The 51849-nt window shown below is 59.9% G+C and carries 33 protein-coding genes and 4 pseudogenes (1 of these 37 cut by a window edge); 14 read left to right on the forward strand and 23 right to left on the reverse strand.

The genetic code is table 11. The annotated features are described in order from the left end of the window. Positions 1-2019, forward strand: partial view of an adenylate/guanylate cyclase domain-containing protein gene (locus IVB32_RS27435; RefSeq protein ID WP_247294791.1) — the 3' portion only. The gene continues 1332 nt to the left of window position 1, outside the view; the window shows 2019 of its 3351 coding nt (coding positions 1333-3351); its start codon lies beyond the left edge, outside the window; it ends in the stop codon at positions 2017-2019. A 48-nt stretch (positions 2020-2067) separates the two neighbouring features. Here IVB32_RS27435 and IVB32_RS27440 read toward each other — a convergent pair whose 3' ends face one another. Further along, on the reverse strand, positions 2068-3477 hold the full coding sequence (locus tag IVB32_RS27440) for a patatin-like phospholipase family protein (protein ID WP_247294790.1): 1410 nt from the start codon (positions 3475-3477) through the stop codon (positions 2068-2070). Positions 3478-4833: 1356 nt separating this feature from the next. Here IVB32_RS27440 and IVB32_RS27445 point away from each other — a divergent pair. The 3 genes from IVB32_RS27445 to IVB32_RS27455 all read left to right on the forward strand — a co-directional run bounded on the left by IVB32_RS27445 (position 4834) and on the right by IVB32_RS27455 (position 6331). Next, positions 4834-5304 (forward strand): nuclear transport factor 2 family protein, encoded by a 471-nt coding sequence (locus IVB32_RS27445; RefSeq protein WP_018460466.1) that lies wholly within the window; start codon positions 4834-4836, stop codon positions 5302-5304. Between the two features lie 383 nt (positions 5305-5687). Then, positions 5688-5996 (forward strand): hypothetical protein, encoded by a 309-nt coding sequence (locus IVB32_RS27450; protein ID WP_157643160.1) that lies wholly within the window; start codon positions 5688-5690, stop codon positions 5994-5996. Then, positions 5993-6331, forward strand: coding sequence for an ABC transporter substrate binding protein (locus IVB32_RS27455; RefSeq protein WP_018460464.1), 339 nt, complete (start codon positions 5993-5995; stop codon positions 6329-6331). The genes IVB32_RS27450 and IVB32_RS27455 overlap by 4 nt, the downstream gene beginning before the upstream one ends. Positions 6332-7604: 1273 nt before the next feature. Here IVB32_RS27455 and IVB32_RS27460 read toward each other — a convergent pair. Together IVB32_RS27460 and IVB32_RS27470 are read right to left on the reverse strand one after the other, a co-directional pair. Beyond that, entirely contained in the window at positions 7605-7820 is a 216-nt protein-coding gene (locus tag IVB32_RS27460) for a hypothetical protein (protein WP_247368929.1), read from the reverse strand. A 1384-nt stretch (positions 7821-9204) separates the two neighbouring features. Then, positions 9205-9603 (reverse strand): hypothetical protein, encoded by a 399-nt coding sequence (locus IVB32_RS27470; RefSeq protein WP_094183477.1) that lies wholly within the window; start codon positions 9601-9603, stop codon positions 9205-9207. Positions 9604-10680: 1077 nt separating this feature from the next. Here IVB32_RS27470 and IVB32_RS27475 point away from each other — a divergent pair. Continuing rightward, positions 10681-10851: a hypothetical protein gene (locus IVB32_RS27475; protein WP_018460462.1), complete on the forward strand. Its 171-nt coding sequence runs from the start codon at positions 10681-10683 to the stop codon at positions 10849-10851. Positions 10852-11569: 718 nt separating this feature from the next. Here IVB32_RS27475 and IVB32_RS27480 read toward each other — a convergent pair. From IVB32_RS27480 to IVB32_RS27500, 5 genes and pseudogenes are all read right to left on the reverse strand, one after another. Beyond that, positions 11570-11816: pseudogene (locus tag IVB32_RS27480) on the reverse strand (DNA polymerase IV); the annotation flags it as partial. A 471-nt stretch (positions 11817-12287) separates the two neighbouring features. Further along, positions 12288-12500, reverse strand: coding sequence for a hypothetical protein (locus tag IVB32_RS27485; protein WP_204512002.1), 213 nt, complete (start codon positions 12498-12500; stop codon positions 12288-12290). A 480-nt stretch (positions 12501-12980) separates the two neighbouring features. Next, on the reverse strand, positions 12981-14726 hold the full coding sequence (locus tag IVB32_RS27490) for an ATP-binding protein (protein ID WP_231190465.1): 1746 nt from the start codon (positions 14724-14726) through the stop codon (positions 12981-12983). A 5-nt stretch (positions 14727-14731) separates the two neighbouring features. Beyond that, positions 14732-15889, reverse strand: a complete 1158-nt coding sequence (locus tag IVB32_RS27495) for an FIST N-terminal domain-containing protein (RefSeq protein WP_247299815.1) — start codon at positions 15887-15889, stop codon at positions 14732-14734. A 610-nt stretch (positions 15890-16499) separates the two neighbouring features. Beyond that, positions 16500-18713, reverse strand: a complete 2214-nt coding sequence (locus tag IVB32_RS27500) for a VCBS domain-containing protein (RefSeq protein WP_247299817.1) — start codon at positions 18711-18713, stop codon at positions 16500-16502. A gap of 295 nt (positions 18714-19008) precedes the next feature. Between IVB32_RS27500 and IVB32_RS27505 the strand changes: the two genes are divergently transcribed. Together IVB32_RS27505 and IVB32_RS27510 are read left to right on the forward strand one after the other, a co-directional pair. Next, positions 19009-19629 carry a FecR family protein gene (locus IVB32_RS27505; protein ID WP_026234035.1) on the forward strand — a complete coding sequence of 207 codons (621 nt, stop codon included), beginning with the start codon at positions 19009-19011 and terminating at the stop codon, positions 19627-19629. Between the two features lie 23 nt (positions 19630-19652). After that, positions 19653-20450 carry a tetratricopeptide repeat protein gene (locus IVB32_RS27510; protein ID WP_245288580.1) on the forward strand — a complete coding sequence of 266 codons (798 nt, stop codon included), beginning with the start codon at positions 19653-19655 and terminating at the stop codon, positions 20448-20450. Between the two features lie 749 nt (positions 20451-21199). On the opposite strand, the gene IVB32_RS27515 is transcribed toward IVB32_RS27510, so the two are convergent. The 4 genes from IVB32_RS27515 to IVB32_RS27535 form a co-directional block, all read right to left on the reverse strand. Further along, the gene (locus tag IVB32_RS27515; protein WP_083926610.1) at positions 21200-22339 is read right to left on the reverse strand and encodes an FAD-dependent oxidoreductase; all 1140 of its coding nucleotides are present in this window, start codon (positions 22337-22339) and stop codon (positions 21200-21202) included. A 202-nt stretch (positions 22340-22541) separates the two neighbouring features. After that, on the reverse strand, positions 22542-23327 hold the full coding sequence (locus IVB32_RS27520; protein ID WP_026234034.1) for a hypothetical protein: 786 nt from the start codon (positions 23325-23327) through the stop codon (positions 22542-22544). Positions 23328-24627: 1300 nt separating this feature from the next. After that, complete coding sequence (locus tag IVB32_RS27530) at positions 24628-24867, reverse strand: hypothetical protein (protein WP_143274137.1); 240 nt, start codon at positions 24865-24867, stop codon at positions 24628-24630. 184 nt (positions 24868-25051) lie between these two features. After that, positions 25052-25564, reverse strand: a complete 513-nt coding sequence (locus IVB32_RS27535) for a septal ring lytic transglycosylase RlpA family protein (protein ID WP_083926609.1) — start codon at positions 25562-25564, stop codon at positions 25052-25054. 2584 nt (positions 25565-28148) lie between these two features. Here IVB32_RS27535 and IVB32_RS27540 point away from each other — a divergent pair. Beyond that, on the forward strand, positions 28149-28688 hold the full coding sequence (locus IVB32_RS27540; protein WP_198293420.1) for a hypothetical protein: 540 nt from the start codon (positions 28149-28151) through the stop codon (positions 28686-28688). A 425-nt stretch (positions 28689-29113) separates the two neighbouring features. Here IVB32_RS27540 and IVB32_RS27545 read toward each other — a convergent pair whose 3' ends face one another. Both IVB32_RS27545 and IVB32_RS27550 read right to left on the reverse strand, forming a co-directional pair. Continuing rightward, positions 29114-29440 (reverse strand): lipocalin-like domain-containing protein, encoded by a 327-nt coding sequence (locus IVB32_RS27545; protein WP_157643159.1) that lies wholly within the window; start codon positions 29438-29440, stop codon positions 29114-29116. Between the two features lie 775 nt (positions 29441-30215). Next, positions 30216-30521 carry a phage integrase N-terminal SAM-like domain-containing protein gene (locus IVB32_RS27550; RefSeq protein ID WP_018460443.1) on the reverse strand — a complete coding sequence of 102 codons (306 nt, stop codon included), beginning with the start codon at positions 30519-30521 and terminating at the stop codon, positions 30216-30218. Between the two features lie 831 nt (positions 30522-31352). Here IVB32_RS27550 and IVB32_RS27555 point away from each other — a divergent pair. Next, positions 31353-32363 (forward strand): PAS domain-containing protein, encoded by a 1011-nt coding sequence (locus tag IVB32_RS27555; protein ID WP_039801407.1) that lies wholly within the window; start codon positions 31353-31355, stop codon positions 32361-32363. Between the two features lie 70 nt (positions 32364-32433). Here IVB32_RS27555 and IVB32_RS27560 read toward each other — a convergent pair whose 3' ends face one another. Further along, positions 32434-32661, reverse strand: coding sequence for a hypothetical protein (locus IVB32_RS27560; protein ID WP_143273025.1), 228 nt, complete (start codon positions 32659-32661; stop codon positions 32434-32436). Between the two features lie 119 nt (positions 32662-32780). Here IVB32_RS27560 and IVB32_RS27565 point away from each other — a divergent pair, with 119 nt between their 5' ends. Beyond that, positions 32781-34889, forward strand: a complete 2109-nt coding sequence (locus IVB32_RS27565) for a methyl-accepting chemotaxis protein (protein WP_247367699.1) — start codon at positions 32781-32783, stop codon at positions 34887-34889. Positions 34890-35567: 678 nt separating this feature from the next. Beyond that, positions 35568-35762: a hypothetical protein gene (locus IVB32_RS27570; RefSeq protein ID WP_143273803.1), complete on the forward strand. Its 195-nt coding sequence runs from the start codon at positions 35568-35570 to the stop codon at positions 35760-35762. A gap of 782 nt (positions 35763-36544) precedes the next feature. On the opposite strand, the gene IVB32_RS27580 is transcribed toward IVB32_RS27570, so the two are convergent. Together IVB32_RS27580 and IVB32_RS27585 are read right to left on the reverse strand one after the other, a co-directional pair. Then, the gene (locus tag IVB32_RS27580) at positions 36545-38944 is read right to left on the reverse strand and encodes an EAL domain-containing protein (protein WP_026234031.1); all 2400 of its coding nucleotides are present in this window, start codon (positions 38942-38944) and stop codon (positions 36545-36547) included. 846 nt (positions 38945-39790) lie between these two features. Continuing rightward, positions 39791-40549 (reverse strand): annotated as a pseudogene (locus IVB32_RS27585) (IS110 family transposase); the annotation flags it as partial. 253 nt (positions 40550-40802) lie between these two features. Here IVB32_RS27585 and IVB32_RS27590 point away from each other — a divergent pair. Beyond that, positions 40803-41459: a Crp/Fnr family transcriptional regulator gene (locus IVB32_RS27590; RefSeq protein ID WP_240543263.1), complete on the forward strand. Its 657-nt coding sequence runs from the start codon at positions 40803-40805 to the stop codon at positions 41457-41459. A 1575-nt stretch (positions 41460-43034) separates the two neighbouring features. Here the strand turns inward: IVB32_RS27590 and ligD are convergent. The 5 genes and pseudogenes from ligD to IVB32_RS27620 form a co-directional block, all read right to left on the reverse strand. Then, positions 43035-44852, reverse strand: a complete 1818-nt coding sequence (gene ligD, locus IVB32_RS27600) for a DNA ligase D (protein WP_018460435.1) — start codon at positions 44850-44852, stop codon at positions 43035-43037. 232 nt (positions 44853-45084) lie between these two features. After that, entirely contained in the window at positions 45085-45711 is a 627-nt protein-coding gene (locus IVB32_RS27605) for an NYN domain-containing protein (RefSeq protein ID WP_018460434.1), read from the reverse strand. A gap of 514 nt (positions 45712-46225) precedes the next feature. After that, complete coding sequence (locus IVB32_RS27610; RefSeq protein WP_051113081.1) at positions 46226-46603, reverse strand: ATP-binding protein; 378 nt, start codon at positions 46601-46603, stop codon at positions 46226-46228. Further along, the gene (locus IVB32_RS27615) at positions 46600-47187 is read right to left on the reverse strand and encodes a histidine kinase dimerization/phosphoacceptor domain -containing protein (protein ID WP_051113080.1); all 588 of its coding nucleotides are present in this window, start codon (positions 47185-47187) and stop codon (positions 46600-46602) included. The genes IVB32_RS27610 and IVB32_RS27615 overlap by 4 nt, the downstream gene beginning before the upstream one ends. 91 nt (positions 47188-47278) lie before the next feature. Further along, positions 47279-47968 (reverse strand): annotated as a pseudogene (locus tag IVB32_RS27620) (Hsp70 family protein); the annotation flags it as partial. 73 nt (positions 47969-48041) lie between these two features. Between IVB32_RS27620 and IVB32_RS27625 the strand changes: the two are divergent. Continuing rightward, positions 48042-48182 (forward strand): annotated as a pseudogene (locus IVB32_RS27625) (protein-L-isoaspartate O-methyltransferase); the annotation flags it as partial. A gap of 1498 nt (positions 48183-49680) precedes the next feature. On the opposite strand, the gene IVB32_RS27630 reads toward IVB32_RS27625, so the two are convergent. Beyond that, positions 49681-50166 carry a hypothetical protein gene (locus IVB32_RS27630; RefSeq protein WP_247411963.1) on the reverse strand — a complete coding sequence of 162 codons (486 nt, stop codon included), beginning with the start codon at positions 50164-50166 and terminating at the stop codon, positions 49681-49683. A 57-nt stretch (positions 50167-50223) separates the two neighbouring features. Between IVB32_RS27630 and IVB32_RS27635 the strand changes: the two genes are divergently transcribed. Further along, positions 50224-51702 (forward strand): tyrosine-type recombinase/integrase, encoded by a 1479-nt coding sequence (locus IVB32_RS27635; RefSeq protein WP_247411966.1) that lies wholly within the window; start codon positions 50224-50226, stop codon positions 51700-51702. The last annotated feature ends 147 nt before the right edge of the window (positions 51703-51849 follow it).

Genomic DNA, 51849 nt, shown 5'->3' on the forward strand with positions numbered 1-51849 from the left:
CTGGAGCTGCTCACGATGACCTTGGAACACCTACCCCGGCTTCGGGGGCTGCTGCTCATCACGGCGAGGCCAGAGTTCACTCCGCCGTGGCCAGGTCATGCGCATGTGACGACGATCTCGCTCACGCGGCTGAACCGACGCAACGGGGCGGCGTTAATCGAGCGCGTCACCGCTGGCAAGACGCTCCCGGAAGAGGTAATGGACCAGATCCTCGCCCGCACCGATGGCGTGCCCCTATTCGTGGAGGAACTGACCAAGACGGTGCTCGAAACCGGGCTATTAAATGAACAGGACGATCACTACGTCCTCAACCGTCCTCTCCCCCCGATGGCGATTCCAACGAGTTTGCACGCATCGCTGATGGCAAGGCTCGATCGATTGGCTCCAGTGAGGGAGGTGGCTCAGATCGGCGCTGTGGTGGGTCGCGAGTTCTCCTACGAACTGCTGAGCACCGTAGCCGGGTTGTCAAAAGAGAGACTTGAGGAGGCGCTTGCTCAGTTGGTTCGCTCGGAGTTGATATTCTGCCGGGGCGAGATACCGCAGGCAATCTATACCTTCAAGCACGCGCTTGTGCGGGACGCTGCCTACTCGGGACTCCTGAAGAGCCGACGCGCAGCGCTGCATGCTGCGATCGCGGGTGCCTTCGAGCAACGGTTCCCGGACCTTGTGGAGACTCAACCCGAAACTCTTGCGCATCATCTGACAGAGGCCGGCCTGTTTCAAAAGGCGGAGGCATATTGGCTGCAGGCAGGCAAGAAGGCCGCCATGCGCTCGGCCAACCTTGAAGCCATCGCACACTTGCAGCGGGGTATCGAGGCCTCGGGCCATCTGCCAGAAGGCGCCGGAAAGGATAAGCTGGAACTTGCCTTCCACTTCGCCCTTGGGCCCTGCCTGATCGCTACGCAAGGGCCAGCCTCGAACAAGGCGATGGCAACCTTTGCCCGCGCGCGCGAGCTGTGCGAGCGCCTGGGAGACCCTCCCGAGCAACTCCAGGTGATGTTCTGGTTGACCACTGCGAGCGTAATGCGCGGTGAGTTGCCGGTCGCCGAGGAAACGATCGCGGCCCTGCTCCAGCTCGCCGAAGCGCGCGACGATCTACCGGCGTTGCTCAACGCGATGCGCGGGCAGGCAATGATCCGCCTCTTCATGGGACAGCTTACCGGTGCCCATGAAGCGATTGGACGCGCCTATGAAGCGTTCGAGGCGAGCAGCGAGGACGACAGGCTGGCGGCGCGTTCGGCCGGCCAGGATGCCGGCGTGGCGGACCTGGCGCTGATGTCGTGGGCGCTCTGGCTGCTCGGCCAGCCCGATACGGCAATTGTGCGAATGGACGCTGCCATTCGGCGCGCAGACGCTATAAGTCATCCGCATTCCCAGGCGTATGCCTGTTACTACGCATGCATTCTTCACGCGCTTCGCGGCGAGTTCCTGGTCGCGCAAGGTCATGCCGAACGTTGCATCGCCCTTTCCGAGGAACATGGATTCCGGCAATGGCGCCTGGCGCGCGCCCTTCGGGGCATATGCGTGGCTTCGCTCGATCCTTCACCCAGCGCACTGGGGGAGATCGGTGCCGTCTTGGACGGATATCGCAGCGCCGGTTATCAGCTGGCCATCACCGCGCTCGACGTGTTGTTGTGTCCGCCATTGTTAAATAGTCACGACTACGAGGCCGCGCTGGAGTTGATCGAGCACGGCCTAGCTACAGCTAACCGTAACAGCGAACGAATCCTAGAAGCCGAACTGTATCGTCTAAAGGCACGGGTGCTGGTCGCCCGCGGTGGACCGGCCGTGGAAGCCGAGGCGCAGGCGCTGCTCGACCGGGCATTGAGCACGGGAAGAAGTCAACACGCCAGGACGCTTGAGCTCCGCGCCGCAACGGACCAAGCTGCTCTGTGGATCCATCAGGGCAGACGCGAGGAAGCGCTCAATTTTCTCGCGCCGATTTATGCCAGCTTCACCGAAGGGTTCGAGACGCATGATCTAAAGGTGGCAAAGGTGCTTCTCGATGGGCTACGGTGATCAAGCCGGGACAACGCTTGCGCAGATTTAAATCGCAACGCGATCTGCTTACTTGGGCTTGGCACCACTAGCCGCCCTCTTTAGAGCCGCATAAGTACGATCTCGCAGCTCTAACCAATTCGGGTCGTCCTGTGGATTCTCGTTTATGAAAATGGGCTTGAGCAGCTTGTCGTCTTTACTATTCGCCTTAATCTCGTTTTCCGCTTTGTTAAATGCATCGATTGCTTGTTTAGCGGCGGCGTATCCTAGCGTTATCGAATTTTCGAGATTGCTGTGGTTCCACTTGAAATTGATGTGCCCCGGCACGTGAATCTCGACGACTACGCCTCTCCAAGGCGTTTTCCCGTTCCTCCTGTCCACGGCTGGTTTGTCGAGCATCCCGCACTCGACCGCTTTCTCGAGTATTCCGGCTTCGGCTGCTCTGTCGAGTGTGTGCGCCTCTTTGACGTGATATTTGAAAAGCTTGACGTCATCCTCACCGACCGTTGCCGCAAACAGTTGGCAGAGATTTGCTAGTGCATCGTGAAGATTTTCCGGAACGCGGATTTGCTTCGCATCGACGATCCGGCTCACCCAGATTTCATCCAAATCAGGGTGCTCCTCGAGCAAGCTATCGAAGTTCACAGTATCGACTAACGCCCCTTCGCAATATGTAACTTGGTCGATCTCAACCGTCCCTTCGACGAAGGGAAGAGACGAACACGCACACAGGCTGCGTGAGTCGATAGCTCCCCTGTACTGCTTTTTCTCGTCCTCCTTCATCCGACGATTGGAAAACAACGCCAGCTTCTGTTCGTCGAGATTCCAGGCGTTGTGATAGATGTGTGGCATACCGTCCTTTTTCAGCTCGTCGAAGTTTATGCTCTTCATAAACTCGCTATCCGGATAGTTGATCCTGGATAGGCCGTTGACCTTGGACAAGTACACCAGGGAGGTGAGGTATCGGACAAGTGGATTAGGTGCGAGCACCTTATTGAGTATCCAGTTGTTGATGTCTCCTTCGCGCCATTCCTTGAAGGGTTGTTCACCACGAGGCAGACGATTGAACCAAGCGGACATGTTGCCCTGGATCTGTTCCATCATTTTGTACGGTTGCCATCGGAAATCACTGTAACTTTTGGGATCGGTGACGAAGTCCTGGAAGGCCTTGATGTTGGCGTTCCAATCCGTCCCGAATACGGTGTTTATGGGGAAACGCTCATAGCCTTCATCGTCCCGAAACACGCCGTCCCTGAAGAATTCATAGGTCAGCTCGGCTCTGCTTTTGTTTTCTTTTTTGATTTTTTCTTCATCGAATTGATTGTAGACGATGCCAACCCAGGCGCCGATGCAGGACAACGCCCACACATCAGACTTATCGTCGAACGTCTTGCCGTCCTCAGCAAGTGCTTTCAGAACCCCGATGTGTAGCCCTGCTGCCGGTCCGCCGCCGCCGAGCGTAATCGCTCTCTTCACCATTGGTTCCTCCCATCTATTTTATCGTGTGGCTTATTCTCCGATCGAGTTTCCGAATTGCGTGAAGAGGAAGAGATTAATCGTTTTTGGGATCATTGGAAAGCGCGGTTGAGGTGGATATTCGACGCTTTCTTGGACCTTCGCATCGAACTAGCGCACATACGCTAGGAGCGCGAGGACTTGGTATCGTGCGATTACGTTTGACCCTCTCGTACAGGTGTGAACCAGTTCGCGTTAGATATTAATCGCTGACGGTAGTAGGAGTAGCTGTAGTCCATTTCGTGACTTCCGGTAATGGCGCGTCAGCGAACTCGCTGAGCGCTTCGTTGAGGTCCGCTCTGTACGGCAAGGCGGACCAGATTTGCTCCGGTTGAGTTCTTCGCATTTTGACCCGAAGTCGTCCTTGGACGGAGCATGCGCTGACCTCCATGGAGAGCGCACCTACGATCGATAAAATCCACTCTCTAAGAGAGACGTGCCTTTGCGACCAAAAAACAATCCTACACATCGTCGCGGGCGTTTTGATGGCCCGGCAAATGACGCCCGAGTACCGAACGAACGTAGGTTACAGTCGCCGCGCAGTGAGATCGCCCGCGGCTATGTCGAAGATGTTGGCAAACTGTGAGGTAGTTTATATCCCTGCATTCTTGGCCCACCCTAATGTGGCAGAGGCTTCTTACTTTAAAGGAGGCATCCAATGCTCGCCGCAATCAAATGGAACTCCCGATATAGCGCTCGCGAATGGGTGATGATGGCTGGGGTGCTCGTCGTCCAACTCCGCACACTGAATGCAAACCGACAGAAGGGTGAAAGCAAGCCAAAGCGGCCACTCTGGAAACACTTCGACGACACTCATCATTGGGACTCAACCGCGGAGGAATGGGTCCCCGACAAGATCAGTGATAGTGCAACGCATTATGCGTCCCGCAGGCCGAGTTCCGAGACTCCCTCTCACTAGTGGGCCTATCGAGCGGTGCGGTCGCGCACAAGTAGCTGGATCGGGATGTGCGTGCCTCTGGCCGCTTGATAGCGATCCAGCAATTGCTTGGGCCGTTTGCCGGCCGCTTTGGTAAACAATCTGGATAACAAGGCCATCGCGCGCGTCGAGCAAGACACTTTCATCTGTCACATGCGTCAACTTGCCTGTCTTTCCCGACCGCATTCGCCGCATTCTCGAAGGAAATGCCGCCTCCGTCGTCGATGATCAAAGTTGGCGCGCGCCAAGCCGTGCAAAGTGGCATATACTCGTAGTATTACAGCCTAACGAAAGAATGCCCCCCGGAACAAATGCAACGCGACGTCCTACGTCAGGAGGACGTCGCGATGCAATTGTGCATCACAACCAGAGGGGAAGTTGCTATGAAGCGACGTTCATTGCTCTTGGCATTGTGTTCTTCCGCCTTCATCTCTGCACCGGCACTGGCCGATGAGGTCAAGCAGGAGGCCGAAAAATTAGCCGTCGCCTACACCGACTGCGTCGCCAAGAAAGACGCGGCCTGTGTCGCTGCGCTCTATACAAAGGACGGGGTCCAGATCAACCCGGGCGGTGTGTTTTCCGATCTCAAGACCGTATACGAAAACAACTTCAAGAACGGCACCGATCATATAGAGATCAGAGTCGGCAACATGTCGGTCATCAACAACGATCTGGTCGTTGCCAACGGCGAGACCGACATCTTCGGTAAGGACCCTAAGAGCGGCGACGCCACCAAGGTTACAGTGTTCTGGGGCGCCATCGACATACGTGAAGGCGGCGCTTTAAAAATCCGCCAGTTGACCGTCGGCATGAAGCCGCCTCCAGCTAAGGAAGCCAGCGCCGAGAAGAAGTAGGACGTCATCATGTCGTAAGTCACCACGCGCCCATCCTCTTTGAGGGTGGGCGTTTGATCTTGCTGCACGCGTCCGAAAGCGAAATACGGTTGCCTCGAAATGCACACCGCTCGCGCGATGTCTGCAAGTGGCCCATCCACGTCTCATTGAGGTCCGTTCCATGGGGCTTAGCGGACTGAATATGCTCGCGTTGAGGTTTTCGCTTTTGAACCCGCACCGCACATCGCGCGGCTGGCAGGCGTACTCGAGATTCTGTGGCAGAAGTCATGGCCGGCCAGTCCCAATGTGTTAGTTTGGGGCGAGTGATAGGTTGTCTCTACCTTTGCCGAGGCATCAGACATGAAGCGGCGCGAGTTCATAACGGCACTCGGCGGCGCTGCGGTGTGGCCGCTGGCGGCTCAAGCGCGCAATCTAAAAAGATTTACCGCATTGGATATCTGACGGCTAATTTGAGCAGCTATCCTTGGGTAAACGGCTTCGTTCGCGAATTAAGTGATCGCGGCTATTCGGAGGGCAACAATCTCACCATCGAATGGCGGGAGGCAAAAGGACATTCGGAACTTCTGCCTGGGATGGCTGCCGATCTGGTCCGGCAGAATGTCGACGTGATCGTGGAACGTTTGAAGTTCGTTCACCGCCGGAATTTGAGGTCGCGTTTGCTTCAATCCTGCGCAAAAGGCAGGATCCGATGATTGATGCGATGACTACCGTCACCGATCCGATGTTCGTCTTTGATCGGAAGAGGATTGTCGACTTCGGAATAGAAAACAAAATTCCGAACGCCCATGAATATCGAGAATGGGTGCAGAGCGGCGGACTGCTTGCCTTTGGTCCTACAATTGATGGAATATGGCGTCGGGGCGCATATTTCGTCGAGAAGATCCTCAACGGGGCAAAGCCAAGTGATTTGCCCGTCGAAGGGCCGAGCGAATTCCATCTTGCGATCAACCTCAAAGCTGCCAAAGATATGGGCCTATCTGTTCCTCAGCATTTGGTCGCGAGGGCTGACGAGTTGATTGTCCGCTAATGACCACCGATTGCAGACCTCCGGGTTGAGGACCGGGAGCATTCCGATGTTCTCGAAGGTCAAGGCGCTCGGCATCGATCTCCCTGCGACGCTGCTCGGCCGAGGTGATTGAATAACGATCTTCTGCGCTGCACGAGTCTGCTGTTGGGCCCATCTCGGACATTCTGACCGGCGCTGATGATGGTCCCCGGAGCTCAAGCGGAAGTAAGCAGCCTGGGACACCAAAGGCCGCTCGTGACCCACTCTAGACGTCATATGCTTCAGGACCGCCTTGCCGTTGAGAGCGTAGCAGCGTCGCGGCGCATAGCGGGGCAGGTGGTCGCCTGCGCTCAGCAGCCCGCGAGATCAAAATGCGAGGGGTACGCGGATATGTCAGTTGGCCGAGGTTTGCATCCAGCCTAGGCCAATGCTACGGGTTTACCAGCGTCCCCTCGTCGGAAACGCGCCACGCTGCCAAGCCGAAACATAGCGTTAGCATCAAGTTGGCCAGCAAGAGCAGGACCGAGGCAAAGTGGCTCACACGCGCCTCGGGAACAGAACGTCCCTCCAGTCCGGAGACAGGTGGATGATTCGAAAAATGCAGCTGTGCTGACCTGGTTGTAGTTTGTAAAAATGCTGGATCAACAGCTTCGAACGGGGAGCGCATCCATCGAGCGGTTCGTGGGGAGCCGGGGACTTCGCGCCGCGCTGATCGTAGCTAAGAGGCACGGCAGGAGTTATGATCTGTTCCTTCTCGCTCGGGTCATTCGCTTCGAAGGAGTCTGGCGCTCCTCGCGACCACGGTTCTGGCTGCTGCTAGTGGGGCGCACGCAGCGGGTGGCTGTGGCGAGGGCTGTCATAGGACAACCGGTGGCGCATGTGTCGTCGACGGCTGGGGCACGGGAGCCAAGGTTCGGAACGAATGCCCGGCGACCGCTCGCCCCCGTCCACCCTGCGGCGGCGGGGATTTCATCTGGGACCGCACCAAACAGGCATGCTTCCAAAATAACCGCACCTGGTTCTGATCTCGCGCCCCATTCAGGCGGGCTCTACACAGCGCAATCTGATCTCAGTGCGATGGCCTCAGAGCGGGTGACAACGAGTTCAGACGGGAACAGCTTGGCCCTTATCTCGGCCAGTGCGTTGCTTCATGGCCCGCTGTCGGCGCCGGCGCTGACGGGCTCGGTTCACGTGCTTCGGATCAGGTGCGGACCTCCAGGCACGGGAGCCGGATAGGGCTGGACTGCTATGATGGTTGTGCGGCCCTGCCGCTGGCTTACAGCTCAACTGCGGACTAGCCGTCTTGGCAGGGAATACCGAAGTTGTCACAAGCGAGAGCTAATGACTCTTTTGCTTTTGTATCCTCGAAGCAAAAGCGAGTGCCGACCTCTGCCTGATCGATCCACCAATCGACGTTACTGCCTTTTGCGATGCGGGAGGCTTCGTCGCGTAACAGGTCCAGTTGTCTTCCCGCAGCACGAACAATCAGGCAATTTTTCTCTTTGGGCATAATACCTTCTCCAATGGCACAGGACGCGAAGTCATTGGTACTAAGAGCCGTGATCACGAAGGCCGCAGCAGGGGGACTGCTGCTGCGGCCCGCGCGGTCAAAAATTCCGGGTCAAAAACGACTAGGTGAAATATGCAGCCAGCCCCGGTGCGATGATCGTACCGCAGCATCTCTGGCTCGCAATATGATCAGTTTCACAATCGGCAGAAGGCTTAACGTGCATCAGTGCCCCGGCTCTCAGGTCCATGGGGATCGGGAACATTCGGCAATCTGGGTGCGTTCGCCTCCAGCTCCGGGCGATGTCTCGGAGCGGACGCGTAGAACTTCCGGCCTCAGGAATCATCTGCCTGGGGCCGCTTTTTCCAGGACCGTCTTGGCGCCCAGTTTGATTTAGCGGTCGCCTATGTCAATTTGGCAGATGAAAGGGTGGCGGTCGGAAGCTATCCGGGATATGTTGGCAGCGGAAGCTGGCGCACTGAGAGACGACCCCGGCTTGGGGGCTTGAGGGTTGATGCCGGGGCCGCTCCGCCAGCTCGAAGAAGAGAGCTAACAAAACCTGCAATTTTTCCTCTGCGCGTTCGTTCCTCCAACGAGCGCTCGATCTCGCAAACTGCGGCGGCTTGCCGGTGCTAAAATCCGGTCTGACCTGAGCCCCTCGGTTGCCGCATCCGGCGCATACACAACGCGCCTCGATATCAGACAGGCGAACATCGTCCGACCAGCGAGCGGCGCTGAGTGCAACGTTGTGGCCGGAGTGGCAGCAGACCAGGACACCGCGTAGGCCCATCTCGCGCATCTCGCCGAAGGTGATCTTGAGCGCTCGGCCGTTGGCGTGTGGCGTCTAGCAGGAGGGGACATGCCACCATCAAAGCGGAAGTACCTCGCAACCTATTGAATGCTCCGACGTAGCCGCCCTAACCGGGCCGCTTTTTCGTTGTGTCGGCTCGGTTTGACCCGACGGGGGGCACTTCCCCATCTAGCCATTCCTGCTCCTCGGCTAAAGCTCGCCACGCCTCTTCCATGCGCCGGTACCGCTTGTAAGCCGGACTATTCTTAGATGGTTCCCTTTCAGCGAGCGTTGCGCAGTTGTCTGCGTTCTCTTTGTAAATCTCTGATGGCTTCATCATCGGCCTCCTGCGTAATGCTTAGGAGAGGAGTCTGAAAGAAATGTGGTTTCGCCCGTCCCAGTTCGAGACGTGAAAGTAACCGGCTAGAAAGCTTCAGCCGTTGTAAAGGCATCGCATTGGGGGATCACAAGGTTCTACCCCGACTGTCAGGACGGCCGGGCTGTGAAGGACGAACACGGGGAGGAAGACCCGAGCGCCGCAGAAGTAAAGCATGAGTCGTTTCTGGTGGTCGCAACGAACTGCTCCGCGAAGGAGCGCTAGCGCTTCGATTTACTCTTGCTCTTCTTCGCGGTCTTCTTAGACGCAGAATTCTTGGTCGCCTTCTGTGGTGCGGCTTTCTTTGCAGCCTCCTTGGGTGGCGTTTTAGCCGGCTTCTTGGCAGACTTCTTCGCCGCGGATACGGTCTTCTTTGTACGAGCAGCTGCGACCCGTCTGTTAGCTCTCATAGGGGCAGGAACGCGCTTCTTCTTCCGAGTGATGATCGGCGGCGGAACAGCGGCAGCATCGGTCGCTTCAGGAATGTAGACTTGCTCGTTGGTCACTCCGGCAACCGCTTCTGGATCGGGCTTCATAGCATCCGCGGCTGCAGTCGAGGCGGTGTCCACGATCTCTTTTACAGTGTCTGAAATTCGTTCGACTATTGATTTTTTAGCCATGGGAGGCTCCCTGAGTCGGGGCAGGATATCTCATTTTTGCGTCGGGAGGGATTGGTGCCGTTCTGGCATCTCCGAGGATTCATTCGAAAGAGGGAAGCGGGATTTAGCGCCCGTTCTATCAAATGATACACCAGCTAGTTATTGCCGGAAGCAAGATGGCAACGGCGCGCTGCTTCGGTGGCACGTCGGGCGGCCCCGGCGCGTCCGGCGCCAGCCCCGGGACGACCGGGGTCGTTCCCCGTGCGCAGCGCGGACCAAAAATTGTGGCTGGTCGACGATCGAATGCCGGATGCGCGGCAAATTCGTACGGCCATCACCTCAGCGGCATCTCCGCTTCGCACGGCCGAAACTAGGCTCAAGGCCGCAACGAAGACGGACCCGGCATAGATAAAGAGGCAGATCAAGAACGCCGCCACAATGCTCACGAGCCATCTTATGGACCGGCAAATCAGGGTGGAAAGGGCATTATTCCAAGATGCGATCGGCAAGGACCTTTGACGCCTCTTGCGCGGCTGTCACCATGGATCGATCTGTTCGTCAAGGTCGCGCTTGGAGCGGCTCAGGGGGAAGCCCATCATCCATCGGGGAATGGCTCAAGCAAGGTCCGATCGATTTGGTTGTCGTTGTCAGGGCTGAGAGCTCCTGCGTTCCAGCTTGGTGGCGTGAGGCGGCGGAATGGGACAGAGAGGGCGCTCGGTTTGCGACTTCGAAGGCGGCGCGAAGTAGGGCGTGTGAAGCGAAATGGGGGCACACCGCGGGCGTGACGCTCTGCTTCGTCGACCAGACCTCGAAGATCTTCCAATTCTGAGAGCTGAGAAGTGAGTTCGCTAAGTTGTTCGACGTAAAGGATTGCGCGAGAGCCTCGCATAAATGTCCTCCCCAGCACAAAAAAGGCACTATCAGGACGGCGTCAGAGCAAAAGATCGCGAGTAGTAAAAGTAAAAGACTACCACAGGTAAAATAGCTGACTGATTCGTCAGGCTCACTGCGTCAGGGTGTCGCGCTTGAGCCGCGGTCCGGTCGTTGGGCCGTCCGCCGGCCGGCACGAGCTGCTCGGTCCGAACGACCGGGATTTCGTTGCCCGTCGTCGTACTGATCGCTTGCGATCTGCTCGATGGTCTACCGATGCCTTTTGACCGTGCCGGCAATATCATTCGGATCGGCGCGGTCGGCGGCGGCACGTTCGCGCAAGGCTGTCCATTCGACCCTGCAACCAATACGGTCCTCGGCGCCGAACATCGTGAATAGAGCTTCAGGCGCCCCTCAGCGAAATCGCCGGATGGGTCAGGGGTAGGGGTATTTCGAACTCCGGACTCGGGGCCGCGAGATGCCAAGTATCGACTCCGCCCGTCGATCCTATTTTGCTCTTTCAGGGGATAGCCGGCCAAGGTTGTGGCGCCATCTCTCAGGAGAATGCGATACAATCGAAGCGGGAATCAGCTCAACCAGGTCCGACGGAATATTGCGATGACCAGAACTTTTCCTGCCGTCGGCCTATTTGCCGGACCGACGTTGGCGCAAGAAGGGCGACTGCCTTTCTGTGCCGAGCAACAGTCGTAGAAGCTCCTGCAGCTCCACTGATTGCTGCACGAGGCATCGGTGAGCGGCGAAGATCCGCTCACCGTGCTTCCGGGGTGCTTCCGGCGCGAATTTTGCGGAGAGCACGATGGAGGTAAGTGTTTGAATTAGCTGGTGCTGCCAGACAGGATTGAACTATGATCACAATCCTGCTTTCCATTGATTTTATTGATGTTTTCGGTCCGGCGATCTGTTTTTGTGTGGCACTCTTGCGTGGCGCCGTAGCACTGAAATTAGCTTAGAGCAGCCGCGATTGCATCACCTTTATTCACGTCGAATGTGACATGAGCAGTCTCGGCGCGAAGGTCGATCTCAGGACACCTGATGGCCCTCCCGCTGCATCGAACCCGCGCGGCTGCCTAGGGAAGTTAGTGGCTTCCATCGACTATCAGATCGGCAGGCCAAACTGCGGCTCTGCCAAGCCCTCCCCTTGCAGCGAGGAGAGTGAGACGTCCAACAGCCGGACCAGCCTGGGAAGCGGCATCGCGTTTTGAAGCAGTGCGATGGACAGCGCTCGAGGTCGTCTCTGCTCGAGACCACCACGGAGACAGACCGCTGCGGGTGATGATCCCGAAGTCCTTGAACTTTATCTTCAGCGTGTCCGTCCGGCCCGGTGCGCCCTTGTCCTCGCAGTGGGGCTTAGACTGATCCCGGATACGCAATCAGCGGGCCCGTACTCGCCGAACAGGCCGAAAGGCTTGCCACGGAAGCCTCCGCAGGATCATATTCGAAGTTCTCCTGAGTTAGCCAGCGCGTCGAATCCCTTCAGCTAAATTCTCTGCACGGCTCCTGCGTCTCGAACCCGATGCCGCGCTCCATTCCCGCCTGTCCGGGTTGCAAGAAGCCGAAAGTTGCAATTGCAACGCGCCCTCGACGTGGCGCTGCTTCAAATGCGAATCCGCCGGCTGATTCCGCTCTGTGCCTCCGGCATCGCACCCTCTCCCCCGGCGTTCCTGGAGAGTGCTGCTTTCAGCATATTCTCAATTCTCATTTTCGATTTCTTCGAGGGGCACTGCTGGCACTCTTGATTCCCGGCCGAGTTCGTGGAGCGGGTGAGAGTGATCTCATCACAAACGGCCTTTGAGGTGGCTGCTGGCGCCGGTGCCTCAGGCCTCGCCCGGTCCGGAGAAGATCGATGGCGGTGGCGTTGTGCGCGGCCCCGGGAGCGGCCGCTCGCTTGCTCCGGACCGGGACGCCGGCTTGCCCTTCGCATCGTATCGCTTGGCGAGATCCAGCAACCGACGGCGGGTGAACGGATCGGCCTTCGGGGCGATGGCGCGGACCCGCTGCGCGAGACCCTGGTAGAATTCCTGCTCCATGACGCACCTCGCAACATCACTGCTCTCAGTTGAGTAGGCTACGGTTGCGAAGTCAAGAAGAGCCGACGCACCCGCGCAACTTTCTGCGACCGACTTGAGATCGCAGTGGCGAAGGACGTTGATGGGCAGCGCGGGGAATCAGATGGCAGTGTCCTATCCATTCCGGAAGGCTTGCCCGGCCGGCCGATAACGGCTGCTTCCGATGAAACCGTGAAGGGGAGGCTGCGGTTCAGCGGATTAGACTCGCACTGAAAATGCAAGCGCCATTTCAGAACTGGCCTGGCTTCAAACAGATACGTCTCGCGTAAGTCGTTGCGCATGCAACCCCGAAATTATTGGACGAATGATGGCGAATATTTATGTCTCGCGATTCCGCAGAGGATTTGAGCATCCCGGCATCTGGAAAACGATCAACTTCGGGAGGAGAAGGACGGCACCCATCCGAAGGCCGGCAAATGAATAGCCTCGATCCGATTTCAGTCATGTTTGTTCGTCAAGAATTCTTCGTACTTTCTCCGCCAGACCGCGAAAGGTAAATGGCTTGCTCAACAAGTTGACCCCCGCATCAAGTCGACCGTTGTGGACTATCGCATTCCGTGTGTAGCCCGTCGTGAACAGCACCTTGATCATTGGATGCAACCTTCTAGCCCGATCTGCGATGTTACGTCCGTGAAGGCCATCCGGGAGCACGACGTCGGTGAAGAGAAGATCGATGGTGCGAGATGATTCAAGGAAAGCAATCGCTGATGCCGCGTCGGCTGCTTCGAAAACTTGATATCCGAGATCGCGGAGCACACCGGATGAATACGCGCGCAAATCGTCATGATCTTCCACAACGAGGATGGCCTCATTCCCCCGTAACATTGTTGCTGTCGGAATACTGCGATCTTCCTGCTTGTCGGGTTCAGTCTTGGACCGAGGAAGATAGAGTTTGACCGTCGTGCCATGCCCCGGTTCGCTATAAATCCTAATGTGGCCACCCGTCTGTCGCACGAACCCGTAAACTTGACTTAGCCCCAGCCCAGTTCCTTTGCCGACCTCCTTAGTCGTGAAGAACGGCTCGAACACGCGATCCAGGGTTGCCTTATCCATTCCGGTTCCAGTGTCGGTGACAGCAACCAAAACGTATTGGCCGGGAGGCACGGGTTCTGGGAGCGCGGCAACATACTCATCATCCAGCCAGGTGTTGCCGGTCTCGATTGTAAGTCGTCCGCCGCCGGGCATTGCATCCCGCGCGTTAACCGCCAGATTGAGGATGCCATGTTCTAGTTCCGATGCGTCAGCAAAGGCGCTCCACAAACCGGCATTGCCAACTATCTCGATCCTGATTTGCTCTCCTAAAGTGCTCTTGAGCAGTTCGCTCATTCCCCCGAGCAAGCGATCTACATCAATGGACTTTGGATCCAGCGGTTGGCGACGTGAAAAAGCTAGCAAGCGGGCGGTGAGTGTGGCCGCGCGCTGGGATGCATGATGCGCCATCGCCTGCGCTCGCATGATGCGCCCAAACTGTGGCGCATCGGACATGCTTGCGATCTGCCGTCCGATCGTATCAAGACCACCCATGATCACCGTAAGCAGGTTGTTAAAGTCGTGTGCAACACCGCCGGTAAGCTGACCGATGGCCTCAAGCTTTTGAGCTTGGCGCAGCGCTGCTTCGGCCTCCGTTCGACGCGCGATTTCTTCCGCTACACGCTGTTCCAGCGTCGCATTGAGTTGCTGTAGCTTTAAGGACGTAGCGGACACATCTTTACGCGCACCATCGAGTGCTCTCGCAAGATGCGTTGCGTGAGTAGCCGCCTCCGTGGCAGAACTTGCGCGCGCTAGGGCCATATGAACCCGCGCTTCAGTCTTTAGTAGTTCAATTAAAAGCGGAAGGCTCGATTCGATATCATTCCAAGGGATAGACAAGTTCCTGCCGACAAATACCAGGATTGCCGCAGGGGTCGAACGAGCGACCGCGGGAACGAGCGTGTTAGCGTCGGGAAATGCTACCTCTCCGAAGAACTCACAGCAGCTTGATGCTTGCTTCAAAAACGCTCGCCAAGACGGGCCGCCAGGCAGGCGCTGGTCAAATCCCTGAGCTGGCGTAAAACTCCCCGTTTCTTCATCCTTCAAGAAAATGAGGAAAGCATCGCCTCCCATAAACTTGGCTAATCGCGCGGCAGCTTCTCGCCTCCCGTTGGCGTTGGCAAAACCACTTAAAAGATGAGCCCCGTCATCCTTCAAGTGACCTACTCGGGAAATACGCAAACGACTGCAGTGCAGTTGTGAAAGCCACTGAACTGCCCCTCCGCTCGGGCGATTTGACCGTGGGTGTTACACCCCGTCAACGGCACTTCCGAAAATCGTTCTTGCAGGCTTGAGAGTTCCAACCCGAACTCGTCTCCCATACGGAGGCGAGTAGCGACGCAATCAAAGAAAAGGGCCGCCGCTGGGGGGCCGCCTAATGCATCCAAAGCAGCATTTGCAGCCTGCTTCGCGGCAGAAACTGCGGATGCCGTGCTAGTCTTCATAATTCTTACAACTGAACCAACGGGGACCTCAGCGGCGCACACAACTGCGCCTTCCTCATCCACAGCCAGAGGAACACGCAAGCGATGTTCAGCTCCGCTATCAACCCCAATAATATTGTGCAGGAAGAATGGTAACGGTTCTTTCCGATCCAAGTTCTGATGAGTCTCTTCCGCGTGTTCTACGAATGCTTCGATCGCTGGAAACCCATCAAGGCTTATCACTTTCATGCCGTCGCTCGCCGTGACGCGATAGGCTCGGGACGCAGGTTTCCAGCCGTGACTAACACCCACGCCGATCGGCTTCGAGGAGAGAATCTCCAATGCCACCGCGGCGTCGGACAAAACTTCTTCTCCACAAAATACAGTGGTCTTTTGAAATTGAGCGTTGTCCCCCGCTCCTCCACCAAAAAACTGATACTGACCGGCTGTAGCTAACGTCAACTGATCTACTAAAATATCAGCATGCCCAGCTAGAGCATCAGCTAGAACGAGAGCAGCCCGAAACGGAAATCGTCCGGGCGGTGTTGGTGTAAACCTCGAAACTATCTCCTGGGCTGCCGCAGTGGCATCCATCGCGAGGTTACGTCCAACACTATGTGAGAAGACCACATCGTCGCCCACCAACCCCAGTGCACACGCCAAGCCTTGACCACTGCTCACATTCGTAAACTCGCCGGCAGATGAAGCTCCAACAACGATGGTATCGGGCAGCTCCTTTTTTATGGCAGAAAGTATCGCTCCGTGGTCATGCTGAGGAGCTGCAAATAACACCAAGGCAGCAGGCGGTGTGCTTAGGGATCTTCGTATTTCGGTGGCCAGAAATTCGCCTGCAGTCGAGCTATCGCTCGAATCCGTCGAGACTACCGACGCTTTCATTGTTTCCCCCACTTAGACAACAGCAGTAAACAACCTCCGAAAGGATAAGTTCCAAGTAGCTCGAAAATATCAAGGGGCCTCGAGGCGGCAAAGTGACGTAAACCTTTTGGGGCTTTTACTCTGCAATCTGCCAATTCTCACCGTCGGTAATCAAAGGTTTAAAGCGAAGTTGGTTCGGGGTGTCGTAACGCTTTAGTCGGGACGCTTTCCTTCTGGCGACCCAAAGCGGACAGCTATCCGCGATCGAGCCGTGGTCGGCTGGACCTTTTTTCGGAGCGGCGGCCTGATGCGAATGTCTGCTGTCGGGCCGACGAGAAGTGGTCAACCGAACGGCCGACCGACGCGATTGACCCGAAGCGGACATCGCGAATCCTGCAAGTGCTGCTCCTGTCGCCTTTCCGAGTATGATTTTGGAGGTTACAATGACTCATTATTATCGTGCCTCGGAGCGGAAATGAAGTAGCGCCCCTTCATGGCTCTTGATGGCCGTGCAGCTTCTTGATGGCCGTGCAGCTGATGGCGGTGCGGGTCCATGAATGTGATCGGCGCAGCCATGGGAGCGCCCCGGAAAACGCCAATCAGCCGGACGCGACGAAGGCGTCGGCGGCTCTCAGAGGATCAGATCGTGTTGGAAGGGTAGCTGTCCGCCCTTGCCAGCAGCCTCCCCGTCGAAACGCCAACCCTCCGGCGCCTCATCGGCCGGATGGGGCCATGCGGCCGCGGCGGAATCGTACTCCGGATTGAGCGCGGCGACGGGTACCGAGGAAGTGACCGCCGGGGGCGTCGAGCTGGCATGCTGCTGTTCCGCACCCGCCTCGAAATGGAACGCGGGCTCGGCCCGGTTGTCAAAGCCTTGGTCGTCGGCGCCCTGAATGACCACGGTCACGATCTGCGGCGTGCCGTCGATCGTGGTCACGGTGAAGGTGTCGGTCAGCGCGTCACAAGACCTCAAGGCCTGGACCGCGGGATTGTCGGGGTTGAGGACATATGTCCACGTGCCGCAGGTCGTCATCGTGAAACTGCCGTAGCCGTGGTCGCTCGCCTGCGGACATGTCGTGGCCGTGAAGGTGTCGTCGGGATTGTCGACGTCCCGCTCGGACAAGGTGCCGCTGGCGCTTGGCGGGGGTTCGCAGGAATTGCTTGGCTCGGTCACGCGTCCGCAAATATCGCCGCAGACGACCGCGGCGTCGTTGGCGCCCTCGATGGTGACCGTCACCGTCTGTGCCGTACCGTCCGCGGCCCTCACGGTGAAATCGTCAGTCAGCGATTGACCTGCGTTCAGCGCCTGCACCGCGCAGTTGCCGTTGTCGAGCGCGAAGGTCCAGTGCCCATCCGCGGTCATGGTGAAGCTGCCGTAACCGTGGTCGCTCGGCTCCGGACATTTGACGGGATCGAACGCGTTCGACGGGCCGTCGACGTCGGTGGCGGTCAAAAGGCCGCACGCGGTTGGGACGCCCTGCGCGGAATTGTCGGCTCCGCCTGCTTCGACCACGCGACCATGCGTGTCCCCGGAGATGACGGCCGGATCGTCGGCGCCTTGGATGGTCATCGTGACGACCTGCGGCGTGCCGCCGATGGTGGTCACGGTGAAGGTGTCTGTCAGGGTCTGGCCCGCCGTTAGCGCCAGCACCGCGGCGCTGGCGGAATCCAGCGCATAGGTCCAGTGCCCGTCGGACGTCATCGTAAAGCTGCCATAGCCTTTGTCGCTGGCATGCGGAGAACTCACCGCCGTAAACGTGTTGGCCGGATCGTCGACATCGGTGTCGGCGAGTTTGCCGGTCGCGGTTGGGACGTGGTGCGCCATGGCCGCCGCCGCGATTGCGGCGGCAGTCATGGCGATCGTGGCGACGGATCCGCCGGTCTCGCCGCTTATCGCTGCCGCGTCATCGGTGCCGGCGATGTCGATCGTGAAGGTTTGGCTTGCCGAGGCAAAGTCGTCGGACGCCGTGATCGTGAAGCTGTCGGCGTTCGGCGCCTTCAACGCGTTGATAGCGTCGTTGTTCGGTACGTAGGCGTAGGCGCCGGTCCCGCTGTTCAAGTACAGGATTCCGAAGGAGCCGGCCTTCTCGACGTCGTAGCTTGCGCCCGCGACGGTGAAAGCGCCGATCGCGCCGCCCGCGATGCCGAAGGTCGGGGTCGTGCCGGAGCCGAAGCTCGTGGCCGAGAAGCTGCCGCTGCTCGCCGAGAACTCATCGAACGCGACTGTGTCGATCTCGACGGGGCCCGACCCGAGCGTCAGTGTCGGTGGCGAATGGATCAACGGCCCATCCGGCACGAAGCTGGCCGGCACCACCAGCCCGGGAAGGGCATGTTGTGGATTGGGCCCGTCCGGCGCGTGGAAATCGATCGGCTGCAGCGTCTGATCGACCGCTTCGCCCGGAGGCGTGCCGGATCCGGACGGCCCATGGTCCTTCGAGTAGTTGTCGAGCACGTCCTGCTGCCGGCTCTGCAGGTCCTCCATCCGCGAAGCGTTGTTGGCGACCTGCGCGAAGCTGACGGACGATCCGGTCTTGCTGAGGATGACCGTCTGCCCGGGATCGTCCACGATGATGTGGCGCGGCACCGCCTCCTTCGTGATGAGTTCGAAGGTGCCATGCTCGAAGCCCTTGTAGGTGATGGAGGCATCGTCGAACAACGCGAGATCGGGATCGGCGGCCCACGCTTCTTTCAGCGCCGTCAGGATCAACGGGACGAAAGACAGCGCTCCGGCCCATCCGAGTCTCGCGACAACCGCCGACTCTACAGCGCGCCCGCCGCGGACGGACGACGGACTGCGTTGGTTCTGCGCCGGCCAAAGACCGGTGAAGACACGTGCGAGCGACATCTTGAACGCCTCGCATGCTGCCCGCTTCCGCCGAAGCGGCCGGACCCATGGATCGCGTGTGAGTCCACCCGCCGAGGTGTCCGGTTTTGCGCATCAGACTACGCTTTGTCATCCCGAGACCCCTTCACGAAATGTTGACTGAGTGCGCGCAAATGCGCTCTTTTGTTGGCGCTGAGCGGTCGGGACCATCGTCCGTTGCGACTAAAGAGTGGCGGTCGCAACATGCGGTATGGTGCGCCGGGCGCGCTCTGGCATCATTCCGCCGAAGCGGGCACTTCACGGACGGGAGCGACGCATGCACGGACTAAGGACGGTCGCAGGACTTCTCTGCCTTTTGCTCGTTGCAGTGGCGTATCCGCCTGCGCCGCTTCGGGCGCAGGACGTCAAGCCAATCGGCAAGGTCGTGACCGTCGCTGGCAAGGCAGTGATCGAGCATATCGATGCCGCGGTTGTGCAGGCGAGACTGTCCGAGAACGGGGCCAGCGCGAAGGTCGGCGATCCAGTCTATCGGGGCGACGTCGTCAGGACGGGCGCCGACGGGCGCCTCGGTATCAATTTCGCCGACGGCAGCTCCTTCAGCCTGTCGAGTAACGCCAGCATGGAAATGAGCGAGTTCGTCTACGATCCGGACGGCAAGGACAATTCAACCCTGATCAGCCTGACCAGAGGCACCTTCACCTTCGTCGCCGGCAGCGTCGCCAAGACCGGGAGCATGAAGGTGGACACGCCGGTGGCGACGTTGGGGATCCGGGGCACCACGCCCCACATCGAGATTTCGGACGACGGCACGGTCAAGTTCGCCACCCTGATCGAGGAGGGCAAGGATGCGGTCATGAAGCGGAAGGCCGGTCCGACCGTTGCGCCTCCCCGGCAGCGGAGGGCCGACCGCGCTCTCGGCATCTGCCGGGGATGCTGAAGGTCTTCGGGACGGCGCCAGTTATGATCCTGCTGCTGGCCGCCCCCGCGTCGGCGCAGAAGCCGGAAGGTCAATTCCGGAACGTCGAGCTCTGCAACGCCGCTTCGTCCCCCGACCGGAGGATCGAGGCCTGCTCTGCCTTCATCGCAGCCGGCCGTGGCGGGCCACAGGCCTTGGCCATCGCCCACAACAACCGCGGCATCGCCTACGCAGCGAAGGTCGACTACGACCGCGCTGTCGCCGACTTCGAGGCGGCCATAGGCATCGATCCGACCTTCGCCAAGCCCGTCAACAACCGCGGCGCGGCGAGACTGAGGACAGGCGACTACGACGCCGCGATGGAGGATTTCGACCGAGCCATCGCCCTCCAGCCGGCATACCCCGGCGCCTTCGTCAACCGCGCCCAGGCCTGGCTGAAGAAGGGCGATCTCGTACGCGCCGAAAGCGACTACACCGCCGCGACTCGTCTGAACGCCGACATGGAAGTGGCTTGGAGCGGCCTTTGCTGGATCCGGGCGAGCACGGGCGACCCGCAAGGCGCGGTGGAAGCCTGCGACAAGGCGATCGGGTCGGGCGCGCATACGGCTGCGACCTACGATTCCCGCGCGCTCGCCCACCTCAAGGCTGGACGGACCGATGCGGCCATCGCCGACTACGACGCCGCGCTACGCATCGACCCCACGCTCGCCGCCGCGCTGTACGGTCGCGGCCGGGCAAAGATCCGCCGCGGCGAGACGGCTTCGGGAGAAGCCGATGTCGCGGCCGCGAAAGCTGTCCGGGGCGACATCGCCGAGGAATTCGCGCGCTACGGCGTACCGTAGTCCGTCCTCAACGCGTGCCCGTCGGAGAATGCCATCTCTCCCCTACCGAGAGAACCTGAGCTGCAGCAGTCGAGCAGTTTTTTTATTGATTTTTCCCCCAGCGAGCGATACCCGAAAAATGCTAAACGGTTCTGCTTCCTACAAAACCGATAAGCAGACGTACGAAACAGAGCCAGATGGCGAACTCATCAGCTTTCGAGTCAAAACGGGGTCAGTTGATCGACTGATAAGCTTTCATACGAAGCGGAGTCAGCTGGCCAACTGATAAGGTAATACGCAAAACCTTATCAGTGCTCCGCTGGTCCGGAATGTGGACGAGTACGTATCCCGCCTACCCGAGGATCACCGCTCCTCCAAACGGGAATGACCAAGGCGTTGAGGATTCTAAAATTTTCGGTGGGGTGAGGCGCGGTTGACGTGACTAACTACGGTTACAAGCTACAGGATTTGCTCGCCGCTGCGAGACCACCGCGGCACGTCCGGCCGACGAGCGTGCAGGTCGGCGGAAGGCCGGGATGTGAATCGGCATCGAAGCATGCCCCCTCCAATGTGATGTGAATCAGAGACTTATCGTGCCGATCAGCCTCGGGCCACGCCGATTCACACCACGGCTCAAGGCTCAATTCGCGCTTCAATAGTCTTCGCGCGCGAATTCGGAGGTCCCGCGCCGAAGCTCGCCGGCGCAGAACATATCGGCCAGTGACACCGCTAGGGTAACGTAGCCGATCCGGCCACGCCGCGATATCCGCTCAGGCGAATTGAGAATATCGGGAAAGCTGAAAGAAGGACTCCGCTTCGTAGGACGGATCGGTGGCCAGTCGGGCAAGCCTTTGCCCGATGGCAGGCGCGAACTTCGCACCGTGGCCTGAACACGCGGAGCAGACGATTAGGCGGGAATCCGGCCAGCGATCGATGATGAATTCCTCGCCCGCATCGGGCAGGCGGTCGGCGGGCACGGTGTTGGTGTAGAGGCAGACGTCTCGATCGATGATTGGCCCGGCCGCGCCCGGGACAAGGGCCGCCAACGCATCGCCGACCGGGCGGAGTTCGGCCTCGGTGGCCTGCGGACCCCAGTCGTCGGGGCCGACCACGGGCCCGTGGTTGTGAGGCGCCGCTTTGACGCCGCGCTGTTCGAAGTCCGGAAAGCCGTAGACCACGTCGTTCGGACCTCGGTCCAGAATGAAGATCGGGAAACGACCGAGCGCCACAGTGTCAGGGCGGGTCGGCTTGAACCAGCCGACCGCCTGTCGGGTCACGTTGAGCAGCGCGCCCAGTGTCGGGAGTGCGCGACCGAGCCATGGACCCAGCGCCAGAATCGCGCGCTCGGCGAAGAACTCTTCGGTCACCGTGCGGATCGATACGCCGTCGTGGTGCGGCGTGAAGCTCGCGCGTTCCGGAATCACACGGTTGCCGGCGCGTGAGCGCATCAGTCTCATGACGACACCGGTCCGCAGTATCGCGCCACCGTCTTGTACTACGACGTCCCAGTCGTCGGGCAGGGCGAAAGCCGGAAATTCCTTGTTCGCTACGGTCGCGGTCAACATCGGATCAGGGCGCCCTTTCGCGATCGCGGCCGCGCGTGACGACGCCACCATCGCAGAGCCGGGGAGGCCTGCCTCCAAAACAGGGGTTTCCGTCAGAACCGTTTGACGGCTTTCGGCCTGCAGCCGGATCCAACCGGCATGAGCCTCGTCGCTCAGGCTGGTGTAGTTGGGGTTTTCGAAATTGAAGCGACGGAAAATTCGACATGAACCATGTGACGAGCCTCGATCCGAACCGGGTCCGACAGGGTCGAAGCCGAGCGCATCGACGCCGGCATCCAACAATGAGTTGAGCGCTGCTCCGCCCATGAGTCCTAGACCCAGCACGGCGACTTCGCATTTTCGCATGAAGGCCTCGCGAGCGATGCTACGACTCGCCGATCATCCTGATGATTTCGCGGGTTTACAAGGTCTACGGGAGGGCGATTACGTAGCGAAAGGGACCGCGGGGCGACAGCGGGCCAGATCCGAAAGTCTGAATAGGAGCCGCAGTCAACGGCGCCCGTCTCCATAGCTTTAGTTTCGGCCGCAGGAGCAGGTCGGTCGCGGCTTAGCGCGACCATGGCCACGATAACGACGGTTGCGGTTTTATAGCTTGCGGTCTGGCAATTGGCGCCGGCTTTGGCGCCTGGGCAACATTGGCCGACTGCCGTGGACGCGGCAATGGTACTTCCTGCATGACCTGTGGCTTTTCTGGGATTGCGTTCGTACCTTCAGGCATCATCTCCTTTGGTGCTGAGGCGTTCGCCGTGGCGCGGGCGAGTTGCTCCTGGTTTGCGTTGAGGCGATCGGTGAGCGTTTGACTTTCGCGGGCCATCTGGATCTGGATCCCTTTGACATCGTCGATGACACGGCTGTTACGTGCGAGTTCTTCCTGGCCTGTCTTGAGTTGGCGCGCCACATTTTCATTGTCGTGGACCAATTTCTCTTGCGTCACGTTAAGCTGTTCGACTGCTTGCCTCAAGGCAGCGAGATCGCGCGTCATCGACTGCAGCTGCTGCGTCAAGTCGGAAACCAGGGCGATTGCAGACGGCGCCGCGTCTTTCGGCGCCGCAGCATCTCGGGGGCCCCGCGTCAGGGGTGCAGGGTCCGAAGGGGCCCTCATCGCCGGTTGTGCGGAGGACGACCACCACCACCAAGCAGCAAAGGACACAGCCAACAGAGAGCAGACGAAGGCCACGTGGGGCTGTTTCGTCGGTTGATGGTTCGTTGCCGGTGCGCGAGACGTCTCCATGGTCGGCTGGACCGAGGCACCGTCTTCCGCCTTGCGCGTCAGGTGCGAAAGCTCCTCCGCGATCTGCCGTTCCGCGACGCTGTCGTCCCGCGTGGAAGCCATTTGGTGCTCCATGTGAACCCTTGACGATGGTGCTGACTTTCGTTGTTTAGCACAGTTTTAGCCTGTGCGCTCGGGCCCAGCGCTGCGCGCGAAGGCGCCGTCGGCAAATGAGTCCGATCGCCGAAAGTTCGAGGCTGATCGAGGCAGGAAAAAGCGCCTAAACTCCAGAGCGGCGTGTGCTTATGCCGATGTATGATGTCGAATGGCAGGCTCGCGTGTCTTGCAGCGGGCGCACTCAACCTCCAGCCAGGCGAGTCCGCCACTAAGCATTGATCGATCGTCGGGCAGGGCTGCGCAGGGCCCCCGTAGCATTCCATGCGGACGGACCAGGCTTCCGCCTCCGCCCGTCGGCTTCTCGAACGGCCTCCTGGGCGCGCTCGCGGGCTCCTTGCGCATCATCATCGCGCCCATAATCCGGCCGCTCCAGACTACCTCTCCACACTTTTCGCGGAGGATTCCGCAGGTGGCTTGTGAGGCTAACCGTCAGCCGGGAGCCCCACACCTCACTTCGGGTCAAGCGCGACTGAGCCTAGCGGCTCCCGCGATCTAATGTGTCAACGTGGCTCGAACCGTAGAAGTGACAAGCTCCGCGCGGAAAAAACGCAGAGCGCTTTCGCGGAAGGGGGCGAGCTACTGGTCCCTGGTTCTCGCCGCGCCGAGGATATCCACTCCTCCGAACTCTGGGCGCTAAGCTTTCGCGAAGACGTTCATTTTTCGCAAACCGTGGACGGCTCTAGAAATAAGCTACAGTAAGGAACTACGGTAACTCGGCTAAATGGCGATACGTGATGCCACTGTGGACATCCGCCTGCAAGGATTTGAACTTCTTTGTCCTGCTGGGCTCTTCCGACTTCGACGGGCATAGTGTCCTTTGGCACGCCTCGTGCCGCTCAACTGCGAATACTTTCTGCACACGCCGGTTTCGATTGTAGCTTCTAAAATCTTCCTTGCAGTCGCTCTTCGTCGCGTTCGTGCTCGGAAGGTCGATCCCCCGCGGATTTAAGAGAGCTGCCAGCCTGCACGCAGGATGCAAGTTAGATCAAGATTTCAGAGCTCGCTGGGCGTCACCGATCTCGCAATTTCGCCTACGTGAACGGGCGCGGGAGCAGTTGGATCATCGCGGCCAACCGGGCTCAGGCGATGGCATGTAAAGACGCAGCCCTGCCGGGAAAGGCATCGATGAGCTGCAGCCGCGCCCTCTCATGCTGTGAGATAACGGCCGGCACGATCCAGACCTACAAGGCCGGCACGTAGGGCAGGGGGCTCCGGCTAATCGTCGAAGCACGGTCCGCATTGCAAGTTAGACGGGCAGCCGAAGCCAAAGGTCGTTGCTGGACAGCGTACCGGCCGGCGTGGCTATCTCCATATCGACGACGCGAAATGAGCCGGGTTGATCATCATACAGGTAACGAAGATGCCAGACGGAGCCAAGTTCTGGTGTAATGGCGAAGTCATCTAAGGCACTCGCGACGTATCGAACGGCATCGCGATGTGCTATCGGCGCGGAGAACATCGTGTCCGTCAGCGTGGCGAGGCTCATACCCTCCAGGAGCATGGTTCGCGCGACTTCGTCTCCGTGGACGAGCCTGAGGACGGATACGAGGGCCGCGATAGCGTCAGGGTTCTTTAGAGACACGGCAGATTCGTTTCAGGCCAAAAGGCGGACTATTGACGTAAGGGCGCGTGGGCGGCGGTCGCGTGTTTTCGCAGGGCATGGTCGTCCGCTACAACACCTCAGCACGAACCTGAGCCACGCCACGATTCGTAATCCCCAAGCTGCGCGCAGCCGCCAGCGAGAGGTCGAGGACGCGGCCACGGACCCATGGTCCGCGGTCGGTGATACGAACCACCACCGACTTGTTCGTCTCAAGATCAATGACGCGGACTCTCGTGCCGAACGGCAGACGGCGATGCGCCGCGGTTAGTAGATTCCGATCAAACGATGAACCGCTCGCTGTCTTGCCTTTGGAATACGAATAGTAGGAGGCTTTTCCGGAAATAACTCGATTGAAAGATTGAGCGCCTGAACGATCTTTCAGGGGCTCTTGTCCGCTCGGGCGTTGCGCTTGCGGCTCCTCCTTCTTTGTCTTATCGAGTCCTTCAGGAGCGGGCTCGGCGTGAGCGTCTGGCACGATGGACCATCTATCATTGAATGTTTGCCCAACGGCTGGGGCGGCGTGAAGCCCCGTCCAGATTGAGACCGCTGCAATCACGATCATTCCAGAAAGCGGACGCATGATCGACCTCACTACAAATCACCAGACTGACAAACAATGCAAACTCGTAAGGCGCGTTCCGGCACATCGGGATTCATGTGTAGAGAGGTGATCTGATACCGATTTGAATGTGTTGCATGGCGAAGAGTGGAAGCAGTGCAACAAGCAGATGGTCCGCTGCAGCGCATTCACGAGAACCGGCGAGCCGTTCTAGAGCTCGACGCTTTGCGAAGCAGCGTCAACCTGGCCTGGCGTGCAGGCGGTTCAGTGGCGTGAATCTCTTCGCCTGATTATAGAGACGAGCAGGACATTGAACGGGCCACGGGCAGCTCGTGGGGCGAGATGCCGCGAGCCGCCTAAGAAGCTCCGCGCGTTATCCAGCCTCGCTCGCAGTGGATCGCAACCGTACACGGCTCTTCTGTGTTATTCCAATCGCCGGCAGTTTGCGTCTTTCGCGCTTCTTCAGCGAAACTGCCTCGGAGCAATTGCTATGAACATAAATCTCCGAAACGAACTCGCGAAGTTGTTGGATGACGTCCAAATAACGCCAGAAAATGTCGGACCTCAGCAGTTGGCTACCACTTCTCCCACAGGAATGCATGCGCGAAGGAGGCCGGTGACATAGGGACTGCTCTCAGCTGGCGCATGCGCTCTGGTTCCACTGGCGTTTAACGTGGCCGCTGTCCTCTCTCCTCACTAAAACGGTTGAGCAAAGAACCAAAGGCCGCCTCAGTTGGCGGCCTTTTTACAAGTAGGGTACGCCAGTTTACGTGAACGAAACCTCTGATCAGTAGCGCCGATAGTACCGATGGGCATAAGGCCGACGAACGACGACTACGCCGCGGCGATAGGCAGGACGATAGACCGGGCGGGTTCGGACGCATCCGTGCCGGCCGCAAACCAGAGCTACCGTCTCAACGTTCGCGATGTTTGATTGTCCCAACGGAGCAACGGGCATTGCCGATGCCGTTGCAATTGAGAATGCCGCCCCACCGAGAACGGTTATTGCGGCAAGTGTAAGTTTGTATTTCATCCATGCTACTCCGGCGGAGCCCATCCCCGCTGACCAACCTTAGACGTTCCTTCCTGAACCTCGGATGACCACGCCGCAGCTTTCGCGCGCGCCCTGGCTGGCTGTATGTTTCGGCACAATTGGGCCACGCGCGAGGGGTTGTTCTCTCGATCCTATCCGCCGGGCGGCCGCGCGGTGGCTCTGCGACATGGCTTGCCAATGAAGTTCACGCTGGCGCGCCGATCACCTCGTATTCGAAGCCGACGCCCTCCCGATCGTTCTCATCAATCCAAGCCTGCGCCACCTCCTCTGTAGCGAACCACTTTCGGCGGGGGCGAGGCGCGCCATTACAGATCCTCGCGCAAGGAGGATCTTGTGAATGCAGCGCGCGTCGCGCGGAACGGCCCCGACCCCTGCGCAAGCATGGCTCACCGGGGAAGGGGCGCCCCGGTCCCCATTGCGGAACGAACTCCAACCGAAACGGATATTCGGGTATTCGGGTCCGTAGGCGCCGGTTGGTTCCTAAGCCATAGGTCGATCTTGGGAGCCTCGTAAATTGTTCTAGAGTACTGCGATGGCTGGCAAGAGAACGTCCGAAAGAGAGTTCCTGCCCTCCTAAACCAAACAGGCGAGGTGGAGGCGCGGCAGGTTGTCCAAGAGCAAGTCTCGATCACCAGCCGGCGCTCGTCAAAGGTTCGAAAGTAAGATGAAACGAAGGCCGTCACAGTTGGCGGAGTCGTATTGTAGCTTCCGGCACTTGGGAACTGCCATGCGGTACGTTGCGTATGTGGTCGATTTATCCGGCGTTGCTCGGGCGGTTTATCAAGACAGTCCGACGGATGAAGGCGCCAGAACGCGAGCAGAGAAATTTCTCGATACGTACCCCGCCGTAGAGGTGTGGGATGGTCCTCGCAGAATTGCCCGGCTGGTGCGTGAGAGCTCGGGCTGACCGGTCGAGAAAAAGCGAGAGCTACGCCGGGTTGGTTCGGATCTGCTTACGATCATGAATTGACATTTCGCCGCGGCTCGTGGCTTCCAAAATCTTCATGGCGCGCAGGAACGAGCGGTTCGACTTTTAATTGTTGCCCAAGCAACCGTCCAGGTGCGGGAACCTCGTGGCATTAACATCGACGCGCGTGTTATGACGACTGTTCAAACGGCCTTGCTATTGCGGCCGCAGTGCACGCTCTGCACTAGATCGTGGGCGGTAATCGACACATCAAGCATCAGAGGGCACGGCGGATGTAACCGGCTCGACGATCTTAAGGGCCCGACGTGGAATGCGTCGGGGCCGTTTGTTAGGGCTCCATCTACACCGGCAGCCGCTCAGGGGCGCGAAGCGGAAATTATATCGCTTCGATCCGAGCGTTGCCGGTGGTCACCCCGAAGCAGACTTGACAAGTCGGACGAGTGCAAGGCTCTCTCTCTCTCTCTCTCTCTCTCTCTCTGCGAGTTAATCAGATAGCGTCGCAACGTCTGGCCGTGAGGGTTGACGATATTGGACCGCGATCGCTGTTAACCTTGGCCGCTTTTCGGCCAAATTGTTGTTTGTTGCTTGGTACTCGGGGCAGGACCTCATTTTGGAGCCCTGCAATGTTCAAGCAAGTATTTTCTGCGTGTCTCTTCGTTGTCCTCAGCTCGATCTGTTCGGAAGCAAGACCCTACCGCATCGGCCACGCGCCCGAATGCAACGTGATCATGCCATGTGACTTCTCGTCCGCGCAGACGCGCGGCGAACGAATTTCGCAATATTCACTGCAGGCGTATCGTCCCAAACAACTCGTAGTAACCGCAGCCAACAGCTTGGCGATGAGTGTCCCTGCTGAGAGCCGGATCGCCGGGGGTCGGCCGCCCGGCTGCCCGGCGGCATTCTGTGGTTGTGGCGCAGCGCTGCGCGTGTTTGGTCGTGTGGTGCCTGAACTAAACCTCGCAGCCAACTGGCTACGCTTTCCGCGTACGTCGCCGTCGCCCGGAATGGTCGCGGCACGCCGTGGGCACGTCTTCGTACTAGAACAGCATCTCAGAGGCGACATTTGGATGGCGTATGACGCCAACTCAGGCGGACACGCGACAAGGATGCACGCGCGATCGTTGCGCGGCTATACAGTTGTCAATCCACACGTTGCGGCCTGAAAGAGCGCGCGCCAGTTGGTGTACCGGTTTGTCGCTACCCGAACGTCAGCGCGTGTGCCCACGACCGCCGCCTGTGGCGCACTGGAAGGGACGGCCCCCGACCGCCAGCCCCCGTGTTGGTCGGGGCCGATTTTCGTCTGGTGCCCAACGCTCTGACACCATCTGACGAGAACCAGCCGGTTGGTTTTCCGGTTTTTTACAGAGTGGCGTTATGTCGCGTGCGATTGCCACCGTTCAAATTCGACTGGGGCGCCGCTACGCGCTTCCAAGTGGTTCGCAGCGTCATACCGTTTGGAGTTCAGGGATTGTCGAATTTTAGTTCGTCTGAGTTTAGCAAAGTAATCGTTCTTTTCTGATTGGGAATGGCGGCGACATTCGCGGAGGTGCTGGCTGCAAGGTTGACCATCATACCTTTTGTATTTTCGTCAACCGAGTATGTGCCGTAATAGGCAAATGCTTGACGCCACGATACTTTGCGCCTCCTCGGGCGTCGCCTTGGCTCGGTCATTAGCCGCAATCTTTGGAATTTCCGCGCGCGATTGGAAAAGCGAGAAATGGCCATCAACTGAGAAAATCATCACACCCTTTGGGGAAGGACCGAAGGGTTCGCCTATTTGGCCGTCGTCCATTTCACTGGTAACAGCGACTAGCGTCCACGCACCAACAAGCTGTTCCTTAGCCGACTTCTCTTGCGCGAATGCTGCGCCCGACAGGGCAAGCCCAAGCCCGATAGCAACAATGGCTTTGTTCATTATGTCCTCCACCACAAAATTTAATTGTTCAACTACGGTCACGTGAGATCAAGGTCGGCGTGAGCTTCGGGGTCAAAATCGGCGATGAAAACCCACACGATGCCATTCCGATCTAACCTGGACAGCGGGCCCACCCACAGACACAGACTAGCCGCAGTACCCACGTGCCAACCGCCAACCCAGCAGGAATGCCGGCTGATCTCCTACCCAGATGTGTGTCTCGGGATCATCGACCTGCGGCGGAGAGCGGGTCGGCCCACCCGTAAATTTCCCAAGTGCCGCGCCTGCCCCTGATCTGGTACGACGGCCCCAGCTCACCGGAATGAGGCGCATTCGGCCAAATGGATGATCTCGCAATGCTTCTCGCCGAGCTGGAGCGGTGCAAGGCAGAGTTCGAGCACCTGCAAACGGAGCTGAATTCCCCAAGGGGCGCCGGCCCAGTACAGCCAACAACGCTCCAAGATCTGGCGCGCCGGATGAGCGAGATCGCGGCCCGTCTTGAAGCTGCAACGCGCGCGATCTCAAAGGGACCTGCCAGCGGAATACATTGAGCAGTTCCGTAGCGCCCTAGCGAGCCGGCCATCTCCGGTTTGAAGCCAGAACGGACTTGTCCACTTCGCGGAGTACATGGTCTAGTTCGCCATTGGCCGTTGCTCAAGCACCGCAACTCTCCGGCTTGCGCAGGATCAAAACGGACAGCCCCGTTCTCACTAGCCTCACACCTAGCCGAACAACCTGCGGTTCAGTCTGCTGAGGTTATGGGCGCCCAATTGACCTACCCCGATGGAGCGCCGCGCCTGTTACGCCAGTACTCTCGCAATGGCATCCCGCAAGGTTTGCCGTGCGAACGGCTTGCGCAAATAGGCGACGCACCCGGCGTCCACCGCCTCAGGGCCTCGGTCAGATGCAGCTGGAACGCGCGCAGCTCTTCCGCCGTCGCACTGTCGGGGGGAGGGCTGAGGAAAACCCTAAGCCTCTTGACGGCGCGGATGTACTCGCGTTGCGTATCGGGTACGAACCTGCGCATGTTCATGTCGTCGAGCATGCGTTGGCGCAGCGGGCTGATGGGCTTCTCGCTCATTGGGGGCTCCTGTCTTGAGGTTGGAGTGCTTGACCCCTCGATCCTGCAGACGGAGCGCCCGCCCGTCACCTGTGCTCGTTCAAACGGTTACAGCGGTAGACGTGATCGGCGGACCGCGCCGCCAGCCCTCCCGCGAGAGCGGGTTCGTTCTTTGACCCGAAGCCGAAGTTATCAGTCAGCCTTTCATGCCATCCAGACCGGGATAATCTTTGTAAATGTTTTCCTGAAGCACGGAGTCTATTCCGAGAGATGATATCGCCGACCGATGTCCTCAATCTCAGAAACTCAGCTACTGGAGATTCTTGGGCGAGCGTGAGCGCCAGGGATAACTCTCCATGATCCGATCTACGTGCTGTTTAAATCGTGTGGCTGATTTCGCGTCCATAGACCATCTCGCGGCAACAGGGCCTGCCTGGTAAGAGGCCCCTCCAAATATCTAGAGCGCTACTCTACCGCTTGGCCCAAATGCGAAGTGCACGACGTCCGCTATTTGAGTCGCTATCGGGGGAAAAGAGGACGTCGCACACAATCCGCGGGTCTTACTGTGCTAGAAATCCGAATGCGACAACCAGTGCCACCATGCTCGAGAAAATCAGCAGTGCCGGAAGGGATTTTCGGGTCATTGGCCTCGTCGAATGGCGCGCAGCCGATTGGCCGGGTTGAGGTGTAGGCGGTCTCTAGGACCGCACGACGTTGCCCTCTCTCGTTGGCGTTGCCCGTGGAGAGACGTTCCACCGGCCTGCGACCGTATGGCCGGGTTCACTCAAACATCAGTGTTGAATTGTTCTGCAATTGAGAGTTGAATGTTTGTATTTGAGAACGGGGGTTAATTTGCTGCAGCTGGAGGCACATCTCGGTATATCCGATGTGCTTCGTTTGATTGAAGAAAAGCTGGGAGCAGGTGTCTGGCGCTGTGATGCAGCCGGCCAGATGCAATGGTCGCGTGGCTTTTTTAGGCTGCTCGGATTGGATCCGCATGCGGTGTCGCCGTCATACACCGAAATCCAACGAAGGATTCATCCGGACGATCGCGGTCCGACTCGCGGTCCCAGCGAGTTGATGATAGATCGGACGTTGCTCGACGGTGAATTTCGCATCATTCGGCCCAATGGCGCTTTGCGCTGGATTAACTGCCATACCGAAGTGCTACTGAATAGCGCAGGTGAGCCGGAATGTATTTTGGGGATCGCTCTCGACATTACAGCGCAACGTCGGTTGGTCCAGACGCTGCGAAGTGACGCCGAGCGCTACAGCGCTTTGACCCAGGTGGTAGGCGGTCTGCTGTGGATCGGTAGTTCCGACGGTCGAATCACGGCACTGCCGAATGGCGAGAAGACACCAGAGGCGCATCGGTTGCTTGGCAAAGGCTGGGCTGATCTTCTTCACGAAGACGAGCGTGAGGCGGCCTTGAGAAGCTGGACGGCCTCGGTCGAGACCGGACGGCGGTACAGCGTCGAGCATCGCCTGCGAGAGCCCGACAATACATATCGGTGGTATCATTGTACGGCCGTGCCTGTCACCAATGCGGACGGCAGCATCCAGGAATGGATGGGTCTCTCCATTGACGTGCATCAGGAAAAGCTCTCCGTTCAACACGCGGCAACATCGCAGCTTACGGGCGCGCAACTGCGCGCAGCCCGCGGCATCCTAAATTGGTCTGTGAAACAATTGGCCGCGCGAACGGGGATTTCGTCCGCCATCATTCGTCGGCTTGAAGAGTACGATGATGCTCCCCCAATGTCGGACGAGACGACGGAGATTCTTCGTCGCGTCTTTTCGGATGCGGGAATCGAGTTCTTGTTCCCGTCTGTCGGCGAGCCTGCAGTTCGGCCGCGACGATGATTTGAGACAAGTTGTCGCAAGCTGGCTATCTCACTTTCCATAGGTAGCTTTGGAAGGACCGTCTTGGGGCTCAGTTTTTGGGTTGCTCGCGCATTTCGCGGCCGGGCGAACCAAAAATTTGCGAAATGCGCCGAGCTAATTTCGTCATACGCGCTGAAGCAGCAATTTTTGCGCGCGTGAGGAAAATCAGGGTCGATTTCTTCTTAACCAACTCGCAGCCAATTGTCTTCACCATGGTCTGCACGCTCAAGTAGGGACGGGAAACCTGAGCTACTGTTTTATTATCGAGTGACCCCACGAGGGATCTTTTTGCCATCTGACCTAAAAGCCGCCGTCGGTTGCGGCGACTAAGCGCGTCACATCCAAATCCATTCTTGCCAATCTTTTTAAGGGTCCAATGACCCGCGGAGTGTTGCCATGCCCTTCAAACTCAAACTTCGGATTCGTGGCCGGCTGATTTCGGGATTTCTTTCCGTATGCGCGATCATCGCGCTTTCAGTCGGATACACCGTGTTTGCGGTCGGCGGGATTTCCACGACCGTCGATCGCATGGTGAACCTGCGGACACCCGTCGCGCTCGCGAGCACAGAGCTGGTCGGCAATCTCTATTCCACACTGGCGACATTGCGTGGCTATCTCTTGACCGGAAATCCGCAAGGCAAGCTAGATCGGGCCGCGATGTGGAAGGAAATGGATGCCACAGTTGCCGGCTTCGATGAGAAGGCGGTACATTTTACCAACCCGGAGAACAGCCGAAAATGGGCCGAGGCCAAGGCGCTGCTCGCAGAGTTCCGAGCTGCCCAAGACAAAGCCGAAGCCGTCGCGTTCACTTCCGATGCATATCCAGCGACAAAGCTACTTGTGACCGAAGCCGGTCCGCGCACCGAAACAATGTTTTCCGAGATCACCAAGATGATCAACGAGGAGGAGGGCCAGGAGGCGACGGCGGAGCGTAAGAGATTGCTGAAAGCAATGGCGGACACGCGCGGCAATTTTGCCGCTGCCACCGCTCAACTTCGCATGTACCTCCTGTCGGGCGAAAAGAACGACAAGGAGAAATTCTTCAAGCCGTGGGAGCTCTCTGAAAAAGGCTATACCGCCGTGAGTGCGAAGAAGGACCTGCTTACGCCGTCTCAGCTGCTCTCTTTCGAGAAGATCACGAAGGCGCGGGGCGAATTTGTTCTCCTTTACGAGAAGATGTTCGCGTTCCGGGAGTCAGCGGACTGGAATGCACCCGTGCATATTCTCATAACGGAAGCGGCGCCGCGCGCGGTGAAGATTCTCGATCTGCTCGACGGGCCGAAGGGCGCCGACGGCACCCGCTCTGGAGGCATCAAGACGAACCAGAACAGCATGCTTGCCGAGGAAAGCCATCAGGTGCAGACGAGCATATCCTTCCTGAGGCTGGTCCTGTGGGGCTTGCTTGCGGCAGGACTGGGCCTCGGGGCCGCCATTGCGCTGCTGACCGCTCGCGCGATCGCCCTCCCGATCCAGGGGATGACCGCCGCCATGGGCAGGCTCGCGAGCGGCGATACGTCGACCTCGATCCCAGGTGTCGGCCGCGCTGACGAGGTCGGCGAGATGGCCGAGGCGGTTCAGGTCTTCAAAGACAATATGTTCGAAACCGACCGGCTGCGGGCCGAACAGGCGCAATCAGAGGCCCGTGCGGCCGCCCAGCGCAAGACGGACATGCACCAGCTCGCTGGACGCTTTGAGGATGCGGTCGGAGAAATCATCCAGACGCTCTCATCATCCTCGACCGAGCTCGAAGCGGCGGCCAAGACCCTGAGCAGGACAGCCGAGAGCACCCAGCAGCGCTCTAGCATGGTCGTTGCGGCTTCCGAGGAAGCCTCGAGCAACGTTCAATCGGTTGCCTGCGCCACCGAAGAGATGAGCTCATCAGTCGTCGAAATCAGCCGCCAAGTGCAGGACGCAGCCAGGATTGCCGGCGCAGCGGTGGATCAGGCACAGAAAACCAACGTTCGCGTCAACAAGCTGTCACAGGCGGCAACTCGTATCGGCGACGTGGTCGAACTGATCAATACGATCGCGGGGCAGACCAACCTTTTGGCGCTGAACGCAACGATCGAAGCGGCGCGGGCCGGCGAGGCCGGACGCGGCTTCGCTGTCGTTGCCTCCGAAGTCAAGGCGCTCGCCGAACAGACTGCCAAGGCGACTGGGGAGATCAGCCACCAGATCGCCGATATACAGGCCGCCACCCAGGATTCCGTCGTCGCGATCAAGGAAATCAGCGGCACGATCGGTCGGATCTCAGAAATCTCTTCCGCCATTGCAGCCGCCGTGGAAGAACAGGGAATGGCTACGCAGGAGATATCGCGCAACGTCCAACAGGCCGCGCAAGGTACCCACGAGGTCGCCTCCAACATCACGGAGGTGCAGCAAGGGGCCACGGAAACCGGCTCTGCCTCTAGTCAGGTGCTTGCCTCGGCGCAAACGCTGTCGAACGACAGCGCGCGGCTAAAGACAGAGGTCGAGAAGTTCCTGATCACTGTGCGCGCAGCTTGAGGTGCTTCCATGACAAGTACCTCAACATCAGCGAGTCACGCTGGAAGTGTCCCAGCGAGGATCCGTGATGGAGCGTCCGAGCCGGTGGCTGCCAACATCATCCCGCTGCCATTTAGTCGAGAGCGATACCTGATCGTCCAGACCAGAACGGACTAAGTTGCTGCGACGGAAGGTCAATGTCGTTATCGAATGTCTTAGAGTTCTCAATGGCCTGCTTGAAGATGTGGATAACGGATCGATACGTGAGGAATTTCAGTCTCGGGTAGCGCGGCTGAACGAGCTGCTCGTGCTTCGGCTTGATCAGCTATCCGCCGCGGATCGCTTGCTGCAGGAGATGCTCCCTTATGCCTGACACGGGACGGATTGTACTGCAGCGCGTACGTTCGTCCTTCAATACTTCGAAGCAGGTGTCGGTGACCACGCAGCCACATCTTGTCCCGTCGCGCGGAATCGGCCGCACGACCGCTCTGACCCGTTACAGCAATAGCGGCGACGCGAGCGATCGATTAGCTAATGCGACGGTAGGTCCCGCGGTCGCGATATCTCCCTTCACCAATGCAAGCGGTGTGACCGATGTGCAACGAGCGCGTAGCTTCACCACAGCTATGTCGGCAACCGAACAATCCGGCTCACGAGTACGCGGTAGCATCCGCGCGACCAATTACTGAGGGCCTGCGGATGAACTTTTCAAGCTCGGAAGATCAGACGTTATTGTCTCTTTGGGAAAGTGTGCGGCGGCAAGTGTTGGCTGATCGCGCGAATGGCGGCCGCTCCCGCATTGTTGGTGACAATCTTCGCAACTATGCTGAGTTGCTCCGTTCGGAAATAGATCGGCGTGAGCTCAAGTACACCTCGATCAATTCAACTGAATGAAGAGGATGCTGCCGGGGGCACTCTAAAATGAGAGACATCCGTGAGCAGTTGGACAGACTCCGCAACGATGCCGCCGACTGCAAATCGATCAGCGATCTAGCCACTGATCTGCGAAAACGAGAATTGTTCGCGAGGCTTGCCGATCATCTGAGCGCGTTGGCTTCAGAGGTCGAACGCGCTACGGCTGTGACAGTCTCTGGCACCCCACCAGAGCTATCACCGCAACATCGGCAATGTTGGGATGCTGCAGCAGGCAGGTTTCGACCTCGGCCGGGTAAATATTCTCTCCGCCGCGGGATGTCCTCGAGGCGGCCCGTGACACGCAAGTAGCCGCGCTTATCCAGCGTCCCGAGGTCGCCCGTGCGCAGCCATCCGTCAGCCGTGATGGCCGGACGCGCATTCTCCGGCGCGTCGAGATAGCCGATTGTGGGTCTGATATCCACGGACTTGAATTACGCCCTAAGTGCCGGTCGGCAAAATACGAAGATCCATCGGAACCGCAACGCGCACTTCCGACGTTCCAGAGCGCTTTCCCGCGGTCCGGACGAACTCAGTCTCCGGATGTCGACGCTCGTCTGCGCGACAATCGGGCTGAGCTCGGTCTGACCGAAGACAGTAAGGACCGGAAGGTCGAGCGCTACCCTCACGCGGCGATGGATCTCGGGAGAGACCAGTGCACCTCAGACAACGCGACGTGCAGCGACGATCCCGACCGTCTCAGGCGTGCCCGCCGGACTTACCGCGCTGTGCCTCGGTGCCGCGATGGCATTCTGATAATTTCGTTAAGCCAACGCTCGGAGCCGCGGCCCTTCCAGCATCAGTGCCACGTCGCAGGCAGGCCGCGGCTTGCTGAACAGATAGCCCTGTGCCTGGGTGCAGCCCTCGCGCCGGAGCAACTCGAGCTGCGCGTCGTTCTCGACCCCTTCCGCGGTCGTGACGATGCCGAGGCTGCGGCCGAGGCCGGTCACGGCGCGGATGATCGCCATGGAATCGGCGCGGGTTGCCAGCTCGGAGACGAAAGAGCGGTCGATCTTGATCTTGTCGAAGGGGAAGCTGCGCAAATAGCTTAGCGACGAATAGCCGGTGCCGAAATCGTCGAGCGAGATACCCACGCCCATGGCGCGCAGCTCATGCAACGTGGTCAGCGTCGCCTCACCGTTTTGCAGCAGCACGGATTCAGTGATCTCCAGCTCGAGACGACGGGCTTCCAGTCCCGCCTCCTCCAGCGCCGCGGTCACGGATGCGATCAGGTTCGGACTCTTGAACTGCACCGGCGACAAATTGACGGCGACGTCAATATCGTCGGGCCAGGTCGCCGCGTCGGCGCAGGCGCTGCGCAGCACGAACTCGCCGAGCTGGATGATGAGACCTGTCTCCTCCGCCAATGGAATGAAGTTGATCGGCGCGATCAGGCCACGCTGCGGATGTGACCAGCGCAGCAACGCCTCGAAGGCGACGACGCGGTTGGTGGCGACGTCGCGGATCGGCTGGTAGTGCACCTCGAATTCGTTCCGTTGCAGCGCCGCGCGCAGATCCATTTCCAGCAGCCGCCGCGCCTGCGCGCGCGCATCCATGCCGGTCTCGAAGAAGCGATAGGTGCCGCGACCGTCCGCCTTGGCGCGGTACAGCGCAAGGTCTGCATTCTTCAACAGCTCGTCCGGATGGCTGCCGTCCTGCGGCGACAGCGAGATGCCGATCGAGACGCCGATCACGATCTGATGGTGGTCGATCTCGTAAGGCGCCGAGATCGCCTCGACGAGACGGCCGGCCAGGAACCTTGCAGCGGTTTCCTCGGAGCGCCCGATCAGGACCACGGCGAACTCGTCGCCGCCAAGCCGGGCCACGGTGTCGCTCTCGCCGACGGTCGCCTCCAATCTGCGCCCGACCTCCTTCAGCAAGGCATCACCGATGGGATGGCCGAGCGAGTCATTGATGTCCTTGAAGTGGTCAAGATCGAGGCAGAGAACGGCGAGTTGGTCGCCTGAATTGGTCCGGCGCAGCCCATGCTCGAGCTGCTCGTGGAATAGGATGCGGTTGGGCAGGCCGGTCAGCGCGTCGTGGCGGGCCATATGGGAGATCCTCGCCTGCGCCTCCAGCCACTCGGTGATGTCCTCGAAGGTCGCGACCCAGCCGCCACCCTGCATCGGCTGGTTGACGACCCGGATGGAGCGGCCGAACCTGGTCACGATGTCGGTCGTGGTGCGGCTCTCGCGCGCGTCGGCGACGAGGCGGGCGAAGAATTCGCCAGCATCGCCTTGCCACTGGCCCTTGGCCTGCTCCTCCCGCAGCACGTCGACCAGCAGCCGGCCGGTGAGCAGGATGTCGGTGCGGCCGAGCATCGCGGCATAACGCTCGTTGAACAGGATGATCTTGCCGTCCGCGTCGAACATGCAGAGCCCCTGCGACATGTTCTCGAGCGCCGTGTCCAGCACCCTCTGCTGGCGGCCCAATTCCCCCTTGGCCCGCCGATCGAGCAGCGCGGCGACCAATGCGATCACGATGATCGCAGCCGCAGCACTCGCGGTCAGAACCGACAGCGACGTCGGCGGGATCGACAGGCCGCTGATCGGCAGCGTCGGATCCGGCGTCAGCTGCACCGCGCCCATCGCCGTAAAATGATGCGAGACGATGGCGACCGTCAGCAGCACCGCAGCACCGAGCGTGCCGGACAAGTTGTCTCGCCGTTCAGCGACATGGAGCGCGAATGCGCCGAAAACCACCCCGAGCAGGATCGAAGCGGCCACCGTGCCCGTCGCCCAGCTGACGCGCGCAGGGATCTCGAGCGCCATCATGCCGGTATAGTGCATCGCCGCCACACCGCCGCCGACGATCGCCCCGCCAAGAGCGACGAGGCCCGGTCGCATGGTCGAGACCGCAACGCTCAAGCCAACAAAGGTGATGGCGATGGCGAAGATTAGCGACAACAGCGTCACCGGAACATTATAGGCGCCGCTGGCGCCCGGTCCGTAGGCCAGCATCGCGATGAAATGCGTCGCCCAGATGCCGCAGCCGGCAACGACTGCATCGAGCGCCAGCCACACCAGGCGGCCCGATCCTTGCGTCGCGCGCGCCCGGTGAAACAGGCTGATCGCAGCCGTACTTGCGAGCAGGCAGAGCGCGCCCCCAAGCGCGACCAGTCGCCAATCGTGTTCATCGGTCAGACAGTAGAGCACTTGATACATCAGCATCCCCCAAGGCCTGCGATCACCAGAGCGGGGAAGTGGTGGATTTTAGGTAACGAAGGAGGACCGGCTTGCCGGATGGTGAACAGAGGCTTCCAGAATCAACCATTCGTTGTCAGTCGAACGACATTCGTCAAACTTCTTTCAACGGGCGATGGGCTTTGCCTGGACAATCAATCTTGACGCGCAAGCAGCAGCGCCGGTTTGCAGAGGGGACGGCGCATCATTGTTACGAGCAGGCTCTCGTCCATGGTGCCTCGCAAATAGAACGGCCACCGCGGAGCAACGCGAAGGCCGCTGCTGGGTTGCCTAGAGCTGACAAGGGCGTTTCCAACCTCCACCCGAGGGGTGAAACGAACTGGATATTTCGGGTTATATTCGTCGCGCTCCGCCGAAGGGCGACAACATTTGGGATGTTGCCGAGAGGGCGCGGACGAATGGCAGAGTGCCGAAGGTACGCCGCAGAGAGTAACGCCACCTCAGTTGCCGGGCTCCTGCGCGATGGCGGAGAGTGCCCCGGCTTCAGCTTGGCTCTGAGGCGGATGGCCGGAGCCGCCTCCGCCGGCTCGGCGGCGGGCCGGCACGGATTAGCTTTCTGCTGATTTTCCATGTTCCCGTAGTACGTGAGATATTGCATACTTTTCCCGATTTGAGACTGCTGCTTTTCCCTTGAGGCTTTTGCAATGTCGAACAGAATAATCGAAGATGATCTGGAGATGCTGCGCCTGATCAAGGCATTCCAGAAAATAACTGACCAGGACACCCGGCGAATGATCCTTCTCTACGTCGAGGAGCAGCTCGAAAAGCGCCAAGCGAAGGTACCGGAAAGCCCTTCGCGCTAACGCGCCAGGCGCCGAAGTCGCGGCCTTTCGAGAACACGTCTCCAGTGCCGATGGCAGCCACCATCGCGCTCGAGATGATCGGGCCAATGCCGGGCACCGTCATCAGTCGCTCGCAGCTTTTGTCTTGACGGGGCAATGCTTCGATCTCGCTGGAGAGGTCCTCGATACGCTCATCCAGCCGGCGCCAGTCGCCCGCCAGATCCTCAATGATGCGCAACATGCGAGGCGAGAGCACATCGGTGCGCGTCGCGAGGATACTCGGCAACTCGGACCGCAGGCAGCGCAGGCCTTGCCGCACGGCGATGCCCCGCTCCAGCAGGAACGCACGGATCTGATTGATGACGCCGGTGCGCTGACCGACTAATCGCTCGCGCACGCGGTGCAGCGCATGCAGGTCGAGCTGGTCGGCGGTCTTGGTTGCGGCGAACTTCATGGTCGGGCGTTGGACCGCCTCGGCGATGGCTTCCGCATCTCGGAAGTCGTTCTTCTGTCCCTTCGAATAGGGGCGCACGTATTTCGCCGGCATCAAGCGGGCGTCGTGGCCAAGCGTTTGCAGCTTGCGACTGAGGTGATGCGCGCCGACGCAGGCCTCCATGCCGATCAAGCACGGCGGCAGGTTGGCGAGCCGGGTTTCCACCTGGCCGCGCGACCACTTCTGCCGCAGCACGATGCCGCCGCGCTGATTCTGGCCAATGATGTGGAACGAGTTCTTGCCGATATCGATGCCGATGACGGCGGGCGAAGCGTCGAGTTTCTGAGACATGGCGTGCTCCTTGTCTTGGGCGCCCTTGCCAGCTTCTCGTACCGCCAGGGCCGCAGCACGGCCGGACCATTCCATTAGCGGAAGTTCGAGCCGAGGCACGCGGAAAACAAATGGTCAGTAAATTGGAACCTGCCTCCTGGGCGAGGGTTTGAGCCGCGTTGTTTCTGCGTGCTTGAGAGGAATACCGGCGATTTCGCTCCAGAATGGCCTTGGGAATAGGCTGCTGGCGGCAACGCCGCCAGCGGACCTTAACTTGCTCGCGCCCTACACCCAGAAAACGTCGTTCGACCTTGATACTGTACTGGTGCGAACGGGAGATGAGTTCAAGCTGGTCTATTTCCCCCTCAGCGGGGCCATAGCGTTCCTAGTTGAAATGTCGGACGGACGCATTGTCGCGTCAACTCTCATGGGCTCGGAAGGGGCGGTCGGCGCTCTCTCCGTCCTAAGTCCCTCACGCTCCCCAGTCACAGCAACTGCCTACGTCCTTGGAGCCGCGCTCCAGGTCCCTGTTTCGCAATTGCAGCTTGCTTATGAGCAAAGCGACACGATCAGGCGTGTTCTACGGCTCCATCTCCGCACACAATTGTTGCAGCTTAACAACGCGGCAGCTTGCAACGCGGTGCATCCGGTGGAGTGCCGCATGGCTCGATGGTTGCTTGAGATTCACGACCACACCGCAGAGAGCGGAATCCAGCTAACGCATGAGGCGCTCGCACAACTTCTCGGGGTCCGCCGAACGACCGTGACGCTAACGATGGGCAGACTTCAGGCCGCGGGCGGCGTCTTATCGGACCGACGCGGAATGCTAGACATCGACCGAAGGCGGCTCGAGAAGATCGCTTGCGAGTGCTACGCCGTGATGCGACACAGAATCAAGCGCATGTATGACAAGGAGCTGGTGGCCGCCTGATCCGCGAAAGTGAGCCGCCGCTCTTTGTTTGACTGGACCTTCGTGCTTGCCTGCGGCTCAGTAACGGCCGACGGTCGCGGTCTAGCGGTAAGTAGCTCACGTTCACCACGCCCCGACAAGCATTAGACCGATAATGGTCAAACACGAGACGCAAGCCACCGTTACAGTGTAGCATTCTGGGGTGTTCATAGTTGCCTCCCGAGCTGTTGCCTGTCACTGCTGCGCCGGGAGAGGCCGCCTGTCTCGGGGCCGCTGTTCGGCACGCCTGTGACCGGTTCGGTGCGGTGTGTTGGTCCTGTCGTCGCTGCTGTGATCCGCAGGATTGTAATCCCACATGTCTGGAGCTTCAGGGCGTTCAGCTGGGATCAGAAGCTGCTTTCGCATTTCAGCGAGGCAGGCGCGGCAATATTCACGATAGAGCAGGTCGAATATGGCGGGCATCGTCACCCCCACCGTTTGAGTGTCAGTGTCAGATCTTTCCACCGCGATCTTCGCGTGATTGTAGCCACTTCAGACGGCTCTTCGATGTGAGCCCGTTCGCAGACTGCACCAGTTCCAAGCTCAACAGCCGATTGGTTGACCTGATTGTCTGCCCGAAAAAACAAAGTCACGCTAACACAGACTATAGCAACTCATTGTTTCAGGAAAACTTCGTCAAACAACTCCAGGGCGCCGAACGCCAACGAAAATCCAACCACAGCGCGAATAACTTTACCACTGAGTGAGAGCAACATTCGTTGCAAGCCGACCGAGTATGAGGACAGCATTCTTCCACGCGTTGGCCGACGGCGGCTTCGTAGCCAGCGGCACGCGTGACGCCGCGCTCACCACCGCCTCGGCAGAAGTGAAGTGTATCAGCGGCTGGTCCGGCGTGGCGACGTCGTTTTCCGACGTGAGCCGGTGCTATGCCGGGCAGGGCGTCGTTCCTCGACTTCCGGTGTTGGCCCATCTGCGACCTCGGAGCCCACCCGCTCTTTGGCCGATGTTGGCGGCAAACCGGACATCAGGCGGCCGCCGCTTCATGAGTACGTGCCCTAGTACGGCGCCGGCGAAATAGTTTGAGCTTGTGCATGTGAAACTTGGGGCGTGCCGATTACGGCCGATTGCGGCACGTGCAATGGGACACCGGCCCCGGCTGTTTCTCCCAACCTGGCTGGGGCCTACGCGCCCTTCAGAAAACTGTCAGCACTGTTGGCTGTTTATTTCGAGCGACGCCGTAACGCAGTTCGCTATATGGTTTCGTTCCCGTTTTTTACATCACCGACTGCCGGGCGATCATAAGAAAGCTGCTCCGCAAGTTTATGCTTTGGACTTTGCCGTCGTCGCCGGGTGTTCCGGGATTTTTGTATGAAATACATATTCATCGCGGTCGGCTGCTGGCTGCTGCTGAACCTGCTCTACATTCTCATAGTCACTCCGCCACGTAGGTCGCTCTGGCCTAGACAGCTCGCTCGCACCATTGCTGCGGTCAAGCGACTCATGCAACGCGGACGGCAGCCACCTACCTGAAGGGAGTGAACTTGGGAGTTTTGTGGCGCCATTCCACCCATAGATCGAATGCATCCGACATACGGCTCACCTCCTTGGCTTGACGCGAAATGGACTGTCGATGGAGAAGGCGTCCGGCGCGATCCCGCTCTCGATGCGCTTCCAGGTCACGGGCGCTGCGATCGGAAATCCCTCGCGCGCTCGCGGGGAATAGGTGCCGATCGCCGTCGTCCCGCGGCCATTGCGCAGATAATCGAGGAAGATGCGGCCGCGACGTTTTGATTGCGCAGACAGAAGGTAGCGGTCTGGATGACGCGCTGCGAGCGCGGAGACGAGCTGATGCGCGATCCGATGCGCCTTGTCGTGCAGCATCGGCTGAGCCAGTGGCGCCATCAGATGAATTCCTTTGCCGCCCGTGAGCTTGGGCCAGGTCTCGAAACCCTCGCACTTCATCAGCGTGCGCAGATCGAGCGCGGTCTCCACGACGGCCTCCCAGCCGACGCCCTCGCCGGGATCGAGATCGATCACGATACGGTCGGCATGTTCGAAGTCCTCGACGGTCGCATTCCACGGGTGCAGCTCGACAGCGCCGATCTCGACGAGACCAAAGAGGCCATCGAGGCTGTCGACCCACAGGCGCGTTCCCTGGCCGCCCTCCCGCTTCTGAATACGAAGCTGGTGCACGGCCGCCGGAATGTCCTTCGGCAGCGGCCCCTTGTGGTAGAAGGTGGTGCCTTGCACGTGGCGCACCAGCTTGAGCGGGCGATGGCCGAGGTGCGGGAGGGCCTTCTTCCACACCCTGCGCCAGTAGTCGGCGAGTTCTTCTTTGGACGGTGCAACGGCTTCGGGCAGAAGCTGCAGGATGTTCTCTCTGGGGACGCCGAGCTTCGGGCGGCCGGCCGCGCAGGGCACGAGGCGCGGCGCCTTGACCTTGCGCACCGCAAGATCATCGCGAAAGCCTTTGAACACGGCCTCGCGAAGCAGGCCATCATCGGTAAGCGCGCCATACCGGACCTCGATTTCGAGGATCGGATCGACCCAGGTCGCCTTCGGCTTTTTGACTGGCACGTCCAGGGGAGACGTCTTGCGGATCAACGGATCGAGCCGCTCGCGCAATTCGCGCGCGGTCGTCTCGGTGTAGCCGGTCCGCACCTTGCCGGCATAGAGCAGCTTGCCGTTCTCGCGCCGGCCGACGTAAAGCGAGGCCACTTTCCGGGGGCGCGCCCCTAACTTCTCCACGAACGCGACGATCGGAAAGGCGTCGCTCTTCTTGCACTTGAGCTTGATCCAGCTCTCCTGTCGGCCCGAGCGATAGGGCTCGCCGAGCCGCTTGCCGATCAGGCCTTCCAGCCCCAGCTGGCACCCTTTTTCGAAGATTACGTTGCCGTCGCCCGCAAGCGCCTCGACGTACATGAACGTCTCGGGCGCGTCCTTCAGAAGCCGCTGCAGCAACCGCTTGCGCTCTTCGTACACGACGCCACGCAGGTCATAGCCGTCGAGGTACAAGAGATCGAAGGCGTGATAGCGCACGCGCTCGCTTTGCTTCGGGCCGAGCTCTCGCCTGAGCTGCTGGAAATCCGGCAGGCCGCCACTGCCGTACACCACGGCCTCGCCGTCGATGACCAAGCTGTTTGCTTTGAGTTTGGCCGCGCCCACCGCGATCGAGGAGAACTGTTCCGTCCAGTCCAGGCCGGTCTTCGAATAGACCTTGGCGTCCTCATCTCCCCGGTGCAGTTGAGCGCGGTAGCCGTCGGCCTTGATCTCGTAGACCCAGTCCTTGCCGCGCGGCGGATTCTCGCGCAGCGTGGGATCACACGGCTCGATGTAACCAGGAATCGCAACTTTGGTGGCGCCATGGACACGCGATACTCCCCAACGAGACTGACGCAACGCCACGGCACACATGGCGATTCAACGCCGTCGCGCTGATTCGTTCCGTTCCGCGGAGGCCGCTTGACGGCCTCGCCAGCGCGGCAGGTCGAGGAGGCCAAATCCGACGAAACCGGGTGGTCGCGCTACGTCTGCACCAGGATATTCCACTTGCGCGTCGGTCTCCCGACAGGAGCACCGGGCCTTCGGCGGAGCTCATGATCGTACCGGCAGGCCGAACCCGCGCCCCGAGCAGGTGCGCTCGATGTTACGGGATGAGTTCGTCGGGCTCTGGACGCGGCGCCGCCGTGTCGGCGCGCAGCGGCGGGCCACGAACATCGCCGCGCTCGCGGGGTGGTGGGCGCGTGGACAGGTCCCGGCCGATCGCGGCTCGCAGCTCCATCAGGTCGGTGAACACGTCCGCCTGCCGCCGGAGTTCGTCCGCGATCATCGGCGGCTGGGTCGCCATGGTCGACACCACGCTCACCCGTACGCCTCGGCGCTGCACCGCCTCCACCAGCGAACGGAAAGTGCCGTCGCCCGAAAACAGAACCATTTCGTCGACGTCGCCGGCCATCTCCATGGCATGCACCGCGAGTTCGACGTCCATATTGCCTTTGACCTTGCGCCGTCCGAACGAGTCGACGAACTCCTTTGTCGGTTTGGTCACGACGGTGTAGCCGTTGTAGTCAAGCCAATCGAGCAACGGCCGGATCGAGGAGAATTCCTGATCCTCGATGACAGCCGAGTAGTAGAAGGCGCGGAGCAGGATACCTCGGCTCTGGAATTCCTGCAGAAGGCGCTTGTAGTCGATGTCGAAGCCAAGGCTTCGGGAGGTGGCATGAAGATTGGCGCCATCGATGAACAGGGCAATCTTGCTGGGCGAGGACGACATGTTGGCAGGCCCGAATGATCCCGGCGGAAGCACCGCTCCCGCTTGGCGGATGGTTTGCTCAAAGATGGAGTTTGGGCACGGGGCGGCCTTGGCCCGCCGCTCACTCGCATTCTGCGTTGCGGCAAGAACGTGAGCTCCGACGGAGCAAGGCTATATCCAAGAATTCGAGCTTTCAAATCCTTTTTCATGAACAGTTGAACCAGGAGCCTGCTGCAAAGACAATGCAGTAGGGGACGCCGTGAATGCCGCACGAATTGCCGCTCTTCGAAATCCACCTCAGGCGGCGCCGCCGGGCATGCAGATGGTGTCTCTGCACGACTGATGGGCAAACCATCATGCAAGGCTCGGAAGCCAACCGGCCGGCTGCCCGGTACCAGGCCAATCGGGCGCTCTTTCTGATGCTGCTCGCTTCCGGGAGTCGCTCGGCAGGCCGCGAAGACCCGTCGCGGAGTCGCTCGCGCCGAAGCGCCTGATCACCCGGGAAATTGCCCGCAAGCGGGCCGACAGCTCGTTATCACGCAATCGCCCGTCGAGCGACGTTCATCGTCACTTGAACGCCCTTGTTCGGCGCGGACTCGACCTTGAAGTCCGGTTTCGCGTTTTCCCTCAAGGTCTGCACGATCAGCGCGCCGATCTTTCCCGGGATCGGCCATGTAATGCCCTCAGGCAACCCGACTCCGTCGTCCGCGATGACCACGCGATACCGGTCTTCGCTCTGGCGCAGACATTCGATCGTGATCACGCCGTGGCCGCGGCCTTCGAAGGCATATTTGAAGGAGTTGGTCAGCACCTCGTTCACAACGAGCCCCACCGACCGCGCGGTGTTGACCGAAACCGGGGCATACTCCGTCTTCTGCTCGAGCCGAATTCCCTGGACGGCGCAGGTGTTCATGACCGCGGCGGCGATCTGGCTGAGGTAATGGCCCAGATCGACCTCGTCGCCGGCGGCCTCGTTCGACAGGCCTGATAGGGCAGATGCAGGGATTCGATGCGGCCGGCCAGCGTGTGCAAGTCGACCCTCTCGCCCCGTCTTTCGTTGCGTGCTTCGAGCCGTATGAGGGCGACGATCAACTGAAGATTGTTCTTCACGCGGTGCTGCAGCTCGCGCAGCAGGATGTCCTTGTCGCGGATCCGGCGCGCATACTCCTCACGCTCGGCACGCGCCCTGTCGGTGATGTCGATCAGCGCCGCGATGCGATAGTTCTCGGTCCCGTCCTCGTTTTGAATGAGACCGGAGAAGGCCTCGACCAGGAGCGGTCTAGGCCGCTCCGCCCGGAAGGTGCCGAGAAACTCTCCTCCGTCCTTCAGCACGGCCAGATCCAGCGAGACGTTCGGATCGCTTTCGTCCGTGAACCCGGCCAGGATCGACCAGCCCTTGCCGGCGCAGTCTTTCGCGTCCTGGCCGAAGAGCGTTTCGAATTCCTTGTTCGCGTAGCAGATGCGCTGGTCGCCGCGGAAGAATTTCGAGACTGGCATCCTGCTCGATGGACGGCGCATTGGTATGATGCGCTCATCGTCAACATGGCCCTACCACCCTGCTGGACGTCTTCGAGGGCCACAGCATCTCGGGTGGAATTCCTACGAGGTCGAATTGCCCCAACAGCTTGTTGTCGGCCGCCAGCTCGCGTTCGCCCTGGAACACACGTACCGTGACGGCATTCTGATTGTCCTCTGCCGTCGAGAACACCTGGCTGCGTTTTGCGGGAATTGTGGTGTTGCGGTTGATCAGCTTCGTCATCACGCCGCCGAGCGTCTCGATACCCAGGGACAGGGGAGTGACGTCGAGCAGCAGCACGTCCTTCACGTCACCCTGCAGCACGCCGGCTTGAATGGCGGCCCCGATGGCCACGACCTCGTCGGGGTTGACGCCCTTATGCGGCTCGCGCCCGAACAAGGCCTGGACGGTCTCCTGCACCTTGGGCATGCGGGTCTGGCCGCCAACCAGCACGACTTCATCGATCTGACCAGGCTCCAGACCGGCGTCCTTCAGGGCAGCCCGGCATGGTGGAATGGTTTTCTGGATGAGGTCGTCGACGATCGCCTCCAGCTTGGCTCGCGTCAGCCTGATGTTGAGGTGCTTGGGTCCGTGCTGGTCCGCGGTGATGAACGGGAGATTGACATCTGTCTCTGTGCTACTCGACAGCTCGATTTTGGCCTTCTCCGCAGCGTCCTTGAGACGCTGTAACGCCAGGCGGTCGTTCCGCAGCTCGATGCCACTTTCTTTCCTGAATTCATCTGCGAGGTAATCGATAATGCGCTTGACGCCCCTGTGCTGGAACTCCTCGATCTCTTGCTCGCGGCACGAGCGGCATCGGCCTCGCCGGCGCGATGAGGACGGCGCGCCGCCGATCGCGCACGCCCAGACTGTCTCCCAGCCCTACATTGTCGCGCTGATGACCGAAGCGGCCGCACTGAAGTCCACGGACAAGGTGCTCGAAATTGGAACCGGTTCAGGCGCGCGGAGCTCAGTGAACTGCGCGGATCGGACGGCGGACGGGCTTCCGCATCACGCAGCCCGTGCACTTTCTCCGGGTCTTGCAGAGCATACGGTCGGAAGCTTGGACAAGGGAGCCGTGCCGCCGTCGAGATCGATCAGCGCATCAATGGCCTCATTGAGCTCCGAGGCCGCATCCGACTGCATGCCTTGCTTCGCGGACGCTACGAGGCGGTATGCGTCTAACGCCCACCGGCGGAGCAGATCTCGCTTCTGCTCCTCGCATAATGTCGGGTCGCGCAGAACCTCGCTCGGTCGCGTATAGCGATCGCAAGTTCGACCTGCACGCTCTCCTCGGCCGCTAGGCCTTTTGCGGCCGCAGGTTGAGGTGGCTTTCTGGCGACGGCACTCGCCGAAGCGCGTAGCGCGTCTTGCCGGTCGCCACACCCACTGCCGGATTGTCTGACATTTGGGATCTTGTTCGGCATAGAATCCTCCCGATACAGCGGGAGCAGGGGTCAAATGGTATCAGTCCCAATACACCTCCAATGGCGTTGCGCCGCTGGGTGTCTGAGCCAAACGCCGGCGAAGGGCGACAAGCAACTAGTGAGCAGCCAAGGAATTTCAAGAAGGACACCAAGCCTCATTACTCCACAAGATTTCCGAAGCCTGAGGAGTTTGCCTGCAGAAACTTCTCGGGAGCGGGTTGGCTATGCCGTCAGCCGCCGTGCCTTTTGGATGAGCAACTGCCGCAGGCGTTGAGGGTCAGGCATCCCCACAGGTCCGTCGTCCCCAACATGATTGGGCTGCCATCCAGGACCTCTGAGGGCGCGTCCGCAGCGAGCGGCCCCTTCAGCCGCCGTGCGGCGGAGCCGTCTGCGAGTTGGCCCCGAATCCACCTAGGATCACGCGGGGGCGGGCGCCCCCTGCGCACCGGCAAATGATGGGTCCGCGATCCAGCCAAAGGTCACTCCTCATACTCTTGAATCGGTGTCGCCGTAGGCGGGTGCTCGCCGACGCCCCCGTTACTACCCCAACTTGTATCGTTGTGTTGGGCAAGAGCGAAACGCCCGGGCGGCCGGCAGGCACGGCGAGGATCGCAGGATACGTGAGGTGTAACTTAGCGTGCGATAAATTCGCATCTAGAATTTGCGCGGGTTGTCGTTCTAGGTCCTCGTTTGTCTCAGCCACAACACACAGTTCGTACGCGCGGTGCCGATTACTGTTCTCGGCCACGAATTCGGATCGGAGTCCGAGTCCCTCCCGCCATGCCAGATTGAACAGCCGACGGCATTAGGGACGACAAGGTGGGTGCAACGGACCAAGACAATCGATTGGCGGCGCGTCTTGCGCATTGTCTCACGGACGTGTATTACAGCCTCAGCAAGGCAGCGTGAAAAGCACGATTTTTCATAGGGTTACGTAGGAGTCTTCGGAGGTTCGATCCCTCCCGCCCCAGCCAGGAGCCCCGCTTCCCCTGAAATTCCTGACGAAACCGGCCTGGCTGGGGCGCTGCTGCACAGCGCTGCGACACATCACTGCTGCACAGGGTGTCGCTCGCAATGGCTTTCCACATCTTTCGGCGCGAAGCCGTCTACTACTGGCGCCGCCGAACCCCCCGAGCGCTTGCCATTCGCTATGGCCACCCGCATGTTTCTATGAGCCTTCGGACGACGAGCCGCGCTGTCGCCCGTCGCCTGGCCAACCAGCTCAACCTGACCTTGGACGATGTTGCGATGCTCGCCGACGGCCCCGACCCGCATCTGACGAAGTCTCAAATCGAGACAATGCTCCATGCCGTCGTCGACGGGCATCTGGCCAAGCTCGACCGTGTCGCCTTCGCGGCCAAGAGCTCGCCCGGGTTTGATCTCGGGCAGGCGAGAGCCGACGACTGGAGGGCCTATTGGGCCTACGCGCTGTTGGACGCCCAGGGCGTCACTGCCGTGGTGCGCGAGGAAGATCGCGAGCGCATGACCGCCGGCGGGCTCTCCGAAGCCGACATCGGGGCCGTCCAGGACCACTTGGCCATGCTCCGCGTCAACGACCTCGTCCCGACGAAGCACTACATCCTGCGGGGCATGATCGAGGGCGTGGCCGCCACGCCGACCGCCATGAATCTTGCTGTGGCCCAGGGGACCTATCTTCGGGGGATGAAGCTGGCGCTGGCCCAGTCCGACCGGCGCTACGGTGGTGTGAGGATCGAGGATGACGGACTGGTGGATCGCATGATGCTCGGAAAGAGCGATCCACCGAAGCCGCCTCCGTCTATCGTGAATCGTCCGGTGGCTCGTCCCACCGATCCACCGGAGGTCGACGCTCCGACGATCCCGCAGTTCATTCCCATGGCCGAGTTCGCGCAATTGGCGGATCGCGTTGCCCAGCAGAATCGCGCGGACGAACACTGGGACGACAAGACGCAACGGCAGGCCAAGAGCATCGCAAACTTGTTTGTCAAGTTCATGGTTCAGGATCAGCGCATTCTCGATCTCAGCCTGCTGCGCCAGGAACACGTCGGCAAGTTCGTCGATTTCCTCCGCTTCGACATCTACAAACACTACGGCAAATCGGCGCGTGATGAGCAACTGACGATCGAGCAGCTTCGCGAGAAGGGGCGATCCGTCGTGCAGGCCAAGCGCGGGATCAGCGGCGGTACGATCAATCGCCATGCGACCTTCCTTGGCCAGATCTTCGACCACGCCACGGCGCGCGGCGTGAAGAGCCTGGAAGCGATCGATCTGACCAAGCTGCGTGCAAAGAACCGCAGCAAGAACAAGCGCGCTCGCGACGAGAGGCGCAAGCTGCCCATCGACAGCGCGAAAGCGATCTTCCAGACGCCGCCGTTCATCAACTGCGCCGGCTGGGACGATCTCGGGAAGTGGGGCGAGCAGGGGGCCGCCCAGATCTTCCACTGTGCGCTCTATTTCGTTCCGATCCTCATCTACTACTCGGGGGCGAGGCGCGAGGAGCTTTGCGGCGCGATGGTGGACGATATCATCTTCGATCGCGAGGGGTGCAAACCGTACATCCACATCGCGGCCAACGAGCAGCGGCGCATCAAGAACCCCCAATCGAAACGAAACATTCCCCTCCATCCGGAGCTGATCCGGTTGGGTTTCCTCGACTATGTCAGGAAGATCAGGGCGCTCGGATACAAGCTGCTCTTCCCCGACCTGTACTCTCCCAGCAGCCGGTCGCCGCTCGGCAACCGCTTCTACAAACTGTTCAAGCCGATCCTCGCGGAAGCCAAAATCACCGAAGAGGGGCTGGGCGCGCATGCCGTGCGCCATCTCTTCGGCGCGCAATTGAAGAAGAAGCTGCTGACGAAAGAGGACCGCGCGGATCTCCTCGGGCACGGCGGCGACAGCGAAACCAGCGAGCGCTACTGCGAGCCCCATGAACTCGACACCTTGTTCGAGTTCATCATGAAGCTGGAGGTGCTCACCGGCCATCTCGAGCCACAGACCATCAACATTATCCCTTGGGTCGAGAGAATGGAGATTGCGCCGTTTTCACAGCCATCGCGTGCAAAACATTTGGCACAAGCAGCCGATGGTTAGACCACCGGAATCATAATCCTGGGGTCGGGGGTTCGAGTCCCTCTCCCGCTACCATTGAAATATTGTCCGGCCCGAAGACATGGGTAACGGAACGTACCTAAGACATGGGTGACAGCCTCGTGCCGAACGGGTTGTCGAGAGGTTGCA

Origin of the sequence: Bradyrhizobium sp. 23 (genome assembly GCF_023073295.1) — a bacterium.
GTDB lineage: Bacteria > Pseudomonadota > Alphaproteobacteria > Rhizobiales > Xanthobacteraceae > Bradyrhizobium > Bradyrhizobium canariense_D.

Coding starts and splice junctions, on each gene's coding strand:
- IVB32_RS27440 (WP_247294790.1), bottom strand. CDS start 3,477: ATGGTGAAGAGAGCGATTACGCTCGGCGGCGGCGGACCGGCAGCAGGG.
- IVB32_RS27445 (WP_018460466.1), top strand. CDS start 4,834: ATGAAGCGACGTTCATTGCTCTTGGCATTGTGTTCTTCCGCCTTCATC.
- IVB32_RS27455 (WP_018460464.1), top strand. CDS start 5,993: ATGATTGATGCGATGACTACCGTCACCGATCCGATGTTCGTCTTTGAT.
- IVB32_RS27460 (WP_247368929.1), bottom strand. CDS start 7,820: ATGCCCAAAGAGAAAAATTGCCTGATTGTTCGTGCTGCGGGAAGACAA.
- IVB32_RS27470 (WP_094183477.1), bottom strand. CDS start 9,603: ATGGCTAAAAAATCAATAGTCGAACGAATTTCAGACACTGTAAAAGAG.
- IVB32_RS27485 (WP_204512002.1), bottom strand. CDS start 12,500: ATGGAGCAGGAATTCTACCAGGGTCTCGCGCAGCGGGTCCGCGCCATC.
- IVB32_RS27495 (WP_247299815.1), bottom strand. CDS start 15,889: ATGAAAGCGTCGGTAGTCTCGACGGATTCGAGCGATAGCTCGACTGCA.
- IVB32_RS27500 (WP_247299817.1), bottom strand. CDS start 18,713: ATGTCGCTCGCACGTGTCTTCACCGGTCTTTGGCCGGCGCAGAACCAA.
- IVB32_RS27505 (WP_026234035.1), top strand. CDS start 19,009: ATGCACGGACTAAGGACGGTCGCAGGACTTCTCTGCCTTTTGCTCGTT.
- IVB32_RS27510 (WP_245288580.1), top strand. CDS start 19,653: ATGATCCTGCTGCTGGCCGCCCCCGCGTCGGCGCAGAAGCCGGAAGGT.
- IVB32_RS27515 (WP_083926610.1), bottom strand. CDS start 22,339: ATGCGAAAATGCGAAGTCGCCGTGCTGGGTCTAGGACTCATGGGCGGA.
- IVB32_RS27520 (WP_026234034.1), bottom strand. CDS start 23,327: ATGGCTTCCACGCGGGACGACAGCGTCGCGGAACGGCAGATCGCGGAG.
- IVB32_RS27530 (WP_143274137.1), bottom strand. CDS start 24,867: ATGAGCCTCGCCACGCTGACGGACACGATGTTCTCCGCGCCGATAGCA.
- IVB32_RS27535 (WP_083926609.1), bottom strand. CDS start 25,564: ATGCGTCCGCTTTCTGGAATGATCGTGATTGCAGCGGTCTCAATCTGG.
- IVB32_RS27540 (WP_198293420.1), top strand. CDS start 28,149: ATGTTCAAGCAAGTATTTTCTGCGTGTCTCTTCGTTGTCCTCAGCTCG.
- IVB32_RS27545 (WP_157643159.1), bottom strand. CDS start 29,440: ATGAACAAAGCCATTGTTGCTATCGGGCTTGGGCTTGCCCTGTCGGGC.
- IVB32_RS27550 (WP_018460443.1), bottom strand. CDS start 30,521: ATGAGCGAGAAGCCCATCAGCCCGCTGCGCCAACGCATGCTCGACGAC.
- IVB32_RS27565 (WP_247367699.1), top strand. CDS start 32,781: ATGCCCTTCAAACTCAAACTTCGGATTCGTGGCCGGCTGATTTCGGGA.
- IVB32_RS27570 (WP_143273803.1), top strand. CDS start 35,568: ATGAACTTTTCAAGCTCGGAAGATCAGACGTTATTGTCTCTTTGGGAA.
- IVB32_RS27580 (WP_026234031.1), bottom strand. CDS start 38,944: ATGTATCAAGTGCTCTACTGTCTGACCGATGAACACGATTGGCGACTG.
- ligD (WP_018460435.1), bottom strand. CDS start 44,852: ATGTGTGCCGTGGCGTTGCGTCAGTCTCGTTGGGGAGTATCGCGTGTC.
- IVB32_RS27605 (WP_018460434.1), bottom strand. CDS start 45,711: ATGTCGTCCTCGCCCAGCAAGATTGCCCTGTTCATCGATGGCGCCAAT.
- IVB32_RS27610 (WP_051113081.1), bottom strand. CDS start 46,603: ATGAACACCTGCGCCGTCCAGGGAATTCGGCTCGAGCAGAAGACGGAG.
- IVB32_RS27615 (WP_051113080.1), bottom strand. CDS start 47,187: ATGCCAGTCTCGAAATTCTTCCGCGGCGACCAGCGCATCTGCTACGCG.
- IVB32_RS27635 (WP_247411966.1), top strand. CDS start 50,224: ATGATCGAGGGCGTGGCCGCCACGCCGACCGCCATGAATCTTGCTGTG.